Here is a 57,671-nt window from a genome sequence, read left to right on the forward strand (position 1 = left end):
ATCTCCCTGATCTTCTCCATTGGGACGGATCTTATCGTCCTCCCAACGACGCCCTCCTCATTGAGGGCTGGTATTACTATTGACACGAGCATGATAACACCATCACTACAACGTAGATTCCAGATTTAAATAATTTCACCTTTTAATCTTGATCCAAGTACAACATCCGCATTTTCCCTTTTAAGTGCTTGTATGAGTCTGATTGAATCCTCTGGAGGATAAGTTCCATCAGCATCCATCATAACCGCATATTCTGTTTTAAGACGCTTAAAGCCTGTGAAAATTGCATTAGCTTTTCCCTGCTTTTTTTCTTTTATTACTATCGCTCCTTTTTCCTCTGCAATCTCAGAAGTCCTATCAGATGAATTGTTATCAATGACTATGATCTTAGCCTTTGGATATAATTCATTTATCCTTGTAAGTAAAGTTCCTATCGATTTTTCCTCATTATAAGCTGGTATTATAAAAGTGACATCTTCTATCACTTTTGACGAGTACATATTATCCCCCTCGATGCAATCATGGACAGATGCATATTAACTTTTACAAGTTTATCATTTTTTTATATGTTGAACATTTTTTGAGAGTAGGGGGCTGGTTCCATTACCATCCCCATGATTATATCCCAGTTTTTAAATCTTTTGATGCATACACATTGCAACTTCTTTTTCACCCTTGCCCCGGCACTTCAGCCTCCCGTGCCGTATTATCAGTTGAATTATTATCCACAACAAGTATTTCAACTTCAAAGCCTAATCGAGTTTATCCACTGGTTTTGACTCTATGGTCTTGCCAACCACCCCTTCCTCATTCAACGCAGGAATAACAACAGATACCATCATGACCATCACCTTCAGACTTTAACCCTATCAACGGGAAACCCCCCAAGGGGGATGAGAACGGAAAAATACCCTATTGATCGTGACTGGGACGACCCCCGAAACTCCCTAGAGGATGAAACCTATTACCCTCTCCTTAGTGAAGCGAGAAACCCCCACCACCTTATCGGGTGAAGTTACTTTACAACACCTAACGAACCAACCCCAATACTTTAAGATCATATCCCCTCATATCATCCTATTTATTATTTGGGGGGTGGATCTTCTTATTTTTTTTTTTTTTTTTTGGTTTATATTCATTTCTTGATTTATATTTTTTCCGGTCAATGACTCCAATTTCTAGTCTTGGAATATAACCTACAAATGGGTAACTATACCGCATAAAACAAATTAGATGCACCAAAATCCTAACATGGTGTAATTTATAAGTTCCAAGTTTATTCAACTAAGAAATAATCAAAGGGGCCCCCTTAAAGTGTGGATAAGCCATTACAGGGCGACAAAAAGGGTGGCTCGCCAATAAAATACAACAGAATTAAGAAACGTAGTAGTGTCAAGTGGGAAGATCAATGACCAGAACTCCAAAAAGGGTGGATCAATCCCGGATTCTACTCCCAGACCATGAACCATGGGGGTGACCATGCAAAATATGTAATAGCCCCCCAAGCAAGGGTCAAAAAAAATAGAAGTTTCCCATATCAATATGGGGACAGCCACCACGCAGATAACATCAAAAAGGCTGTTTGGGACTCATAGAGGGTCCTATCCGCTACTGGGTTATTATATGCACCGTTAACAAGGAGCATCAAACATGACCAGCCACCAATAATTTTGCATGCTCTTTCCCTTTGAGCTTCCCCCAACCAGCTATGGGGGGAGCTTTTGGTTGTTCACCCCCAATCACCTTTTTTTACACATCTATTGTGTTTTGTGTTCATAAAGGCTACTTTAGAGTTTCTTTTTGCCTGTTTGGGGTGATCGGAAGACTACTTTTAAGTGGTGTGTGGATAGTTGTGTCTATCATCCGCACTCTGTGTGTCGGGGGCTTGTAATCCATTTTACCCTCTTTTTCTACTGGGATTCCAGTAAGTATCTATTTTTTGGGTGTGGACTATGATAATGGGGGGGTCTCCCTTTAGTAGTTAATTTAGGTGTTCATCTTCTCCCGATTAACTTTTCAATCTCTATGAGTGTTATCCCTGTTAATGAGAATGGTATTACAACAGCCCACCATTGCAAAGGGAATGGACTAGTATTAAATACAAATTCAAGGTGGGGGACATAGATTATAAGGATCATTATAAAGATGGTTACACTGACCCCATAAATGATCCATTTATTTGAGAGGGGATCCATTTTAAAAACAGACCTTTCAGTTGATCTTGCTGTTAGAAGGTAGAATAAATGGACCATTATAACCGTTGCAAAGGTTACTGTACGGGCCTGGGGGACTGTCAGGGCCCGACTTGCAATGTAAAAAACCGAAAGACTTGAAAATGCCATTGCCATTGAGACGATACCACCTTTTTTATGAAGATTTTGTTAATTATCTTTTCTTTAGGGTCTCTTGGAGGCTTTTTAAGCATGTCACTATCAAGTGGTTCATTTATAAGGGGCATTGCAAAGAAGATACCATCAAAGAGGTTTATCCAGAGTATCTGTAGTGGGAGGAGTGGAAGGACGCGGAAGACACCTAGGAAGGACATGAAGAATGATGACAGTATAATGAGGGCTTGACCACCACTGGTTGGAAGTACATATCTTCTGTATCTTCTCATAGATCTCCCTTCCCCCACTAACTGCAGTCACTATAGTTGCAAAATTATCATCTGTGAGGATGATATCAGCAGCCTCCTTTGCAACATCAGTCCCACCACCCATGGCAACACCCACATCCGCCATCTTCAATGCCGGCGCATCATACACCATCCCCGGTTACTGCAACAATATTGCCAAGGCTTTGAAGGACCCTTGTTATCCTATATTTGCCCTCTGGGGGGACCCTAGCGTATACATTGTATCTACTAGCAGCCCTTTTCAATTCATCATCATCCATGGATGAGATCTCAGCACCGGTTAAACTTTTATCAACTGGGATGCCAAGGTTCGCTGCTATGGCCTCGGCGGTTTTCGCATGATCCCCTGTGATCATGATGATCCTTATACCCGCACTCTTACACTTTTTAATAGCCTCTCTGGCCTCTGGCCTTGGAGGGTCGATCATGCCCTGGAATCCCAAGAAAACCATCTCCTTAAGGTCGTTATCATCGACGGTTTCCCTGGAATGTTCCTTAAATGCGAATGCGAGGACGCGAAGCCCCTTTGAGGCGAGGTGGTTCAATTTTTTTCTAAGCTGCTGAGGGTCTATTTCCATGAGGTCATCTCTGAGTTCATAACTACACATTTCAATTATCTTTTCAGGGGCTCCTTTAACATAGATTATCTTTTGTGAGAACCGCCATGTATTTTTTTCTGTGAGTCAAATGGTATCTCGTCAATCTTCTCAACCTTCTCCAGCACACCCCCCTTTATATGCTGATATGATAAGCGCCTTCTCAGTGGGGTCGCCCTGGAGTTCACCATCAGTTAATGATGCGTTGTTACAGTTAATCCCACATTCAAGTGTTAATCTGAGTGGTTCTGGGAGGTCCTCAAGTTCTGATCCATTGTATCTGATTTTACCATCTGTTTCATAGCCGCCACTTCATAGAATCCTCCCCCAGCACAGATACACTTTACTGTCATCTCATTCTTTGTGAGAGTACCGGTTTTATCCGAACATATGACTGTAACACTTCCAAGGGTCTCCACTGATGGAAGGTTCCTTACTATGGCATTTCTCCTTGCCATGTCTGCAACACCCAGGGCGGGGGTGATGGTTATTATGGCTGGCAGTCCCTCTGGTATTGCTGCAACGGCCAGGGAAGTGGATGCTAGGAAGGAGAATATGATCTCGTATCCAAATAATAGGGCGATGATGAAATTAAATGCTGCTACGGCTATTATTGCAAGGGCTATGGAACGTGAGAAGTCATCGATTTTCTTTATGAGTGGGGTTTTCACACCCTCTCTTTGAACTACCCTTGATATTTTCCCTATTTCTGTTTCTGATCCTGTTGAAACAACGACTCCGGTTCCGGCGCCCTCTGTTAATAGGGTGCCGCTGAAGAGGGTGTTTTTGAATTCACCCTTATTGATATCGGATTCTGAAAGTTTCACAGGGACCTTCTCTACGGGTACGGATTCTCCGGTTAATGCCGATTCATCCACGAAGAGGTTCTTTGCCCGTATAACCCTTATATCTGCGGGTACCTTGTCACCCATTTCCAGTTTAACAATATCCCCTGGGACGAGGAGTGATGATGGTATTGATAAACTCTTATCATCTCTTATTACTTTAGTTTCTGTTTTCACGAGTTTCTGGAGTGATTCCATGGCCTTTGTAGCTTTTCCCTCCTGTATGAATCCTATAAGAGAGTTTATAAATACAACTCCTATTATCACTACAGCGTCCACCCATTCACCGATGAGGATGGTGAAGACTGAAACCACGAGGAGTATGTAGATGAGGAGGCTTTTAAATTGTTTGAGGAACCTGAAAACCGGGTTTTCCCTTTTAAATTTTACTTCGTTGTAGCCATACCTTTCAAGTCTTGCTTTAACATCAGCTCCGGTTAAACCATTTTCTGATGTTTTAAGGGCTTTCAGGACCTCTTCAATTTCCATTTTTGAAAATTTAAACCAAGTTGGCAATGCAACACCCCAGTCTTGATTGTCTTGTATACACATTAACAAGGACAAGAGCGACTATGGACAATATATCATATATATTGTCTTGTATATACACCGTATTTGCAATTTTAGGTTTTTCAACTGTTAGAGATATTATCTAAATTGTTTGTTGTTCATCAAATTGCTAATCCTTGACAGCCACCCCCCAATAGTAAGTGGTTTCTATATCCATTAGCTATAAATGTTCTTATCGGCTATTGTGGGAGTTGAAATATTTTTTGTGGAATATGATTAGGTTAATCTATCACCTTTAGAGGCTTTATAACCCCTCAAATGTGTATTGGACGTTCTTTGTTTCCCTCTTTTCACGATAAGTGTTTAATTTCTTCGCTTTGGTTGGTGAAAGGGTGGTTAGATTAATGTTAGAATATTCATAAAAGCCTTTTTGGGGGAATAGCCATTCAGATGGCCTCTATCTTTTAAAATTAGAATGGAGAAGGCTTATCCTGAAAACGTTATATGGTGGGCTTCTCAGCGGCCTTTAAATTTTGAAAAGAGTTTTATCGTTGTCTTTTTCCCCGGAAAAAACTAAAAGATTTATATATTATGCTAGGTGATCATGTAGTCGTACATCAAAGGACTATCCTAATACAAGTTAGGATATGGAGGCGGTAGAATTAAGCGAAAATGGATACTACCAATGCTATTACTATTTGGCCTAGCATTGGTGTTAAATGTAAGCGACGTTTCCGCTGCAACAGATGACAATTCCACCAGTTTAGATTCGCAGGTAACGTCGCAAGTATATACGCCAAATGAAGTAAATGATGCGGCAACTAGAGTGAAAAACTTCTGTGACGCCAACCGTAGACTACCAAACTATGTGACCATCAAAAATAGCCAAGTTACAATGCCCCAATTTCTATACCTTATAACTACAGATGTTGTACAGACCAGCCAGGGGTCAGCGACGGCTATCCCAGTTAAAGACGTGGAAGCACCTTCAAGTTCCAGTGGGACGACAAATGGCGGGTCACTGACAAAAACAGAATACTTGCAAGTGGCCCAGAACATCAAAAACATCATAGATTCAACAGGCAAAGCACCAGGCAACGCCAGCACATCAATAGGACAAATAAAATACGAAACACTAATCTACATCTTCTCCAAGATCATAGACTTCCAAAAAACCAACGGAAGACCACCAAACTACGTAACAGTACCAGGCACCATCAGTGGCAACGGAGGAAATGGAACCACCACCCTTGGAAAAGGACAATTAAACGGGCTACAAGGAATCGAAGGCCTGCAAATTCTAGCAAATTACATCAATAAAAACTTGAACCACCAATACGGAGCAGCCACCACAGCAGAGGGTGTGGAAAGAACCGGACTCGGAGACTGCTGGGGTTTATCCGCTTGGACGGCTAAAGTATTACACGACAACGGATATACAGTCAGGATAGTGCAAGGAGCATCAGTAGAAGCAAGCAACCATCGGTGGGTACAAGTACTAATAGATGGCAAATGGATAAACTTCGACCCATCTCTAGTTACCAAAAAATACGGGAGCAAACCCTACTACACCACATGCGCAAGTGTAAGTCAAATCATCGCAACATACTACGCCTAATGTTACCATGGGGGGACATAAAGTCCCCCCACCACCAAATTTTTCTTTTTAGAAGCACCCCCCCTTTTCTAAGATTTGGACACCCCGATCCTATGACCTGGGGGGTAATTTAACTTTTTCTGCGGGAAGTCCCCCTTGCAAAGTTAGGGGCAGTTTAAATTAATGAAAATACGATTACAAGCCATATGATCGTTTAATGGTTAAAATTGGCCTATTCTACAGGATAAATGGGGCTATCCATCGCAAAGAGAACGTTAAACTAGTTCATGGAAAATCTTATATACTAAGAGGGGGAAAAGACATGTTTAGTTAAAAATTGGGAAAAATGGTAATAGTAGGGGGCGTGTTAATATAAAACTTGAACTCGGGAAATTTAAGAAGATTCTCATCTTAGTAATTTTAATGATTGCTGTTGTAATCTTTTATCCAAGTTTTCATGTCCATCCATATTAAAATCTAATAAAACCTCTAATACTCCGGTGATTCCTTACAAGACCTATGCCGGCAATGGAATCACCTTTAAATATCCTGCAGATTGGAAGCCTATAAGCGATCTTCACAGTCCCAGTAGGTGGGGTTCCAATCCGGATCCTATCCTAGCATTCTATGATCCAAGTGGCAATCATACTGAGGCTAACATTAGCACTTACTTTTACATTAAACAGTTGAACGTAAATTCCCTTGATGAGCAACTCAGCAGGTACAGGCATGATATCAGAGAGATTGGACAAACTGAAGTTTCAGAGCGAAACATTACTGTTAATGGGATGAAAGCTGTTGAACTCATTAAAACATGGCATGCTGATGGGATACAATACCAGGCTTTGACAGTGCACATCGAAGCCATCCCAGGATCTAGATATTATAGAATAGGATGCGTCACACCACTCAGCAAGTACAATGAGACACTACCTAAATTCAAGTTAGTGATAAACAGCTTCAAATTGGTGAACCGCCCCTAGCCTTGCAATGGGGGATCTCCCGCAGAAAAGTTAAAAGCCCATAGGAGACCCCTTACTCTGGATAATAAATGGGATCTGATAGCTTGCCCCTTTGAATATGATTTTGGGGGGTTATAGTATGCCGTCGAGTATTCCCATGACTATAGCGATGGCTTTTTCTTCATTTTTATCAACTCCCCCTGAGGAGTCTGCGATTTTTATCGCCATCTTTAATAGTATTTTTTTGAAATTTTGAGCCTCAGAATGTTCTATCCTCCCCAAAAGATCAGCAACTATCTTAAGGCCTTCGAGGGGGTTCTTCTTTAATAAATTTCTGAATTCAAGGTTATTATTCATTATAGTGATGACATGATCCCTGAAAACTTCATAGGTAAACCCGCTGGAATATTCTATCACATTCTTTGACTGGTTTAACACCTCATCTAATTCCCTTTCATCAATTCTACCATCAGCTATGGCCACGATTTCGAAAACCCAAATAGGAGCTGCTTGTAAAATCAACCATTCCCTTTCATCAAACCGATCCTTAAATATCAACTATACACCCCTACACATATGATATTACAAAATATTATCCATTTCATACCCTATGTAATATTTACCCCACCGGACTAAAGTGACCCTCACATAGGATGCATGAATACCTCCCCATACTCCAAGAAAAAAATTTGAGTCCACCACATTATTCTGATAAAAACTTTATATGAGACTATTAGAAAAGTATAAGACTATGAGAAAAAGCATCATCATAGCAACTGCTGCCCTTCTAATCATTGGCCTGTTATATCTCAATCCTCTGCCGAAGGAGAAAGTTTCTGAGCCGGAAAAACCCATTAACATCACCTTCACAGGGGATGTGATGTTAGGGAGGAACGTTAACCCAGTCCTATACGAAGACCCCCAACCATTCAAGGGAGTGATCAACCTCACCAACAACACAGATCTAACCGTGATAAACCTAGAATCACCCATCACCAATTCAACAAACCCAAGAGATAAACTGATAACATTCAAAGCAGATCCAAAATTTACAAAATCACTCAAAGAAGCCGGAGTTGACGTTGCATGCCTTGCAAACAACCACATCATGGACTATGGAGAAGAAGGCCTCAACGACACCATACAAAACTTGAAAGCAGCCGGTATAATGTATGTAGGCGCCGGCCCTAATATAACAGAAGCCTATAAACCCCTCATAATAGACATAAAAGGAAAAAGGATAGCCATAATACAAGCATCAGAATTCGCAGATGAATACTATATGCCACCAGCAACCAAAAACAGGCCCGGTTTCGCCCCAATATCATGGGAACATATAAAATCCGCCATAGATGATGCCAAAAAAGCTGGGGCCGATTATATTATCTGCGAATTCCATTACGGGAACGAGTACCGCTACACTCCAAACGAACTACAAAAAGACATATCACACAAATGTATCGACGAAGGCGCATTCATGGTAGTCGGACATCACCCCCACGTCCCAGGCAGCATAGAAAAATATAAAGGCCGCTTAATCTTTTATAGTCTCGGAAATTGCGTTTTTGACATGCAAAACCCCGAGACGAAAAGATCCATGATAATAGTCGTAACAATCAAAGATAATAGTTCAACCGTCCACATCTATCCCATAAACGTCATAGGCTACTACCCCCAACTAATGGATGTAGATGACGCCAACGCATTCCTAAAGGAGCTCGAATATTATTCAAATGTGGAAATCCAAAGCAAAAATGGTGTAGGGATAATCAAAACCTAAACAATTCCAATCTTCTCCATTACGAAACTTCCTCCACCTAGTGAACACTTGAAAAGAACATTAACTACAAACTCGCTGGAAGAATATCCCCTGGAATTCCTCCACATGATATCCTAAAAGGGGTGCTTCACAAAACATTCCAAGGTTCTTCTTAACAGCCTACTAGCCCCCCTCAAAAACCCGAGAATAAAAGAAGCCACACAACAGACTATAAACTCATAAAGATAAAAGAACTTCAAAAAAGAGAAGTCATAGGCAAAAAAATAATAATCCCCTCAATTTACCGTTAATTTTATAGGTGGGAACGTGTCAAGCTTCTATAGTGAAAAATTTTACTCCGGGATCGCAAATGACAAAGGCTACTTATATTATCATAGGATTAATAGCCATATTCGGGGTCTACCTTTACATTGTAACCGTTACAGGACCATTCGAACCAGTTGGACGCCTTGGGATAGTTAAACTCGCAAACCCTGACATGGCAGCTGGACACCCCCAATCAATAGTCGCTGCCAACTACGCCAAAAAAAGAGGATCAAAATGCGTAGTCGTAGTACACTATGCCGGAGACGCTTCCTACTCCCACTACCAAGAAGGCGACATTACAATAATAAATTTCGCATTCATCGACCCAAAAGGTCCTAGAACAGACATCGACTGGAACGAGGTCATACAAACATTCATATTCGGGATACCAGACGATAAATACCACTACAGGGTGGACGGGATAGAATTTGACACACTAGACGAAGCAATAGCCTATGTCCAGAACCTGGCAAAGGAAAATGGCCAAGAAAGTCCAATACCACTATACTTCCATGGTACAGTCCGCCAAGGCAACGTATTCATCAACCCCGGATGCGGCTTCCCACTATACGTCCAACTTGTATGGAAACAATACGGCAGACTCGGCGCATACTACTACATAGCAAGAGGCCTTATAGAACCCTACATCAACAATCCCTATGCAGTCTATGAGATGATGCACGCCTCAGACCTCCAAAAACTCTACAACCAAGGCTACCTAAACTATTAACCCCCACACCATCGGGGGTATATTTTCAGCTTCCCCTGAAAATAGGCTAAAACCCCACACACTCATCGATGTGGAATTGTCCTTTTTTTACAATCGACAAGAAAGCTCAATGCACAAGATAAAAAAATTGTAGAACTTCCTATCGTGAATGAGAGAGGCTCTCGACATCCTAGGAAGTACTGGATTAAATGCCTAACGAACCCTGGGCTACATGTCCAGGGGAGGGGCCGCCTTGACACGTGCCCAGAACTGGGTAGGATGAGAATCTCACGGTTTTAACCGTGGAAAGTGTCAATCTCCATGAAGAAGCCGCATTCAAGCAAATCTGAAAAAACTTATGGAGGATACGGTCCCCAGTCCTTTCATGTCTCAACCTGGGGATAACTCCCATAAGAATCAAATTTGTAGGTACACTATTTTATGATCTTTAAATAAATGACCTCAATCAGTCTTCCATATACCCATGGGACCATTATAAAGAGTGCAATAGCGATCATACCCCCTTATGATATCCCATGTTAATCCCGCACCCGACTGGTATCCCCCCAATGATGTTATAACGTTTACCAGTGATTATTGCGAATATGAGACCCGCAACCCCCTACTTTCCAAAAACTCATATCACATCCCCCAATGTGTACTCTCCCAAAAGGGGAGGGTCTAAACCCTCCTTTTTGTAAACCCTAGTTTGGCATCAATAACATGTCTATGATTTAACTTTCTTGGCGGTAATATAGAAATAGGATGAAGGATCAAATATACTTTGAAATGTGTATTGGCCCTGGTTCAAGGATACGATGCAATGAGAAAGAAGCCGTAGTAGGTGCGATTATACCCGCTGGTGGAAATTTTAAGGTTATAACCGTCCAACATCTTCTAAAAGTTGGTGGTTGTCATATAGGCGACCCTGTCTATATTGGGAAATTTAAGGGTATAATAACCAGGATATTATATGATCTGGATCTTGCCATTGCAGATTTTAAACTACCTTCTTCCATTGTTAAACTGGTTGAGATAGGATCTCCCAGGCTTGGACCAGCCTATTCCCTGAACAAGGGGGAGAAAAACTATTGTACAATCTTATCTGTGGGGAGAACATATCATTATCTTGCATTCGCCCATAGGAGGTTGCCTTTGCCTGGTGATAGCGGGTCCCCGATCATACAGGATGGTAAGGTTGTTGGTATCTTATCTTCTGTCTTTTTTAACAGTGCAACTGCTATCGCCTCTTCACTTGAAAGATTCCTATGATCCCTGGAGTATCCTTCTAACCTCCTCCTCTGAGACATCAGACCAGTTTTTGTAGGCGTCTGCAACCGCATAAGGGTATGCCTGTCTTATATTAGGGGAATATACAAAGTCTGCCCTGTCTTCTATCCTTTTGATGGCGTCTAGGTTGGCTGTGGGTACCGCGACGATTATCTTCGCAGCCCCCGCCCTTCTAAGAGCATCCAGGGCGGTGAGCATAGTATACCCTGATGCTAGGCCGTCATCAACAACTATTATAGTCCTGTTTCTAAGTTCCAGGGGTGGTTTGTCTCCTCTGAAAATACGAACCCTCCTTTTAACCTTCTGGAGAGTTTCCCTGACGCCCTCTTCTATTTCCTCTCCAGTTAACCCGAGTGAATCTATCAATTCCTGGTTTAATTTTATGGTCCCATCGAATGCCACAGCACCATATCCCGCTTCCCTGTTCCAGGGCAATGTTACTTTACTAACAACTAGAACATCCAATGTTAGATTGAGTTTCTCTGCTATAATAGATGCTACCGGGACTCCTCCTGCTGGGATGCCCAGTACAATAGCATCAGAATCTTTATAATCCTCAAGCATCTTGGCGAGGATTTCACCGGCTTCTTCCCGGTCCCTGAAAACAAAAAACTTATCCCTAAGGTTTCTATCTTCTATTATTTTTGTCAAACTAGTCCACCACGACTATTATGTGAAAAGTTGGTGGATCATCCATTCTGGTTTAAATTCTACAAGGTCCTCGTAGCCCTGGCCCGTCCCAAGGAATATTATGGGCTTGTTTATAACATAGCCTATTGATAGGGCTGCGCCACCCTTTGCATCCGCATCCGCCTTTGTCAATATTATGGCGTCGACTCCAACACTCTCATCGAATTTTATGGCCTGTTCAACGGCATCATTACCCGTGAGCGAGTCCCCCACGAAGATGATGAAGTCGGGTTTCACGACCCTTTTTATTTTCGCCATTTCATCCATGAGGTTGACGTTTGTTTGCATCCGACCTGCAGTGTCGATTAAAACAACATCCTTTCCCTTTGCCCTGGCATGTTCAACTGCATCGAATGCTACCGCGGCCGGGTCGGCGCCCTTTTCATGTTTTATTATCTTCACCCCAAGTTTTTCCGCGTGGTGGGTTAATTGTTCTATCGCCCCCGCCCTGAATGTGTCTGAGGCCGCGATTACTGGGGTTAACCCCCTATCTAGGAAATATTTCGCCATTTTTGCTATGGTTGTTGTTTTGCCTGTTCCGTTTATGCCCACAAACATTATTATGAATGGTTCTTTTTTATTTTTCTTTTCTTGGAGGATCTTGTTAATGTCTTTACCATTAACGGTTAGTATCTCCTTTATACTATTCTTTAGGGCTTCTTGGGTGTATTCTATGATGTCGGTGCTTCTTTTGACTTTTTTGCCTACTAGTTGTTTTTTGAGTTCCTTTGTTATTTTTTCGGCCACGTCTATTGCCACGTCACTTTCAAGTAGTGACATTTCAAGGTCCCAGAGAACGTCTTCGATGTCTTTTTCAGAGATTGTCTTCTCTCGGATAAAAGAGAAGATCTTGAATCTTTCACCCTCTTCTTCTATTGTCTCGGGTTCTCTTATAGACTCCTCTATGGTCTTTTCTTCGGTTTCTTCTTCTATTGTTTTGGGTTCTTTTATAGGCTCTTCTATGGTTTTTTCTTTATCTGAGATTTTTTTCGTGATCTTGGTGATTGTTTTGTTGATTTTTTTCTTGAGGGCCTCGAACAATTATCCTTCACTTCCTCTGATTTTTTGGTATAGTTCTTCTGCTTGTGGGGATAATTTGAGTATTATCTCTGTTATCTTTTTAAGGTTTTCGGACAATTTGCCTATGGCATCTTCCAGTTCCTTTTTTTGTTCGTCTATAGTCTCCCGGGCATCCTTTAGGGTTTTTTTCATGGCTATGCCGGCTCCGATGCTCATTATAACCTCGTCTGTGTCCTTTAGCTGGGCTTTTATGAATGAACCCGCGCCTACAGGTACCAGTGTCTCGGCACCATCCTTACCCTTCACAGCCTCCAGGGTATCCTCCAGGATCTCCAATTCTGCTAGTGAACTCCTCATAGCCTCTATCTGGTTTTGGATAAGCTCCGCCTGTCCCTGATAAAAATTTAGTTGGTTTATGATCTCCTCTAGGCGTTGCTGGTCATCCGATGGCTGTTGTTCCTCCATTAAAATCATGCCTCCAATATACTTTTTAATATAGGATCCTCCACCTCCTCAGGGGGGATCTCCTCTATACTCTCTATGTGGATCTTGTTGCGGTCTATACCATGTTTGCTGCCAAATTCAGAATATATTTTCTCATGAACTTCTTCCCTTTTAGTCGCCTTTAATTCTTTGGTGAATGGTTGTAATTTTTCACCCATCATAAACTTTCCTTTAACTCGGAATATCCTCGTCCTCATAATTATAACCCCCATACTATAGAAAGCCTAACGCCTCTTCTATCCTGGCTATTTCAGGGCTTGTGGTATCTTCACTTACTATGGCACCGTTTGAATTGGCTATGGAACATGCGCCTATCATGGTCATGCCATGGTTGATTGTGCCAACATCAGCCGGCACTTTCAAAGTTTCCTCTACAAACTCCAATTCTCTCCTTGTAGCCTTTGGATGTAATAGTACGCCCTTGTTTGTGGCTACTGCAACAGACCCGACAATGTTGAAACCTGCGATGGTCCCCTGTTCAACTTCCACTTCCAATGCATCTTCTATCAATTTTATTGACTCATCAGAGAGCAGTGGACTTGCAAGGGCGCCATAATCATTTGCAAGTATCAGGTTGCCTACTGCGGTGAATTTCTCGGGTAATATGAAGACTTCAAATCCTGCCTTCTCCAAGGATTCTATCTCCCTCTCAAGGACATATGGGGAGACTATGATACCATTAGAGTTTCCAATGGACAGTATCCCATTTAGGCTGCTGCCTGCTATGGTGGCCTTGAAAACTTCCACTTCCAGTGCTTCTTCTATTATCTCTTCCATCCTCGTGGATGTATGGAATGGTATGAGTGCCTGGGTTTCTGTGACTGAAATATAAACTCCTATGTTAGAGTTTCCGTCGAGGTTTGTTCTCCTTATCATATTGGACCTTTATTCTGCTAGTTCTGCTTTAACTGTACCGTCTTCTTCTTTGATGGCTTTTATTTTAATCCTTGGGGGGATTTTTTGTATTCCCCTCTCCCATACTCTTTCATTGATTGATGAGTCTAATATTATATCCTCTGATTTCATGTGCTTTTTTAGGAATTCGCGGATGAATCTTATCGCCCTGGGTGCTCTTTTCGTCCTTGGAACATTCTTAACTCTTCTCAGTGGTATTATGTATGTTCTCTCCATTTTTATCCACCAGTTTAGACTTTTAGTTTGGTTCTTCTCCAATGCCTCATCTTGGGGTGGGTGCGTACTTTACGGTTCGTTTTCAAGAGGACCCATACCGGGACTCTTCTATTCTGCTTTTTAGCCTTTGCTAGTCTTATCTTCATGGCGACGTGTTTGTTTCTGCTCATCTGCTTATTCCCTCCTATTTCCAGCCTATTACTCTCGTCTGGTAGTGTTCTGGGAAGAATCTTAAGGATTCCCCCATCCCTCTTATCTTATCTATAAGGTATCTTATCTCTATCTCATAATCCGAATTATTATGAATATCTGATTTTTCCCTTTTTAGTATAAATAATTGGGATGCAAGCCTATTTATTGTCTTATAACCGAAACCTGTGAGATTAATATACTCAACAGAATTTCTATCCTCAAAGCTTCTTATCTCATCCCTTGTAAGCTTCGGAGTCCTATCATCCCTTCTTGTACCATCAGCTACTATATCATATTCCCCCGCGGTAGCTTCTAATGCCTGTCGATGGACAAAATTTATACCATTATTCGGGAAACCATCATCTATTATCATCTCAACAGCCTCATCCAGTATACTCCTATCCAACCTCAGGATACTATGTGGGAATCCAAGCGCCTTAGCCGATTCAAGGGCGGGGACCCATGACCTGTAAACCCCAAAATTTACAGTTACAAGTTCAACTTCCAGGTTTAATCTTTTTAATATTGTGGCCATTAATGAACTATCCTTCCCGCCACTGTAAAGTACACAAGCCTTCATAAACACGAAAAGAGGATCATCTGCGAACGATCCTTATCTCCCTCTTTTTACCGCTAACTCTCCTTAGGAGCTCCTTTAATTGTTTATCCGTGATCTTCGAACGTATCTGGCCTGCCTGGGCTAATTGTATTAATTGTAATTCGATTTGTTCAACGAACTCTGGTCTTGTAAGCCTGAGGTTGGCGAGTCTGCTCCTGGCCTCGGGGGTTAATATCTTCATGAGTAACTGTCTCTTCTGTATTTCGAACTGTCGCCGTAACTGTTCCTCCTTCTCGGCCTCTGCAGCTTGCTGCTGCGCCCTCTGTTGCATTTCCAACACTTTTCTTCGACGTATCTCTTCTAGGTCTGTCAACTCTAATAACCCCCCACACAGTTAGTATTTTTCAGTTCTTTAACCTTATCTTTGATCTTATGTGCGATTTTGTCAAGGAATGCTCTCCCCTTGGGAGTTATTATCCTCCCACCTTCAACCTTTTCTATGAAACCTGCCTCTTCTAATTGTTGGAGAGCTCTTCTTATAATAGCGCCGCTACCCCTTCTAAACTTCTCAGGCCTTGAGCCCCTATCCTTTTTACCACCATATCTTGTCCTTAACCTGTTCACACCTACCGGACCATCAATGTACACTCTCCTGAGGAGTGCGGCGGCCCGCACATACCACCAGTCCGGATTTTCTGGGCGTCTTTCCTTATGGGCGCCCGTTTTAACGAATGGGGCCCATTCTGGTGGTTTTACCTTTTTTTCTTTGCGTAACTCCTTTGCAACTTGATCTATGAGCAAATCCGCTGGTACATCATAGACTGTGGTCATCTTAAATTTCCTCCATCATCCTTTTTTCTTGAATATTATAGCAACGTTTCCTCTTAAATCTATGAGCTTGGCATTGGTTTTTATGATGATCTCGTTAATATAAGTTTCCTTCTTGGAGGCTATGCTCCTCGCGAACCTTATCCTTACCAATTCTTTATCCTTTAACTGTCTTTTAATCTCCTTTATAACCTTTTCATTGACTCCAGCCTTCCCTACCTGTAGTGTTGTTGTTGATAGGGATCTTCTCATCAGCTCCTTTTTTGAGGGTGTGACGTTCAATTTTATTTCTCCTCTTAAACTTTTTTTCCCGGATATATGGGAATCTCATAATCCTACCACATTCTAGACAATGGTAGTGTATTCTACCCCTTGACAATCTTATCCTACAATTGTAACCTGGCTTCAGGAACCTGTAACAGCTTTTACAGAACCTCCTTTTCCATTTCCTTGGGATTCTCAGATTATACTTTTTCGAGATCCTCCTTGCAAGTTCAACATAACGATGGGATCTTTCAGGATGCTTCGAGAATTCCTTATCCGCTAATTGGAAAAGGATGTCTATTCTCTCCCTCGCTATCCTTATTATCCATTGTGGCCTTCTCCCCGGCAAACTAGATCCTCTCAAATATTAGAATAGACAATCCCCTAATTTTTTCTCCTTGCAAAGGGGAATACTACAAGAAGGGTTTATTATAATATGATCTTATATTTAATCATTTAAAAACTTTCCCCCCCAAGGAACCATTCCATGAAATCCACACCACCAAAGGTGCAAGGTTTCTCACCCTCGAGGACGCTGATAATCTCATCCAACACCTCATCAGGGGATAAGCCAGTGCAATCTATTTCATGGACCCTATCATCATGTAACTGGTAAGCCTCATAGGCACATACTCCAAGAGCCTCAGCCTCAACATTCTCCTTCACCTTCCTATGATCATATCCCCTCTCTTCCAACCTTCTCAATAAAACACTCGGATGTAACCTTAAAACTATCACAAGATCGCAGATCCTACAATAATGTGACAGATGACCCTCCACAATATTAAAAGAATCCTCATCCACAACCTTCATGATCTCCCTGCAAAGGGAGGGTATATCCACAATCTTATAACCCCTAACCGGATCCTCCCCAATGAAAAGGTCCTTCTCCTCGGCTAACCTGTTAACCTCAACCAGATTCCCACCTAACTCCTCGGCAAGCTTATGGGAGATGCTCGTCTTACCCACCCCAGGAGTCCCCGTAATACATATAATAGAGTCCATCTTCATCCCAGTTTTTCCATGATGAGCTCAGCCACCCTCCTACCTGAAAGTAACATCCCCCCAAAGATCGGTCCCATCCTATGCGAACCATGAACAGCATTACTCGCCATACCAGCCACGAAAAGGTTAGGATAAACCTCACGGGTATTCTCAAGGAGGCTAGCCTCGCCCTTATCAGCCCACATCGGCTTCTCACCCATGATCCTACCAGTTTCCGTCATTAACCTCGGGCCCATCTTATCCTCCACAACCTTTACTATCTCACAATCATGGCCTGTCGCATCTATAACAGCCCTTGACCTTATAGTTAAAGGGTCAATGTGTAAACCTGCCATTTCCACTGCAGCCCAGTTTATCACCAGGCCTGTTATCCTCTCATCTCTTATCATAACATCCTCAATACTTATCAGGTTAAAGATTTTAACACCGGCCTTGCAAGCCTTTGAACATATAGTGGAGGTGGCTTCTATGGAATCAGCCACATAGTAGCCATTTTCATGTTCCCTGCAGTCCACGCCAAATTCTCCCTCGAGGATCTCTCTCCCAGCCTCCTGGACCACTATCTTATTGAACATCATACCACCACCCCACATTCCACCACCAATCGAAAGCTTCCTTTCAAATAGGCTCACTTTAAACCCGGCCTTGGACAGGTAGTAGCCGGCTGCGAGTCCTGATGGTCCTCCACCACCAATAGCCACGTCAACATCAAGGTGGTCTACTAATTCATCCATGTATTCTTCTATTATAGCCTTTGAGATCTTTATATCATCTAGTTTCAATTTCCACACCCTATCTTCTTGTTATTATTGTTATAAGATCCCCATCCTCTAGGGTATGGTCCATTCCAACCTTCTGTCCTTGGAATTTCACAGAGTTCCCCCATACCCTTGCATAGCGGAACTTCTTTATGAAGTCCCTGTGGAGTTTTCCACATACATCCCTTACCCCTGATCCCCTCCTGATTATGAGGGGCTCATCATAATCTGGTTCACCATGCTGGGGTTTCAAGTAAACCCTTATAAGGTTGAGTTTCTCAAATATCTTCTCCTTAACTTCCCTGATATTAATATTCTCCTTGGCTGATATAAAAATGGATCCTGGAACATCATCTTGGAGTCCCCTAGTGTACTCATCGTCTACAAGATCAATTTTATTAAAGACAGTCAGGGTGGGTATGTATACCCTGTTACCCTCTATAACATCTATAAACTGGTCTATCGTCGCATCATCCCTTAAGATCACACCAGCATTGTGTATCCCATATTCGTTGAGTATTGACCTTATTATCCTCTCGTTAAGGTGAGTTGCCTGTATTGTGGCCGAAACTTGGATACCCCCCCTTTTTTTCCTTCTCACTTTAATGTCTGGGGGTTTTTCATCAGGTCTTATACCAACATTCCTCAACTCCTCTAGTATAATCCTCCTTTGCTGGGGGTCTAGGACGTCTATTATCATTACTATGAGGTCCGCGTTCCTTGCAACTGATAATACATCCCTCCCCCTACCCCTACCCTTCGAAGCCCCTGGTATTATCCCTGGGATATCCAACACTTGGATCCTAGCACCTTTATATTCCATGATAGCCGGTATAACATCTAATGTGGTGAATTGGTATTCTCCAACCCTGGCCTGGGCGTTCGTTATAAGGTTAAGGAGGGTGGATTTTCCCACTGAGGGGAAACCCACAAGGACTATGGTAACATCACCCGACTTTTTAACATGGAAACCCTTACCCTTCCTCGCAGTCCTTGAAACAGCCTCCTCCCTCAACCTGGACAATTTAGCCTTCAGTTTACCTATATGATGTGCTGTGGCCTTATTGTAGGGTGTTCTCCTGATCTCCTCCTCGATTTCTCTTATTTTTTCTTCTATGTCCATGGCTATCACTAAAATTTTTATATAAAGTCCACTTATAGTATTGATATTAGGTGTTTTTTATGAAAGTGAAGGATGTTATGGTTAAAGATGTGGAAACACTTGATATTAACAGTAACCTTGAGGATGTTTTAAGGAATTTTGTTGAAAAGGGACATGGGAGCGCTGTCGTGACAAAGGATAACGTGAAGGTTGGGATAGTGACAACATGGGATGTTCTAGAGGCCATAGCCGAAGGCGACGACCTAAGTGAAGTGAAAGTATGGGAGGTTATGGAGAGGGATCTTGTCACAATATCCCCAGAGGCTAGTATCAGAGAAGCAGCGGCTAAAATGGTTACCAATGTAGTCTGGAGGCTCCTAGTAGAAGAGGAGGATGAGATTATCGGGATGGTGAGCGCCACTGACATCCTACGGGCTAAAATGGCGAAAAGATATTAAGCTCTCGTCCACACTAGAACACCAGGCTCCTGGTGGAGTAACTTGAAGGACGTCTGGTTAAAACCGCCCAAGAGGAAAAGTTTTGTGAACATAGAATCCTCAAGTTTCTTATCCATTATAACAGTCATATATGAATCTTCACTCCCAACCACAAGCAAACCAAAGGGACTATTCTCATCCACTATCTCATTCTTAACTAGTTGATTGCCCTCAATCAATATTAACCTGTGGGGTTTTATCTTCTCGGAAGTGCCATTAGCACCCATTAATACTATGGTCGCGTTAGTCTCATTAGCCATCTTCTCTATTAAAACACCCACCATCCCCGAAGGATCATTCACAGTCACAATCCTCGTCACATTACCAGCAACCTCCGGTTTCGAAGCCACCAGGGAAGTATAATAAGCATAATGTTCACCCTCCTTCTTGTCAAAATCCCAACTTCCAAAGTAACTCCACCATGCAGCCTTAGCCAGCATATCAGAACTTAATATGAGGACAAAGGGCTTCTTCTTATCAGGATGCGAATACTTTAACACATTATCAGCCTGAGCCCCCGTCAACTTATACTTGTTTATCATAACCTCCCTAGCATCATCCCTAGGAAGTCCCAAGGTCTCTGTAAGTATCTTAACAGACAATGAACTATTATGGGTGTAATTATCAAGTGTATTATATGCCATATCCCCACTCGTTGACAACATCGTAAGTATACCAAGGGACAACGACTCGTTATCAGTTAAAAGAGCCTTACCAATCCAATAAGCCCTCGGAGTATTCTGCGAACCCCCATCAAACGTCACCGGCCTGTCAGCGGCAACGGCAAAAAGGTGTCCGAAGTCCCACCAGGACATTACCACAGTATCCCTACTAGTATTATTCTTTATCCATGTTAGGGAATTCCACATCCCATCATCAGTCCCGGGGACCACCGATGAAGTCAGGGCATGAGCCCCGCTTACAGGCGCAGAGACTATAGCCAATGTGACAAGTATCATCATAGAAGTGGCCCTAAATTTTTCATTATTTATCGATAATACTATGAGTATTGCTATTATCCCCACTAATATCTTGGCTATCACAGAAACCTGGAACGGGTAAATCAGAAGTATTCCTGCTATGAATGCCACGATGGCAATGGATGTTCTGCTCTTAAGATTATCCCTAAGGTACTCTACAAAGTATCCTGTGAATATCCCAGCTGATATCCCTAATGGTATGGCGAATAATGACAAGAACCTGAAACCCTTCGTAACCGCGTATCCGGTTAATAGGAGCCATACGCATATTAATGATAGGTAGGATAGATATTCTCCCCTTTTCTCCTCAATATTAGGAATCCTCCGATACTTGATGAACTTGCTCTTTTTACCGGCCCGTTTACCCCTCTTTTTCACCTCCACTCTAGGCGCTTCTAATGATCTTATCCTCCATATGAGCGCCCCCACACCGAGTAATCCGCAGAGGAATGGTAATAGTCCGCCAACCCCCCCAAGTACTGACACCTGGTTGGGTAAGAACGGATTGCCCTCCAGGAAACTTGGCACTTGTAATTCAGAAACTGAAACATAAACATTAGGATAGGCTGTGGTCTGGGCGGTGGCTTGCAACTGAACACCCGAGAAGAGTCCGGAAATTGAACCTATGAGTGCTGGGAATCCCCTCAGGAGCCCGAGGAGGAGTCCTCCTATGATTATAAGGAGTAGGAACATTGAAAGTTCCCTTTGATTAACCAACCATTCAATCCTGCTCTTATAAGTTTCCCTCTCCACGCCCATAAGATGTCTTAGGATGAAATAGACTATTATGAAAGCTCCTATAAGTGCAACATAGAATATGTAGCCCACCCATGCCATTGAAAAGAGGAGGATCGATATGATAGCCCCTACTAGGAATGTTAATCTTCTTTTAAGAGTATCAGCGTTTATACTCTCCACAAACAACCATACGAATAATAACGGTAATATCATGTTAAACATGTCAGTGTCAAAGAAGCCAGCATAGGTGTGTGATACATATACCGGTGTAAGTCCTATTATGATCGCCGCAGCTATCCCACCATAATCATTGCTTATCCTCCTCGTGAAAAGATAAGCTGGTATTACACATAATGAGCCTATGACCGCCCCTATCCAATAGGCGACGACAGTGAGGGGATAATCACCAAAAATGTTAACAATACGATAGGCAAAACTTGTAACATATACTATAAGTGGGGGATAATCCACGGGCCTCCCAGGGGGATAATATGAGTGGAGATCCCAGTCTTCTCCATTAACCTTTGTATCGCCTAGCATGCCCTTATTTAGGTAGTTCATTGTCAGCCTATAATTATAGTAGGAGTCCATTTCACTGAAATATGGGAGACCGCTCTGATCCTTATAGAATTGTTTAGAATCCTTAGGGACCCCGCCTATATTATAGGCCTCCGCCCTGATCGCGAATGCTAATATGAACAAGACTATGATGATTATTAAAGGTTTGATCTTCTCTAGTTTCATGGTGGATCTTCACAATATTTTTTCGCTGGATATGATTATCTTACCATCTATAAATATTTTATCCTTTTCCCTTAACCTCCTCCAGTGAGGCTGTGAAACGACACTTTGGGAACCCTTTACAGCCTATAAATTCACCATATCTCCCTGAACGTTTCACGAGGTCGTTTCCACACTCCGGGCACTTCCCAACAACCTCCATTTTCCCCTTTTCACCCTTGCCACACTTTGGGTCCAGGCACGCCCTCTGCCGGGGCCTGCCATAGGATATCAGGGGGAGGCCGCATTTTTCGCATTTGCTTTTCAGTATACGAGCGCCCTTAGGTAGGGGGTATACTATCCTACATTCTGGGAAGCTTGAACAGCCCACAAAACTGCTCTTGGTCTTACCAGAATATCTTATCAGCAGGTTTCCTCCACATTCTGGACATTCACCTACTATGCGCCCCTTCTGGTAGGCCTTGTAGAGGTGTTTTCCTATTTCCTCTTTATTATTTTCTATCTCCTCTATTATTGATATGATCTCCTCTTCGGCCTTTTTGATAACCTTATCCTTTGATGTTTTCCCTTTCATTATCTTTTTGAGCTCTTCTTCGAATTGTCTTGTGAGTTCCTCACTGGTTATCTTTTCACAGTACCTTTTGAGGGTGTCTATTATATTTTCTCCAAGTGGCGTTACCCGGATCTTTTTCCCCTCAATATATTTACGATCATATAATATTGAGATTATATCCGCCCTTGTTGACTTGGTCCCAAGACCCCTCTTCTCCATCTCTTTTATGAGGGAAGCTTCATTATATCTTGCTGGCGGTTTTGTCTCATTTTCTTCTGCTATTATCTCCTTGACTGGGACTTTTTCCCCCTCTTCGAATTCTGGGAATTTTTCATCTTCTATTTTCTGGTAGGGGTATTGTTCCATCCAACCCTTCTTCGCAACCCTCTTTCTTGAAAATTTAAAAATTTCCCCGCCTATATTCAGTTTTGTATTCATTGATTCTATGAGGGCTTTTCCACCGAATGCGCTTATGAACCGGTATACTATCAGTTCATAGACTTTCCTTTCATATTTTCCCAATTTTTCAGGTAGTAGTCCTGTGGGGTGGATTGCCGGGTGCGCCTCATCCTCTTTTTCGCCCTCATATGGTTTTAGAGGCCTTTCTAACTTCGCTATTTTCTCATGGAACCGCGGATCCTCTGAGAGTCCCTTGAGGATCTTCTCATAGCCTATGGTTTTTGGAAGCTTCTGGGATGATGTCCTCGGATAGGAAATATAACCTTCAAGGTAGAGGTTTTGGGCGATGCTCTGGGTCCTCTTCGGGCTTAAACCGAACACCTTGTATGCCTCCGCTTGAAGACCCCCAAGATTGAAGGGTGCTGGGGGCATCCGAGTTATCATGTTTATTTTAACCTCTTCTACAATGGCATCCTTCCCCTTACATGTTCCCAGCACACCTTCAACTTCATTTTCCTGGAATATCCTACCCCTCTGGTTTAATGCTATTATACCATCCTCTAGGATGGCTTTTATGACCCAGTAGGGTTCTGGTTTGAATTTTCGGATGGCCTTCTCCCTATCCACTAATATAGAAAGAGCAGGGGTTTGAACTCTCCCAGCTGAAAGTTTTATGAACCTGTTAGTCGATTCTTTAACCGATCTCATTAACGAACGGGAAATATTAACTCCAAAGATGAAATCCAACACGTGCCTGGCTATCCCACTGTCCACCTGGCCATAATCGAGTTCTATAGGGTTCTCATAGGCTTTTATGATATCATTCTTTGTTAGTGTGGAGAATTTCATCCTCAAAGTCTTCTGGAGGGCCTCTTCCCCGCAGATGTGTTTGAGGACATTATAGCCTATGAGAGTCCCCTCTATGTCATAATCACAAGCATGAAAGTATTTATCAGCATTTTTAGCCAAGCTATCAATAGCATCTATATAATTCTTGATATAACGTTTCTTTTTATCAACTTCAGGTATCGGAGCCCACTCAAGGTCGAAAAATAGTTCATCACTGGGATTTTTCGGCTTTAGGGTGTAAAGGTGGCCTACCGCTGGTATGATTATGGTTCTTTTATCTTCTCCCTGATATTCCCAATAGTATGTTTTCTTATATTTCTTCTTTTTTGCCTTTGGGAATAATGCCTTAGCTATTTTTTCTGATGAGCGTGGTTTTTCACATATAATGACTTCGTCCATGATGATCACGTTCTACATCTAGGAATCCTTGACACGCACTCTCCATGGGGGTACCCCTGAAGATTCCCAGTTCGAGATCCTCCTAGCGAGTTTGGACTATACCCTCTGGGATTATACCCCCCAAAGGCTCGTTTTCCTCATCCCCAGGGGACCATTGGTAATCGGCGTTCAATTCTACTCCATGAACCTTTATCCAATAATTTTGAAAGGCTTGCTATCTTAACATTGGTCAAGTATCTGTTAATTACCGTCCCCCACTTTTAGGTTATATGAATCTTCTAGGTTTGGTTACTAAATAAACCTTGGCTTCCTCTCCAATTTTATTAGTCTCCTGGAAATTCGAGCTTTGATCCTTGCTTTCTTAACCCTGATTGTCTTTCACCATGATGCTATTTTTTCCCTTTGAGAATCTTTCGACCAAAATAGGAAAAGATAATCTTCTCTTTTTTTGTAGTTCAGGAACTACTTATTTTATGATCATGAACTTGGAATGCTTGGATACGCTAGAGATGAGCATGCTCAAAAGCTATGGTGTGTGGGTCTAAATTTACCTCCATGTCAAAGTTTCCCCTGCAACTACAAAATATATTTTAATGTTTAAATATTTTTCGACAAAATGTTAAGGTTTTGCAATCTTCCATGTTACTCTTGTAATCTTCTTTTTTTGTCGAATTTTACTCTGGCAGATGAAAGTCCCCCTACTTTCCCCCATTTCATTATACTATCTTGTATCTTTGTAGGAGTAATAGCTCGTCTTTTGTGAGCTTTTTACCATCCTTGAATAATTTGTATATTTTTTCTGCCTTTTTCTTTTCCAGCATCCTCCTTTTGTGGGTTTTGGCCGTGTCCACCCTATCCATCCTTGATCTGATCCTCTTTATTTCAATGTTCGCTTGTTTTATCTTTTTTATGATCTTTTTTGACTCTTCATGTTTCTTTGATGCTAGTTTCATGAATTTCACGAACTCTTTATGGGCTTCATCTGCCCTGGCCCTTATCCTGTCTGTTTTCTGGAATTGTTCTATCATCTTTTCATGGTATTCCTGGGCTTCTTTGGAGAGTCCGACAACATTTTCATGGTATTTTTCTGATAATTTTTTAAGTTCAAGGGCTTTCTTTTGTGTTTTTTCATCTTCTTGTATTTTTGCCAGTTCTCTTCTGAGGTCGTTTGCCCTGTTGACTAGTTCGTTTTCTTTTTTCATGTCTAGGACTTGTGTCTCTATTATCTTATCGATTTTTTTGATCTCATTCTCCAATTTTAAACGTTTTCTCCCAGTGGGTGACCATTTTAACTTGCGGATCTTCTTATTGGTTTCTTCTCTGAGTCTTTTGTTCTCTTCAACCATCTTATTTATTTCATTTCTCTTATCCCTGAATTCGAGGGCTAAATCCAGGTTTTCCTTAGCTTTCTTGTTGAGTTCGTCTCGGAGCTCTTTTTTTTCTTTAGCCTTCCTGTTGAATTCGTCCCTTTCCTCTAGTGTGGCTGAAAGTTTATCCTTGTATTCCCTTTTTTTGTCGAGGACTTCCTCGAGGCTTGCCTCATCGGCTTCTTCAAGTTCTTCTATGAAGGGTATTATCTCCTTGAGGTCCTTTTTCTCTACTATGGCATCTGCTTTTTCTTTGACTATTGGCTTGGCATTGAATGCTATGCCTAACTTGGCAGATTCTATCATGGATATGTCATTAGCACCATCACCTACAGCGACGCACTCATCAAAACTGAAACCTTCCTCTTCTAATAGTTCCTGTAGGATCTCATATTTCGTCTTTTCTACAAGGGGTCCGGTAACTTTCCCTGTTAAAAGACCATTTTTGTGGTGTAGTTTGTTACAGATTATATAATCTAGGTTCAATCTTTTACCTATTATATTCGCTACAATATCAAAGCTGCCTGTTATTGTGGCGATCTTGTAGCCTTTCTCCTTGAGCTCTTGGATGGTTTCCTCGGCGCCTTTCATCAGTGGGAGTTTATGGGCCAATTTTTTTATATCATCCACTTTGGCTCCTTTGAGTAGTTTCACCCTTTCTTCTATTGATTCTTTGAAGTCCATTTCCCCTTCCATGGCCCTTTTTGTGAGTTCCATTATCTTTTTCTCAACTCCCACTAGTTTTCCGATTTCATCTATGGCTTCCGCGTCTATTATAACATTATCAAGGTCGAAGACTACAAGTTTAATCAATAATATCACCATTAAATAAGATCCAACTCAGCGAGGCGGGCTTTTGTCCTTTCAACGCCAAGCTTAGCATCCTCAGCACTCTTAGCCCCTGTGCAGACAACTTTACCGGATCCGAAGAGTAAAAGGACAACCTTAGGATCATCCAGACGGTATACGAGTCCCGGGAACTGTTCAGGTTCGTATTCGGTGTTTTCAAGGCCAAGGGTCACGGCTTCTAGGTTGAGTGGTTTTCCCAGGTTGGCTGAGGCTACTATGTTCTGTATTTTGATCTCGAAATCCTCTGGGATTTCAGGATCCATTGTCCTCATTTTATCTACTGTTATCTTTATGGCCCTTTTGGAATCTTCGATTGATTTTGCACCGGTACATACTAGTTTACCTGAGCCGAATATTAGGGCTGCTGTCTTCGGATTCTTCAACTTATATACGAGTCCCGGGAACTGTTCTCGGTTAAAATCAACGTTTTTAAGCGCTTTTGACACTCTTGTGAGGTCTATGGATTTTCCAAGGGTTGCAGAGGCTACTATATTCTCTATTTTAATATCTATATCATTCAATTATTATACCTCCCTGTGAAGTTGAAAGTATACATTGGACTCTTATAAACGCTAAATTATATAATATTATAAGTACTAAAAATTGATTACTACCAAATCCCAATTTTTTATTATATCCTCTGATTTAAAATTTTTCAAACAAATCCATGAAAGATTATAATAATATATAAAATATCCCATAAACTAATAAAAAAATCACATGAAGGACTGGTGAACATCCTTGATAGAAGTGGAAGTAAAAGCCAAAACAGACCCCACCATAAAAGAGAAACTCGAATCCATCGGAGCCCGGAAGATCAGAACAGAAAAACAAGAAGACATATACTTCAACGCACCCCACAAAGACTTCAAAATCACAGACGAAGCCCTAAGGATAAGAAAAACGCCAACGAAAGCCCTCCTAACATACAAAGGACCTAAAATAGATGAAAAAAGCAAAACCCGACAAGAAATAGAAACAGAAATCCCAAACCCCAAGAAGATGACAAGAATACTAGAATCTCTAGGATTCAAAAAAGCACACAAAGTAGTGAAAGAAAGAGAAATATACCAACTAGACGATTTCAAAGCCACAATAGATAAAGTCAAAGGCCTTGGAACCTACATCGAAATAGAAAAAGATATAAAAGAAAATGAAGACTATGCTGAAATACTCAACAAAATCTACAAAATCTACAAAAAACTAGGAATCCAAAAAGGATTCCAAAGAAAATCATACCTCGAACTACTCCTAGAATGATACCCCACACACATAAGGATCTAGGTGATCATTTGAAATACTTCGTAAGCCCCTTCAACAAAAAAATAAAATTAAAATTCCCAGAAAAAATCACAATCTATGACACCACCCTAAGAGACGGAGAACAGACACCAGGAGTCTGCCTAGGAACAAAAGAAAAACTAGCAATAGCAAGAAAACTCGACGAACTAGGAATACACCAAATAGAAGCGGGCTTCCCAGTAGTCTCCGAAGAAGAAAGAAGATCGGTTAAAAAGATCGCGAATGAAGGCCTAAACGCCGAGATACTCGCATTATCGCGTACAAAAAAAGAAGACATAGAAACGGCCATAGACTGCGACGTAGACGGGATAATCACCTTCATAGCCACATCAGACCTACACCTCAAACACAAACTAAAACTAACAAAAGAACAAGCACTAAACATCTGCATGAAATCACTAGAATACGCCAAAGACCATGGAATATTCGTAGCATTCTCAGCCGAGGACGCCACAAGAACCGACCTAGACTTCCTGAAAAAAATCTATAAAAAAGCCGAAGACTACGGAGCCGACCGAATCCACATAGCAGACACAGTAGGCGCCATCACACCCCAGGGCATGCAATTCCTCGTAAAAGAACTCAAAAAATTCCTCAACACCGAAATAGCACTACACTGCCACAACGACTTCGGACTCGCAGTCGCGAACTCGATCACCGGCCTACTAGCCGGAGCAGATGCAATATCCACCACAGTCAACGGGATAGGTGAAAGAGCAGGGAACACACCCCTAGAAGAACTAATAATGGCCCTCCTAATCCTATATGGAATAGGCCTAGGATTCAACATAAAAGTACTCTGCGAACTATCCAAACTCGTGGAAAAATACACACACATGAAAGTCCCAGAAAACAAACCAATAGTAGGAAAAAACGTCTTCAGACACGAATCAGGAATACACGTAGACGCAGTCCTAGAAGAACCACTAACATATGAACCATTCCTACCCGAACTTATAGGACACAAAAGAAAGATAGTCCTAGGCAAACACTCAGGATGCAGAGCAGTTAAAGCAAAACTCAAAGAATACGGGATAGAAGTAACACGAGACGAACTCTGCAAAATAGTGGAAGAAGTTAAAAAAGCCCGAGAAAAAGGAAGATTCATAAATGATAAACTATTTAAAGAAATCATAAGTTCCGTAAAAGGACCAGTAGACATGTAGTGATCCCCCATGAACATAACCGAAAAAATAATAGCCAAAGCCGCGGGTAAAAAAGAAGTACAAGCCGGCGAAATCATCCAAGTCAACGTCGACCTTGCAATGACACACGACGGTACAAGCCCGCCCACAATCCAAACCTTCAAAAAAATAGCCGAAAAAACAGGACAAAAAAGAGTGTGGAACCCGAAAAAGATAGTAATAGTCTACGACCACAACATACCACCAAACAACATCGGAGCGGCTGAATTCCAAAAGATAACACGAGAATTCGCAAAAGAACAGAAAATAGAAAACATCTTCAAACACGGAGAAGGCATATGCCACCAAGTACTCCCAGAAAAAGGATTCATAAAACCTGGAACCGTCATAATAGGAGCCGACTCACACACATGCACCTACGGGGCATTCGGAGCATTCGCCACTGGAATGGGCGCCACTGACATGGCCATGATATTCGCCACCGGCAAAACATGGCTAAGAGTCCCAGAGTCGATGAAAATAGAAGTCGAGGGCAGATTCCAAGAAAATGTAACAGCCAAAGACCTCATATTACACATCATAGGAAAACTCGGAGTCGACGGGGCAACCTACAAATCCATCGAATTCACAGGAGAAACCATTAAAGGACTCAGCGTCCCGGAGAGAATGACCATCTGCAACATGACAGTAGAAATGGGGGCCAAAAACGGGATAATAGAACCCAACAAGGCCACCATAGAATACCTTAAAAAAAGACTCCCCAACGGGAAATTCAAAATCTACACACCAGATCCCAATCATGATTACCACGAAGAATTCTACTTTAACATAGACGATCTTGAACCACAAATAGCATGTCCAAACTCAGTTGACAACGTCAAAGATGCCAAAAGTGTCCTCGGGACGCATATAGATGAAGCATTCCTAGGTTCTTGCACAAATGGGAGATTCAAAGACCTTAAAATGGCGGCGGAGATACTGAAAGATGAAAAAATACACGAGGACGTGAGGATGATAATAGTCCCAGCATCCTCAGAAATCTACCTTAAAGCCCTGAAAAAAGGCCTAATAAAAATCTTCATAGACGCGGGGGCAATAGTATGCAACCCAGGCTGCGGCCCATGCCTCGGAGCCCACATGGGAGTCCTAGGCCCCGGAGAAGTTTGCATATCCACCAGTAACAGGAACTTCCAAGGGCGCATGGGAGACCCCAAATCAAAAGTCTACCTCGCAAACCCCATAATAGTAGCCCAGTCAGCCATCAAAGGCGAAATATCCATACCAGAATAATAGAAGGGGATATGGAATGGATATAGATGTTGTGGAGGAAATCAAAAGACTTGAAAGAGTAATAGGCCCTCTTTCAAACACCCAAAAGATACTACTAGCAACAGATGGTTCAGTTACAAGAATACTCGACGTCATATTCGGGAAAGTGAATATAAAAACCCTAGTACAAGAGTTTAGAGAAGCCAGCGAAGAAATCGCTGAAAAACTTGACATAGCCGCTGGAGAAAAAATAAACTACAGAATAGTCTTAATTGGTAACAAAGAACCCCTCATACACGCGATATCATACATCCCCCTCGCAAGATTAAACAACGATTTTAAAGAAGATCTGATAAGGGCAGACATACCAATCGGGAAAATACTCCGCAAACATAACATCGAATCAAGAAGAGAAGTGGAAAAAATAGACATCCAAGAACCTACAAGAGAACTCAAAAAAATATTCAACACCGACTCATTAATGTTAACACGCACATACAACATCATACACAAAGACAAAATCCTAATAAGGATAAAAGAAACATTCCCCATCACATACTTCAAAAAATAGGATTTTTGAAACCCTTGAGGTTATAAATATGGGTGTTAAACTCAAGGATATAATATACGCCTCTAAGATAAAAATCGAGGACTTGAATGGGCGCATTATAGCAATCGACGCCCCAAACACCATATACCAGTTCCTCTCCAGTATAAGGCAGAAGGATGGAACACCCCTAATGGACAGAAAAGGCAGAATAACATCACATCTCAGCGGCATACTCTACAGAACCTCAGCAATCATAGAAAAGGGCATAAAAGTAGTCTACGTATTCGATGGTAAAAGCCCACATTTAAAAATGGAAACAATCACAAAAAGGAAATCTGTAAGAGTTGAAGCCGAAAAAAAATGGAAGGAAGCCCTCAGAGAAGGAGAAATCGAAGAAGCCAGAAAATATGCTGTAAGATCCGCCAGGATATCCCCTGAGATAATATCCACTTCAAAAAAACTTCTAGACCTGATGGGAGTCCCATTCGTTGAAGCACCAGCAGAAGGCGAAGCCCAAGCATCCCACATCGTCCAGAAAGGTGACGCATGGGCGGTCGCCTCACAAGACTACGACTGCCTATTATTCGGGGCTCCACGAATCATCAGAAACCTCGCCGTCACCGGCAGAGCACACGAACTAGAACTCCTAGAATTAGAAACAATCCTGAAAAAATTAAAGATCACCAGAGAACAATTAGTCGACATGGCACTACTCATAGGCACAGACTTCAACAAGGGAATAAAAGGGATAGGACCAAAAAGCGCCCTCAAACTGATAAAAGAAAAAGGTAACATCTACAATGTACTAGAAGATCTAGGCGAAGAATTAGACGAAGAACCCGAAACTTTAAGGGAAATTTTCCTCAACCCAGAGGTTACAGACGACTACAAGCTCTCATGGAAGAGCCCCGACAAGGAGGGTATTATAGAATTCCTCTGCCACGAGCACGGATTCTCAGAAGAAAGAGTGCGAAATGCCATAAAGAAAATGCAAGTTGAAAAATCTATCCAGAAAAGTTTGACAGACTGGTTCTAACCGATTCCACCCCAAGCCTATAATAGAAGCCCCTACCAATAGAATACCTGATAAGCCTCCTATAGGATGGGTGCGCCTGGAGAGTATCCGAATCGCCTATAATCACAAGTTTTCTCCTCGCCCTTGTAAGTGAAACATTAAGACGTCTTAAATCACTGAGAAAGCCTATTCTACCCTCCTTGTTACTCCTCACCATGGATATTATTATAATCTCCTTTTCACGACCCTGATAACCATCAACAGTGTTAACCTCCACCTTAGCATGAGACGATATAAGATCCACCTGATCATCATAGGGTGTTATAATACCAATATCAGAAGGTTTAACACCCCTTCTAATAAAAAAATTAGATACTATAACCGCAAGATCAGCCTCTAACTGATTCTGGAGCGAAGGCGACCCCTTAACCCTCCTCTCAAACTTGCCCTCCATATCAGCGGTGTCAATGAAAAGCAGAGGCTTCCCAGGGTCTAGAAGTTCCCTTCCAAGCTCCCACCCACAACTAGTATCATCTACAAGATCCTCTATAGTGAAATCCTCTAGGCCAGGCGCTGCCTTTATTCTATTATCATAAAACTCCATGTTAGGGAATTCCATCAACTGAGGGTTCATACGATACTGAACATCCAACATGTACGCCTTGTACGGGTACAATCTTATCAATTCTTCAAATAGCGTCTTCTCCAATTCAACAGCATCCTGATTCAAAATAGTTGGAGGCAACTGTTTATGATCACCCGCCAAGACGAATCTTCCACCACGCGAAAGGGGGATGAGAATACTCGGTATAGTGGCCTGGGAAGCCTCATCCACCACTATAAGATCGAAACTGACACCATCAAGGTATTCAAGGGCTGCTGATGAATTAGTTGAAAGTATAACAGGGGTCTCCTCTAGTATATCTGCCACTATATTATTTTCTATATCCTCCATCATCTGGTATAATCTATCTATCCTCCTGTTGGCTTTTATCCATTTTGCCATTGAAATCATGACATTTGGTGATATTCCCCTGCTACCCCTCCTTTTCATAGCATTTGCCAGTATCTGACGGTCGCTTAAACCCCTCCTAAGGGCTGGTGTGGGCTTATGATATTTCTCCCTTTCCCCTATCACCTCTTGGACTTTTTCCTCCAGTTCAGAGATCTTCTCATAATCTGGATGATTCTCCACCTTATAGGCTAGGCTTTTTTCTATGTTTTCCCTTGAAACCCTCTGTGGATGTCCAAGTCTCACACATTCAACTTTCCCATCCAATCCCTCTAGGATATTGTCCACGGCCATGTTACTCTCCGCTGTTACGAGCAATTTCCCACCTCTTTTAACCTCCTGGAGTATGAGTTCGATGAGTGTTCTTGTCTTACCCGTGCCAAAGGGGCCGTGGATCAGGAAAAAATCCTTAGAGGCTAATGCCCTTGATATCGCCTCCCTCTGGGAGTTGTTAAGATTCTCATCTTCTAATTCGAATTCCACCCTCCTAACCTTTGTGGGCTTCCTCTTCCCTAGGAGGAACTCTAATACATTATAAGTGTTCCTGTTAAGTTTTTTCAGATTATCCTCCATCCGTTGGAATGTGATGTCATTAGCATATAAGTCGATTCTAACATTTTTCAAAGCCCACCTTGGCACCCTTTCCAGGGCCACGATTATGAATCTGCCACCCTTCTGGGCCACGGTACCTGTAAGGTCGCTTCTAAGCGGGTTACCCCTACTTATAAGTACAAGATCCCCGACGCTTATCTCGGTTTCGATGGGTTTTTTCCTACCATACTTGACCAGGGTGAATCCAAGTTCCCTGCCAAGGACCTTCCCATCAAGGTTGTTAATAGCCCTACCTATCTTTTCACGCTTTGAAGCCGATAAACGCCTTATCTCCGAGATCATGGCCTCGATCTCGGCTTTTCTCTCCATTTCCACAAGTTCTAATAATCTTTTCACATATTCTTTGACTTTGATCTGCAAACCCCCCACACGCACTTAGAATGGTGGATAATCTCCGAAAAATTCTATAGCATATCTTCTTGCAGTTTCAACCTGTTCAGGGTATCTTTTTGCAAGTTTTTCCTCCAACTCTGGACGGTCTTTTATCGAAGCTATGACCTTTAAAATATTGGTATAGGTTTCAAGGGCTTCAGTGTCTATTTTATCGTGGATGCATGGCATTTCAAGGGTGATGCAAACATCAGCCCGTTTAAAAAAGCTAGTCCTTATATGAGGGGATACCGAGCCTATTAGAACACCATTTTCCAATTCAATAAGGGGCGGTACCCCCATCTTCCTTTTACGATCCGGGTCTATAAGTCCCCTATAATCCTTGTAACAGTGTGCTTCAACATAAATGGATGGCCTATAATATTCTATTAATGAGATTATCTCCCTTCCCTGTCTTGTATTATAATATGACCTTTCCAATGTGCTGAGGTAAAATGTCGGATCGCAATTATAGATTATAAGTTTACCATCCTTCACATCCTCAAAACTCAATAGCCTGAGGGCTTTTATTGTTGTAAGACCCTCCCTTCCATGCAAGCCCCCTACAAATAATCTTCTCGGCTCATCCCCCTTTTCTATCAGCCTGAAGAAACTCATGTCCCTTCCTGCCAATTACTCAAATATTCCACTTGTCTAGGTGTTAATTCATCTATCTCTATATTCATAGATTCTAGTTTCAACCTTGCAACCTTCAAATCGATCTCATCAGGGGATTTATAAACCCCAGGTTCATAATCCACGCTTAGAAGATGTTGCGCAGAAAGTGCCTGGAGTGAAAAACTCATATCCATTATCTCCGCAGGGTGTCCCTGTCCCCTAGTAGATGCCAGGTTAACTAATCTACCCTCAGCAAGGAGATACAACCTTCTACCATCCTCCAATATGAACTCTTCAATATCCTCTCTAATAATCCTATTATTAACCGAGAGGCTCAGAAGATCATCACGGTTTATCTCCACATTAAAATGGCCGGCATTAGCCATTATACAACCATCCTTCATCTTCTTAAAATCCTCCAGGGAGACAACATCAATATTCCCAGTGGCTGTTATAAGTATATCAGCATGTCTAACAGCCTCATTAACCTTCATAACCCTGAAACCATCCATCCTAGCCTCAAGGGCCCTTATAGGATCCACCTCAGTTATGATAACGTTAGCCCCGAGACCATCAGCTCTCATAGCGATGCCACGACCACACCACCCATAACCACAAATGACAACAGTCTTACCAGCTATTAACATGTTGGTTGCGCCCATTATAGAATCAAGTGTCGACTGGCCAGTACCATACCTATTATCGAAAAGATACTTTGTATAAGCGTCATTAACAGCCATAACAGGGAATCGTAGCGCACCATCCTCTGCCATGGCCCTGAGACGGTGTATGCCAGTAGTGGTCTCTTCACACGCCCCCCTTATCTTATCCAATATTTCAGGCCTTTCTCTATGGGCGAGGAATATCATATCAGCTCCATCATCTATTAGGATGTCTGGTTCATGGTCGAGTACGCGATGAATATTCTCATAATATTCCTGTGTTGTTTCACCACGCCAACCATAAATGTTGAGGCCGAGGGATGCTCCTGCCGCCGCAGCATCGTCTTGGGTTGAAAGTGGATTGCAGCCTGTCATCGCGACTTCAGCCCCTCCAGCCATTAAAGTTAATCCAAGGTTGATGGTTTTTGGCTCCAAGTGCAAACATGAGGCTATTGTAATCCCCTTGAATGGTTTTTTTTCTTCGAATTCTCTTTTTATATGTTCAAGGACTGGCATGTGCCTTTGAACCCATTCTATTTTCTCCTCCCCCTGGGGGGCTAATGAAATGTCCCTTACATTATATGGCATAGGAATCCCTTCTCTTACAAAAAAAGGTAATTTTTTTAGAGGTATTGGACTTGCTCCTCCATCATGGTTGACTTCGGTTTTATTTTTTTCATGGCCTCTTTAAAGTTTTTCATTGGAACTTCCTTTGCGTTCATGTCTTGTCTGAGTGTTAGCATGGCCGCTTCTCTGCAGATTGCTTCGATGTCAGCGCCAACATAACCTTCTGTCATCTCAGCCAGCTTCTCTAGGTCGACATCGTCTGCCAGTGGCATTTTCCTTGTGTGGACTTTGAATATTGCGAGTCTGGCTTCCTTGTCCGGATCTTCAACCTTCACGTGCCTGTCGAATCTTCCAGGTCTTAGCAGGGCAGGGTCTAGGATGTCTGGCCTGTTTGTCGCCGCTATTACAACCACGTCTTGTAGTTCTTCTAGGCCGTCTATTTCTGTTAATAGTTGGTTGACAACTCTCTGGGTTACTCCTGAGTCGGCTTCTGAGCCTGTTCTCCTGGATGCTATTGAGTCTATTTCATCGAAGAATATTATTGTCGGTGCTGTCTGCCTGGCCTTCCTGAATACTTCTCTCACGCCCTTTTCTGATTCGCCAACCCATTTTGAGAGCAGTTCAGGTCCTTTGACTGCTATGAAGTTGGCTTCGCTTTCGTTTGCCACCGCCTTTGCTAGGAGTGTTTTACCTGTTCCTGGTGATCCGTATAATAGTATGCCCTTTGGTGGTTTTATGCCGAATTCTTTGAATTTTTCAGGATATTTAAGGGGCCATTCTACTGCTTCTCTGAGTTCCTGTTTTGCTTTTTCAAGTCCTCCAATGTCATCGTATGTTATGTTAGGTACTTGTACTAGTACTTCTCTGAGTGCTGATGGTTGTATGTCCTTTAGGGCGTTTTTGAAGTCCTCCTTGGTTACTATCATCTTTTTGAGGACTTCCTTTGGTATTTCCTCGTCGGCTTTTATTTCGGGTAGTATTCTTCTGAGCACTCTCATTGCAGCTTCTTTACAGAGTGATTCTAGGTCTGCGCCCACGAAACCGTGTGTTATCTCCGCCAATTCGTCTAGGTCGACGTCGTCTGCCAGTGGCATGCCCCTTGTGTGTATTTCTAGTATTTCTTTTCTTTCGTCTTTGTCTGGCACGCCTAATTCTATTTCTCTGTCAAATCTTCCAGGTCTTCTGAGGGCGGGGTCTAGTGCGTCTGGCCTGTTTGTGGCTCCGATGACCATGACCTGGCCCCTTGTTTTAAGACCATCTAGTAGTGTTAGGAGTTGTGCGACTATCCTCCTTTCAACTTCTCCTGTTACTTCCTCCCTTTTTGGTGCTATTGCGTCTATTTCGTCGATGAATATGATTGATGGGGCGTTTTCTTCTGCTTCTTCGAATATTTCTCTGAGTCTTTCTTCTGATCCTCCGACGTATTTGCTCATGATCTCGGGGCCGTTTATTGCTATGAAGTGTGCGTCGCTTTCGTTTGCAACCGCCTTTGCAAGGAGTGTTTTACCTGTTCCTGGCGGCCCGTACATTAGTATGCCCTTTGGTGGTGTTATTCCCAGTCTTTCGAAGAGTTCTGGCCTTTTTAGTGGGATTTCTATCATTTCCCTTACTTTTTTGACTTCTTCTTTCAGGCCTCCGATGTCTTCGTAGGTTACGTCTACGAGGTTTGTGACTCCTTCGAGTTTGCTTACGTCTACTGGTTGTGGTTGTATTTCGACGTCTGTCATGTCTGTGACTTTAACGACTCCGGAGGGTTTTGTTGATACTACTGCTAGTTTTATTTCTCCTAGTGGTGATATGTCCATGAAGTCTCGGAGTAGTTCGTCGAATAGGCTGCCTGTGGATATTTGTTGTCTTATCCCTGATACTATTATGTCTCCTTTTACGAGTACTCTGTTGAGGAATGCTGATTTTATATCTCCTCTTATTATGATTTGTTGTTCTACTGGTGCTAGCACGACTTTTTCGGCTTCTTTTACTTCTGCTCTTCTTACTGTTACTTCTTCTCCTATGGATGCTCGTGCGTTTTTACGTAGGTATCCGTCTATTCTTATGATTCCTAGGCCTATGTCTGATTGTGATGATGCAGCTGTGGCTGCTGTGAGCTTTTTTCCTTCTATTTCGATGATGTCACCGTCTTTGATGCCTAGTTCTTCCATTGCTTGGGGGTCGAGTCGGGCTATTCCCCTGCCGACATCTGCTTGTGATAATGCTTCGGCTACTTTGAGTTTTATTTCTTTTTTCTCCATTTTAGTCCACCTTATTTTATCTTATTATTTTTTTGTTATTTATTAAAATAGGGTTATCCTAATATTTTAGTAAACTTTTGTAACTATAATACAAATGTAGTTTATATTATATAAAGTTTTCGGTAACTTTATATATGAGGAGGTGGGGTGGTTATTATCTTATAATCGCGCCAAAACCCTCAAGCAAACCCCTAACCTTCTCATAAACCCCAGGATCAATAACCTCAAACCTAAAAGTTACACTCACCATCCCCGAGGGTATCTGATCACCCCTATAAATATCAATTACATGAGCCTTCACAACACCATCCAAACCCTCAATAACCTCCCGTATAATCTCAGGATCACAACCTTCAGGGAACATAGCTGAAATATCATAAGTACGCCTAGGAAGATTCTCCACCTTCCAGTCCCAGAGCTTCTCCCTCCCCAAAACCCGAATATTCGACACCTTCAACTTTACACGCCTTTTACCAACCCTCAAAACGGCAAAATCGGGATCAACAGACTCCAAAACCCCAACATGAACATTACCAGAATAGATATGTTTAAGACCAACTTCTTTACCAATAGAATCCTTCAAAACATCCAATTCCCTATTCAAAGCAAAAATAGCCTTATCAGACCTTCCAAGGGAAGCTTCAACATCATCAAGGCTCTTAGCGGCGAAACTCATCCACCTAACAAAACTATCCCTATCCTCACGCCTTAAAAGATCCTCTAAACGTTCAACAGCCCCCATAAACTCCCCCCGCACCCTCTCACCATACCTATTATAAACTTGTATAGAATAAGCCAAATAAGGATTCTGCGAAACTATCCGGGCAATAGTATCAAGCATAAGATTATAAATAGGACTCGCAAACCGCCTAGACTCCCCCACATCAACACCCAAACCCCTAATAGTCAACGCAATACTAATATAAGCAAAATGCGTAAGCACCTGCACAACACTCATCATCCTATCATGCTTCTCAGGGGAAGTGACCAAAACCCTGGCACCACGCTCCCTTAAAAAACTAACAGCCCTATCAACCCACTCAGACCTCCTCAAGGGGGTTAAAACCACAACCTGACCAGCAAGTGAACGTATCCTAGGACCAAACATAGGATGAGTAGGGAGAACATCAACACCCTCAGGGACAAGCTCTTCCATCAAACGGGCAGGCTCCTCCTTCACAGAAGTCACATCAACAAGCAAAGAACCCCGACGCATAACAGGAGCAACCTCCCTGATAACATCAAAAGTATTCTCAATAGGCACAGATATTATAACAATATCAGAATCCCTCGCAACCCTAACATTATCATGACAATACTCCACACCAAGCTCCCTACTAGCATTCTCCCCAGTAACCCTATCCCTACCAGTTATAACCACCCTAAAACCCTCACCCTTAAGAAAGCTAGCTATCCACTTCCCAAGGCCCCGTGTACCGCCAATAACCGCAATCTTCATACTATCCTACCTGTTCAGTTTTACCCCCACAGGATACCTTAACAGCCAAAAAACCACCCAAACCGCCAAGACAAACTGCCAAGAAACACGTTAAGAGGAAACCAGCAACAAAACTGAACATGTCAACCCCAAGCATACTACTTATCCAATATGGCATCTCAGGCCCCATTATCATATTATAGATGAACAATATAATCGCGAGGATTAAAGTTGCTATCGCACCCACACTAGAACTCCTATCCTCCTCCCTCGTCAGATAAGTGGCGAGGAAACCTACAAAGACGAATATAAAAACTCCACCAAAGAATAGGAACATGACAATCCCAAATATTATACCGATAAAAGTTGCCGTTCCAGCCTCATAATCTCCCATTTAGCTATCCTCCCTAACTCTTATATCATCCAAGCATAACCTAGTATTAGTGTAAGTCCACTATATTATTAGATTTTTCTATTGGGTGTGAAAATGAAGATAATCCAAGAAGACAAAAAAAAGGGGATCATAGAATTAATCCCCGAAACCCTCGATGATCTCTGGCACTTATCTCATATAATAGAAGAAGGCGACCTCGTATCCTCAAAGACCACGCGCAGAATACAGGATACCAGTGGCAAGAGGATAAGAAGTGACAGGGGCGTGAAAAAAACATTCTATCTAGGAATCCGTGTAGAATCTGTGAAATTTCACAGATACACCGGCAAACTAAGGGCAACAGGAACCATAGAAAAAGGCCCAGAGGATCTAGTACCATTAGGCTCACACCACACAATAGAGATCAAATTAAACACACCACTACGTATAAAAAAAGAAACCTGGTCCAAGTGGGCTCTGAGAAGATTAAAAGACGCTATAAGGTCGTCGAAAAGATTATATGCTATAATATTGGCCCTAGAGGATGACACGGCAGATATAGGGCTCATAAGACAATACGGGATAGAATACTACGGTCCCATCATAGGGGACATCCCAGGCAAAAGAATACAACAAAAAAACCGGAGAAAAAAAATCATCCAATTCTATGAAAAAATAATAGAAGCCATAAAAAACCTGAAGGGATTAGAACTAATCGTCATCGCAGGACCAGGATTCACAAAAACAGACTTCCACTCCTACCTAAAAGAAAAACATCCAAAATTGGCTAAAATCTCTATAATAGAAAGCACCGGAACCGGAGGCCGTGTAGGGATACAAGAAGTCCTAAAAAAGGGTACAATCGAACGCGCGGCCACAGAAAACAGAATAGCAAAAGAAATCAGAAACGTCAACGAAATACTGGAAGAAATAGCAAAATCATCAGATCTGATAGCCTACGGTGAAAAAGAAGTTAAAGAAGCAGCCAACATGGGCGCAATAAAAAAATTATTAATATTAGACAAACTCGTAAGCGAAAAAGAAACATTACTAGACCTAGTCGAAAACATGGGCGGCGAAATAATACTAATAAGCAGCGAACACGAAGGCGGCAAACAACTAGAAGCACTCGGTGGAATAGCAGCCCTTCTAAGATTCAAAATACACTAAAAAAGCCCAGGGATGGGTAAAAACATGGGGATAACAATCAAAAACTGCAGAGGATGCAACACCTGCAACCTAGTACTATGCCCCGCGAGAAACGTGAAAAAGGCAGCCGAGAAAGGCGAATGCTTCGAATGCGGAGCATGCACACTAGCATGCCCATACGAGGCCATAAAATTGGACAAGACCAAAAAAGAGGAGGTAAGGGTCACAGTAGATGATAAACCCGTGAAGGCAGCGGGGCTCGTGAAAGACGCCCTCAAAGCCGCTGGAATAGACACAGGAAAATCACCAGAAAACACCATATTCATGCCATGCGAATGTGGAGGCTGCTGGACCTGCGCAGTCAAAATAAACAACAAAATAGCACTATCATGCATAACACCCCTATCAGAGGGCATGGAAATAGAAACAAAGATCAAAGCTCCCCTAAGAGTCGTGAGCGGATTCGGCGCCCACATGGTAGGTGGAGTTGGAACACCATACTATCTAAAAAACAGCATAACCCCCATAGAAGTTGTCGGATTCACACACGGATGCAACCTAAGATGTCCACAATGCCAAAACCATCGCATCGCATTCACAGCAAAAGCCCCCATACTAGAACCCAAAGAAACAGCCGAAATATTACTAGGCCTCGAATCAATATACATGACAGGCACAGTAACACTCTCAGGTGGAGAATGCACACTAAACAAAGAATGGCTACTTGAAACAATACAAAGAATAAAAAGAGAAAGAAAAGTTAACATACACATTGACACAAACGGGACAATCCTAAACCCAGCCTACATAGACCAGCTAGTAAAAAAAGGAATGACACAAATAGGCATAGACCTCAAAGCCCTCAAAACCAGAACATTCCAACACATAACAGGCATAAAAGACGAAAAAATCGCAAAAGAATACCTGGAAAATTCATGGAACGCCACAGAATACACCATCAACAACTACGAAGAAAAAGTATACCTAGGAATAGGCATACCATACAATAAAAAACTAATAACCATCAAGGAAATCAAAAAAATGGGACAAAAAATCCGCAAAATCAACCCAGAAATCCAAGTCTGCATACTAGACTACAGGCCAGAATTCAGAAGACAAAATATCAAAAGACCAACATTCAATGAAATGATCCAAATAAAAAAACTACTAAACAATGAAGGCCTCAAGATAGTCATCGTTCAAACCATACACGGCCATATCGGACCATAAAATTTGATGATGTGGGGGCCATGATAAAGATTATCATCGCAACAATCACAACACTACTCCTAACCCCAACAATAAAATATCTAATAGAAAAATATGCCAAATCCACCAACCTCTACACCAAAATCAGAGGGGGCACGCCACGCGGAACCGGCCTAGCACCATTCATCATCCTCATACTATTCCTACCAGCCCCCTACAACCTCCTAGTGGGGATAATGGGGATCCTAGCGTTCATAGACGATATCCTAGGGAGAAAGAGGATAAAAAACTCAAAGATTGAATGGGGACAATTAGCAAGAGGTCTCGGGATAATAACCATCTCCATCCTAGGATATCCCATCATGGGCCCCTCCAGCATCATTGTAGCCTTCATGATACAACCCCTGAACATTGCAGACATGCAACCAGGAGCCGCATGCACCACCATAATAACAACCTCACTTCTAGTCACCATCTTATCCCTGCTCAAAAACCAACCCACATACCTCCCCATTCTAATATTAGCTACTTGCCTAGCATATTCACCCCTAGACTACAAAGGGAAAATGATGATGGGAGAAATAGGCAACCACAGTTACGCCATAGCCCTTGGCATAAGCTTCCACCTCCTCGGAGGATTCACAACCGTTCTAGCATTCTTCTTACTCACAACACTCATAATAGCCCTGATAAGAAGAAAAAACTTGAAAAACTACATCCAAGAAAACCTTAAAATCGAAAACCCAACCCTGGGCGACTGCTTTATGGATGTTATAAGTGGTGGAGGACTCGGAGACCTGCTAAGACGGCTAATACTAAAAGATAAAAAATTCAAGATCAAAAATAGGATGCTGAAAATCCTAGGATTCAGAAGACTATTACACAATCCACACATACAATAGTCTCCTAAACTACCCCCAGTTGCAGGTGTTCCAATGACAAAGCCTTACCAGTACACCACGTAGATGTGGGGGTTTCCCATGACCCGGAACGTGTCCCCAACCCCGTGCCAAATATCCTGTTAGCTATATAATCCTTGTATAGATCATAGGATAATCCCCTCTGTTTGTGTCTGTTGGGTTCACCTTCTTCACCATCCTATTAGCTTTTATAGGATAATATGTGGAAGAACCGGGTCCTGGAGGCGTTGTGGATTTTTCCTGGCGAGACAAGGATCCCCCCAACCATGTTCTAAAATTTAAACTTTTCGAGCTTTCATCAGGGGGCTTCCCCGCCGATAATAATTAAAAAATTGCTTTTTTCCGAAGAATACACCAAACCTCCAGCACTAGATCATCCCCCCAATTCAGTCTCATCTAGTTTTCCCTGGATAAAATCTCATAAACACCAAACAAGAAAATAATTATAACAAGGGATGAATAATCATCCCCACCAACAATTACACTGAAATATCCAAACTTTTTACAAAAGAATTGGGACAAATTATACCCCCCAGGACCCTATAGCATACCCCTATAGGAAGCGTCCAAAAGGTTTTACAGAAAATTTGGAGCCCCCCAGGGTGGGACTTTGAGGTGAAAAGATGAAAGCATTGTTCATGATCACAGGCCGTGGTATGGGTGGTGACGCTGTAATGGGACTTAATATAGCGCAGACCCTTTCCAATAGAGGCTTTAAATGCGAATTTGCACTAGATCACACAGCCCTCGGTATACTCTTCAAAAAGAGAAATATAAAATGGTACAAGACGCTGATACCCCAAGCCGGAGGCCATGCCGCCACAAAATCCAGCCTATTTAAAGCTGCCTTAAAAGCCCTAAAGGCTACATGGGAAGGCTACAAGTTGATAAAGGAGGTTAAACCGGATATAGTGGTTGGTGTTATAGGTGGCGGGGCTGTGATCGGCTGTTTATCGGCTAAACTAGCCAGAGTACCCGCCGTGGGCATATCAAACACTCCAACCGATGCAAAAATATGCAGAATCCTCAACCCAACCATAATGTTACCAGAATCTAGCCTTTTTGGGATAAAAGGTAAAAATCTTCACAGTTCATACTCACCAATAGACCCCAAAATTACAATGGGCAACCCTCAAAACGCCCTTAAAAAAATGCCATCATCCTACAAAGAAGATCTTCCAACAATACTATTTTCCTCCGGCTCATCACTCTTTGAACTAATGGCAAAAGCCGCGAAAAAGATAAGTGAAACAGATATAAAAGCGAATATTCTTGTAATAGGCCACCCACTAAAGGGAGAATATGAAAAATACCTAAAAAGTCCCAAGATCATAAACCTAGGATATATAGATTGGATTCCAGACCTCTACACCCTCACCGACATTGCAGTGCTATCTGATGATGGTCTCATGATACACGAAGCCATAGCATGCAAACTTCCAATAATCGCATTAAAGGGTGTTAAATATGGGAGATATCATAATATGGCGTCCGTGTTCCCCGGGGCCGTTATTGAAAGCGACTTGAACAATCTCGAAGACGCCCTGAAAAGGGCGCTTAAAATGAAGGATGAAATGAGAAAAAAAGCATCATCCTATGGTGAGAAGGTTATAAAAGCTGGTGACAGGATCGCCGATATAATCATGAAAACCGCGATGAAGAAAATTTAATATTTTGCGAAAAAACGCATTAACTTATAGATAACATCAGTTGAGGGGTGAGTTTCTACAAATTTTTCGAAATCATAGGTTTTAACGCCCAACTTTAAAAGGAGTGAAAGGTAAGCCACAACATTACGACTTGAAGGGGCTATTGAATAAACCTTCTCTATAGTCCCTGTTTCAAGGTCTACCCGGACTTTACCAAGGCCCGTATTATCATCTAGGACCTTCCAGAACGAACCAGGACCTGCAGCCCCTGGCATTTTCCCCTCAACAGACTTTTCTCCCCTAGCTTTTCCCATTTCAATATAACTTACATCATAGCCTAGTGATATCGCATGTGGAATATAAGTATAGTCCACCCTTTTTTCTATCCCCGCAGCGTTTAATCCTGCTATGGAACCTTCCATACGCGCGACTGGTGTGGTCCCAATCCCCCCAATAACATCACCTGCAGCATAAATGTTCCGGCAGGTTGTCTGCATCCTATCATCGACTATGATATTTCCTCTTCTGCCCTTTTTGACAATATCTATTATCTCCGAATTGGGGATCATGCCCGTAGCCAGGAACGGGAGCCCCTCTAGGTGACCTTTGTCTGTTTCAACAGCCCCTCCTTTTATACTTTTTATCCTAGTGTTTGTATGGATTTCAACATCCCTTAATAGTATTCTAGTTATGTAATCCCTTATTTCCCCATCTATATCCTTCAGGAATTCTCCCCTGCATATGATATGGACCCTAGATCCTAGTATTGAGAATATGTTGGCCACTTCAGCCGCTATCATCCCGCTGCCGATTATAATCAAACTCTCTGGGGTCTCTTCTAGGTTCAGGATGTCCTGGTAGTTTATAGCGTTTTCACTCCCCTTGATTGGTGGTGTGTATGGTCTTGCGCCTGTTGCTATTATCAGATTATCATAGTCGAGTTTTTCACCCTCTACTTCCACATGTTTATTGTCAGGGACCTTCGCCTCCCCATATATCACCTCTATACCCGCATCTTTGGTTTCCTTTTCTGTTATCCTTCTTATCCTTGCGATTGTCCTTTTGACACCCTCTGCTATCTTCTCGTATTCTATCTTGTAATCCAATTCTAGGATGTGGTGTTCATTGAGGGTTTTAGCATCAGATAAAAAGTTTGTTATGTCTCTTAGTCCGCATATGACCATGCAGCCTTGGTTTAGGCATGTTCCGCCTAGATGATTCCTTTCTATGATTGTAACATCCTCTTCCAATGATGCTAATTCTAGGGCGGCTGCTCTCCCAGCCGGACCTCCACCTATAATGATATTCATGGGGTGTGCCCTCCACTGGTATTGTTTAATAACTTTTATAAGTAAGCTGTTTCAAGTATCATTATAGTGTTATCTGTATATATATGGAGAGGGATTAGGAATGTGTATAGCAGCGCCTGCTCAGATAATAGAGATTGACGAGGAAGAGAATAGTGCAGTGGTTGATTTTGGTGGTGTGAGGCAGAAGGTTAAGCTTGATCTTGTGGAGGATGTTAGAGAGGGTAGATATGTCCTTGTACATTCAGGTTATGCCATCGAGGTTCTGTCTGATCAGGCTGCGAGGGAGTCTCTGGAAGCATGGGATGAACTGTTGAAGGTTCTTGAAGAGGAGGACCTGGATTAGTATATTGAGACTCTCTTCACTCCTTCTATTTCTAGGAATTTTTTAAGGAGATCGCCTGGGATAGGTTTTTCTGTTATAATTGTCAGTTTTGGGTTTTCTTCAAGTTCTGGGTCGCTTGCATGTGCTTGTCTTATACTTATGCCCTTGGAGGCTATTAGGGTTGCTGCTTTTGCTAATATTCCCGGGCTGTTGGCGTTTGCTTCTATTTCAACAACTCCAAATTCGAGGTTTTTTGCCGTTTCTTTGAGCAGGGCTCCTGCCGGTATTATGTTTTTGAAGATTTCCTTTAGGTCGTTATCTTGGAGTATGACTTGTGTGGTTGCTCTTATTGTTCTTCTGTCAACGTTAACGGCTCTTGCAAGGGCCATGTCACTTATTTCCACGTCTCCACAGTATATTTTCCCGTTGGTGTTTACTCGGAATCCGAGTTCTACGATTTTTTTGGCCACGTTTATTCTTGCAGGGTATTTTTGGAATTTGTGTTTTATTTTCTCCCACATCAAAACCACCAATGTACATTATTATACAAGTAAGATTTAAATAGTACTTTAAAGTATAAGTATTTTGTGCATAGACAACAAGGAGCAATAACCATGCAAGGAAGTGAATACTTTTGGAAAAACCCCTAAGGCATTCAAACTCGACCTAAAAGACCCATTCAAATTATTCAAACAATTATACCACAACAATGATTCTGTTTTTCTCCTGGAATCAATGGAAAGCGACACAGGACTCTCAAGGTATTCTTTCATAGGCTTCGACCCCATATTAACCATCAGGGCAAAATCAAACATCCTCGAAATAGAAACAAAAGACACAAAAGAAAAAATACACACCAAAAACCCATTTAACATCATAAAAAATTTCCTGAAAAAAGAAAACAAATCCAAAGGCTTCGCAGGCGGACTAGTAGGATACATCTCATACGAATCTGCAAGATTCTTCGACAAAATCCCAATAAAACCCCCAGACTTCCCAGACTTCGAATTCGGCCTATTTCTCGATGGAATAAAATTCAACCACCTCACAGGCAAATGCACCTACATAACACTCACAGAAAACCGACTAGATCACATAAAAGAAGCCTCAAAGGACAACCCCCAAGACCATGAAAAACTCTCCTTCAAATACAAAGGAAGAATCTTTTCCAAAGACCAATACGAGGGAATGGTCCTAGAAACAAAAGAGAGGATAAACAAAGGAGAAATATTCCAAGCAGTAATATCAAACGCCCACAAATACAAGATAAAAGGCAACAAACTCCACTTCTACGAAGCCCTGCGAAAAGTTAACCCCTCACCATACATGTACCACCTCAAACTAGGTGAAAGGGAAATCATAGGCTCCAGCCCAGAAATGCTCGTAAGAGTCGAAAAAAGGAACGTTGAAACATTTCCCATCGCAGGAACGCGCCCAAGAGGATCCAATGAAAAAGAAGACAAGAAAATCGCAGCCGAACTCTTATCAGACGAAAAAGAACTAGCAGAACACCTAATGCTAGTAGACCTTGCAAGAAACGACATAGGAAGAATCAGCAAATATGGTTCAGTCAAAGTCAAAGAATACATGAGCATAAAAAAATTCTCACACGTACAACACATCCTCTCCCATGTAAAAGGAGAGCTCAGAGAGGATAAAACAGCAATCGACGCACTATCATCATTATTCCCCGCGGGGACGGTTACAGGAGCCCCCAAAATACGTGCAATGGAGATAATAGATGAAATAGAAGGCATACCAAGAGGCGCATACGCAGGAGCCCTAGGATACCTCTCATTAAACGGAAATGCCGACTTTGCAATAACAATAAGATCCCTCATAACCCAAGGAACCCAAGGCAAAATACAAGCCGGCGCAGGCATAGTATACGACTCAATACCAGAAAAAGAATTCCTAGAATGCGAAAACAAGGCAAAAGCACTCCTATATTCACTCAAAATAGCGGGTGAAAAAAGATGATACTCCTAATCGACAACTATGACTCCTTCACATACAACCTCCACCAACTCATCGGAGAAATCATGAAAGAAAAAAACATGAACCAAACCCTCAAAGTACTGAGAAACGACGATAAAAAGCTCCTAAACCTCGATAGGTCAAAAATCGAAAGTATAATAATATCACCAGGACCAGGCACCCCCCTAAACAAGAAAGATTTCGGATACTGCCATGAAATAATCAAAAAATTCAAAAACAAACCAATACTAGGTGTCTGCCTTGGCCACCAAGGAATATACACAGCATTCGGCGGCAAACTATGCTACATAGAGCCCACACACGGAAAAGTAACAACAATATTCCACAATAGCAACCACATCTTCAAAAATATCCCAAACCCCATCAAAGCCACACGCTACCATTCAATCGCATGCGACTCATTCCAAATACCAGAAGAAATCGAAATAATAGCATGGTCCGCAGACGGGATCATCATGGCAATAAAACATAGAAAATATCCAATCTACGGCTTACAATTCCACCCAGAATCCATAGGAACAGCCTATGGAAAGGCAATACTCAAAAACTTCCTCCTAAACAGGTGAATCCCAAAATGATACTAGAGAAAATAATCACAGAAAAAAAGAAAGAAATCTCCAAAATCAAAAACAAGGAACCAATCAATGACTTAAAGGATAAAATAAGTACAAAGAACCCCCCAGAGGATCTTAAAAAGGCGCTCAATAGAGGATTTTCCATCATATGCGAATATAAGAGGGCTTCACCCTCAACAGGACCCATATCATCAAAAAAATTAGAAGAAAGTGTAAAATCGTTCGAAAGTGGGGGTGCAAGTGCCATATCAATTTTAACGGAAAAAAGATTCTTCAATGGAGACATTAAACACCTTGAAAGGGCAGAATCAATAACAGACATTCCAATCCTGATGAAAGACTTCATAATAGACGAATACCAGATATTCCAAGCAAGAGCCTATGGAGCAAGCTCAATACTCCTAATAGCCAGCATATGCCCCAACCTAGAAGCATTTATACAACTATCCAAGAGCCTACACATGGAACCCCTCATAGAATGTGGAAATTCCCTAGAAATCTGCAAAGCCCTTGAAAACGGGGCAGAAATAATAGGGATAAACAACCGGAACCTAAACAACTTTACCATCAACCTGAACAGGACCAAGGCATTCGCACCCCTCATCCCCAAAGAAAAGATCCTAGTATCAGAAAGTGGAGTGAAAGAACCAGAAGATGTTAAAATACTCCGCGAATATGGTGCAGACGCAATTCTAATAGGAACAGGAGTCATGAAATCAAAAAACCCAGCAGATTTTATAAAAGACCTTTTAATTGCAGGAACCATCACCCCCAAGGGAGGACCCCGAATTGAATAAGATCAAAATCTGCGGTATAACAAACAGAGAAGACCTCAAACTAATCACCGACAAAGTGGATTACATAGGATTCATAAACGTTAAAAGATCACCCCGCTATCTCCCACTAACCAAGATCATGAAATTGGCAACCGACAAGAAAAAAGCCGTCCTCGTATTAGAACCAAAAAACCCAGAAGAAGTCACAGAAAAGGTTGAAAAAACAAACATATCCAATATTCAACTCCACTCCCTCAACCCATCACAAATAAAAAAACTAAAAATTCAACTCCCAAAAAACGTGCTACTCATAAAAGCTGTTGGAATCCCAGACACACTAACCCCAAAGAAAAAAAAGGAAATAAAATCCTTCACCAGAGTCTCAGACGCCATACTATTCGATTATGAACTCCAAGGGAAAACAGGAGGAACAGGAAAACAAATACCAATAGATATAGCATGCCAAGCAGCAAATATCGCCACACATACAAAAAAGAGTATAAAACTTTTTCTCGCCGGTGGGATGAACCTCCAAAGCCTAAAGGAAAATTACAAGCTTATAGATTCCCATTTCGATGTTGTGGATTTTAATTCATCCCTCGAAAAATCACCAGGGATAAAAGATCCAAGTAAAATCAAGGAATTGCTAGATTACGTGGACAAGGTGATCAGATGATAAAAGACGGCAAATTCGGCAAATATGGTGGAATATTCGTACCAGAACTCCTAATACCAGCATTAGAAGAACTAGAATCAGCATTCTTCAAATACAAAGATCATAATAGATTCAACAAAGAACTCGACTATTACCTGCGAGAATTTGCAGGAAGACCAACCCCATTATACTTCGCATCAAACCTCTCCAAAAAACTAGGATGCAAAATATACCTCAAAAGGGAAGACCTACTCCACACAGGAGCCCACAAAATAAACAACACACTAGGACAAGGACTTTTAGCAAAATATATGGGTAAAAAAAGGTTAATAGCTGAAACAGGGGCTGGACAACATGGCATAGCAACAGCAGCAGTTGGTGCGATGCTAAAAATGCCAGTAGACGTTTACATGGGAGCAGAGGACATAGAACGCCAAAAACTCAACGTATTCCGAATGGAAATTTCAGGAGCCAGGGTCATACCAGTAGATACAGGATCAAAAACATTAAAAGACGCCATCAACCAGGCAATGCGAGACTGGATAAGCAACATAGAAGACACACACTACCTAATAGGCTCCACAGTAGGCCCCCACCCCTATCCCACAATGGTAAAACACTTCCAGAGCATAATCGGAGACGAAACCAGACAACAGATACTGGAAAAAGAAGGAGAACTGCCAGATGTTATCATGGCCTGCGTAGGTGGTGGTAGCAATTCCATAGGGATATTCTCCGCATTCATAGAAGACAATGTAGAACTCATAGGAGTCGAAGGAGGCGGAACCGGCCTAGAAACGGGCGAACATGGAGCCACACTCTGCAAAGGCACCAAAGGAATACTACACGGTTCACTATCCAAAGTACTACAAGATGAAGATGGCCAAATAAAGGAAGCACATTCAGTATCAGCCGGACTAGACTATCCAGGGGTTGGACCGGAACACTCACACCTCAAAGAGATTGGAAGGGCACAATACGTGGCTATAACAGACCACGAAGCTCTAAGAGGTTTCCAATTACTCTCAAAATATGAGGGTATCATGCCAGCCCTTGAAAGCGCCCACGCAATAGCCTACATGGAAAAATATGCTAAAAAACCTGAAAACAAGGGTAAAACAATCATAGTGAATCTCTCAGGTCGTGGGGACAAGGACATGTTTCTAGCAGCTAAACTACTAGGAGTGAGACCATGAAAACATACCATGAAATGTTCACAGACCTTAAAATGAGAAAAGAAGCTGCACTCATGCCATTCATTGTAATAGGAGATCCAGATTTCAAAACCTCGCTAGAAATAGCAAAAACCCTAATCAACAATGGCGCAGATGCGCTCGAAATAGGATTCCCATTCTCAGACCCAATAGCAGACGGTGCAACAATACAGGAAGCAGACACAAGAGCCCTGAAAAATGGAATAACAGTAGACAAATGCTTCAAATTTCTAAGAAAATTGAGAAAATTCACACCAATACCCATAGGATTACTCGTTTATTACAATCTCATCTACCAACGTGGCGTGGAAAAATTCTACAAAGATACAATGAAAGCCGGTGTCAACAGTATACTAATCGCAGACCTACCCCCAGAAGAAGCAGAAGAAGCCCTCAAAGCCTCAAAAAAATATAACATTGATCAAATATTCATCATAGCCCCCACCACCTCCAATAAAAGACTGAAGATGATCTCAAAACACGCATCAGGATTCCACTACCTCGTATCAGTCATGGGAGTCACAGGCGCGAGAAAAGAAGTTAAAAAAAGCACCCTCACCTTCATAAAAAGGGTTAAAGAAAATGGGAAACTCCCAGTAATGGTGGGCTTCGGAATCTCCAAACCATCACATATAAAAGAAATAACCAAGGCGGGGGCCGATGGGGCCATCGTAGGAAGCGCGATAATAGATATAATAGCGAAAAACTTGGACAAACGGGAAAAAATCCTCGAAGAAATCGCAAGATTCACCAAGAAGATGAAAAAAGCCACAAGGAGGCCATAGATGATAGAGGTTGAATTTAATAATATTATCCAGAAGATAACAACAAGCACAAATCTAAGAGAAAAGGAAGCATACAATTGTATGATGGACATGATCCATGGAAAACTCAACGACATCCAAACAGCCGCAATACTAAGCTCTCTAGCCACAAAAGGAGAAGCAGTCCCAGAGATAACAGGATTCGCAAAGGCCATGAGAGATTCTTGCAAGACAATCAAAACACCCCCAGGGGTGGATGTCGTTGACAGCTGCGGTACCGGGGGCGACAGACTCAAAACATTCAATATAAGCACAGCAGCCGCGATAATAGCAGCATCAGCAGGAGTTCCAATAGCAAAACATGGAAACAGGGCGGTTACAGGTTCATGCGGAGGTGCTGACATCCTAGAAGCGGCTGGGGTGAAAATAGACATCCCCATCCAAAAAGTAGAACTTTCACTAGAAAAAATAGGAATCACATTCATGTTCGCGCCAAAATTCCACACAGCCACCCGTAACGTAATGCACATAAGACAAACACTCGGCATAAGAACAATATTCAACATCCTAGGCCCGCTAACATCCCCGGCAAAAGCCAAAATACAATTATTAGGCGTTTTCGACCCATCCTATGTGAAACCACTAGCAGAGGTCCTCTCCAGACTAGGCGTTAAAAAGGCCATGGTAGTGCACGGTTTCGATGAAAAAGGCGAACCCGCCATTGATGAAATATCCATCATGGGCAAAACACACACCGCCATCCTAGATAATGGTAAAATCCATACAAAAAGATTATACCCAGAAGACTTCGGATTAGAAAACGGAGAATCCGAATCAATAAAAGCAGCGCCCACAGTCCATGAAAACCTCAAAATATTCCTATCCGTTTTAAAGGGTGAAAAAGATTCAAAAGCGACTGAAACACGACTTAACATCACACTCGCGAATGCCGCAGCCCTCCTTTATTTAGGAGGGAAAGCCAAGAACCTTGAAGATGCCGTGGAGATAAGCAGAGAACGTGTTGAATCAGGGGACGCCCTGAAAAAATTGAAAGAATTCATCAAATTTACGAGGGATGGGCCCGCTGGGATTTGAACCCAGGACCTCACGGTTATCAGCCGTGCGCTCTAACCACCTGAGCCACGGGCCCCCCAACCTTCACTTATAAATGCTCAAATCAGATCCTCCAATAGGAACTGTAAGCCCATAATATTATATACTCCAATAAACCTTACCCTTCCGGGAATCCCATCCTAGATGATGACTGGATCCATAGACATTATAGAGGTACTGGTTTCCCCCATATAAATATTTTTTACTATGAATCTGAAATGCGTTGATGGAATACTAATAGTCTTTTCATCTCATTTAGGGCTTCTTTAAAGTTTACATTTTGGATTATGGATAGTGTGCATCCTACCATGACAGAGGATATCATCATTGACATCCTTAACATTTCCATGTGCTCAGTTAAGGTTTGGATTGTATCCCTTATCCTCTGTTTTGGGTCATGCTTTCTTCTGAGTAGTATAAGTTCTGGGGGTGATTCTATCAATATTATCAGGGAAGGTTTTATTATTTTGATGGGTAGTGATAATATGTAGCCTATAGGTGATTGGTCAAGGCCATGCAAGTCTACTAGGGCTTTTCTTTGCTCTTTTATTTGGAGTGCTGCCTCTTCCCATACTTGGTATTGTGTTCGTATGGGGAGTGAAAATAGTTCATCTTCTGTCTCTGCGAGGCTTTTTTCCCTTGCGATCTCTAACATGAGGTCTCCATAGTTTATATGGGGATAATCCACTTTCTTTGATAATTTTTTACACAGGCTGGTTTTACCCACGCCCGGTACTCCGACCACGCTTATAAGATCCTTTTTCCTTGGCATTTATAACTTGTTTACCATTTCTGTGATAGCATCTGCCATTAGATGTCCTGCTATGATGATTTCAGCCCTGTCGATTCCTTCAACCTGTTCCACCATGTTCTTCGCATCCATGGCCATCCTAGCCGCGCTCATGCAACCGGGATTGGTTGGTCTTATTGTTATCTTAGCTATTGTCTGGTCTCTCTGTTCTATTTCGATGTTTTCGACCAGTCCCATGTCCATTATACTTATACCCATATGTGGATCTGAGACCTTTGCCAAAGCTTCCTCTATTTTCTTCACAAGATCATCTGCCATTATATTACCTCTGATTATGATTTGATGATGGGGGGGTTTGATTTTTCTAATCTTTATCATAGTTTAGCATTTAAATAGTTTATTATTTGGTTCTGTGACGCACTTTAACTGCCACACCATATTCTGCTTTTATCATCTCTTCTCCGTTTAGGATTGCTTTACCAACCCCGACAAGTTCTTCTTTTCGTGTTATTATAACCTCGTCTCCTGGGATTATATTAGGATCCGCGTCCACCACCCCTGGTGCGAATAGGGTGTTTGAATCTAATTTGAAGTCTATTTCAACCCATTTAATCTTTAAATCTGCTAGTAGACGCCCCCCATGGAGTGTGGGCACATATAATCCCCTGTCCATCATTAAAGTGTGAAGGTGATTATTATCCTTGTCTAGGATTATCTTATTATATCTCCCCTTTATCTTGAAATCTTCAGGTATTATATTAGCCCCTTTTTCCCCAAATTGGTACTTTGCTATAGATTTTAACCCGTTAAAAAGTTTTATACGTGCAGGTATCCTCTTATAACCTCTTATATTCTCCTTAAGGTTTTCCATGGATTCTTTGGATGTTGGTTTACCGTTTATGCAAGTGAATTTACATTCATCAAGATACTCCTCGCAGACCTCCCTGTAGCCGCCGGTTACATGTGCTATAACATCCCTATCCTTAACATATTCACTTAAAACCTCACCTGTAACCTTTTTTTCTTCCCATGACCATCTGCCAGTTGTTGAAACATCATAGGATGATATTGGATATGTATTTTCCATCTCCCTTGGGCAGATGGCGAAGGGTGACGTTAGTATCACTTCTTGGATCCTCCGAGTAACCTTCCTGAATATCTGATGAGACCTAGAAGTTGAATAGGGTTTTTTCATACTACAAGGTAATATTACCACCGCCTCTCCAATAGGTTCTAAAAGTTTCATCCTCTTACGCCAACGGACAGCCTCCGGACGATAAAGGGATTCCTCAATGGAACATTGCACCCTCATCATCTAGGAATCCCTCCCGGGTATTGAACCATCCAACCATTTTATACCTGCAAGTTCTGCAAGTTCTCTTTTAAAGGAGAATATATCAGAATCATCTAACAATCTAATATCATCCTTGCCAGTTACCCGTGCGAAATCAGCAATCTCACCAGTAGCAACCTTTATAAAGTTTTCCAACCTTTTGGTTGCATTTTCAAGGTTGAAATGTTTCAGTAGGTGGGGATCATGTGTTGTGATGCCAGTAGGGCACATCCCAGTATGACATAGACGGTGTTGTTCACAGTTAAGAGCTATGAGGGCTGCGGTGCCAATATAGATGGCGTCAGCGCCAAGAGCTAAACATTTCGCCATATCGGCTGAAGTTCTGAGACCGCCACCAGCTATAAGGGAGACCTCATCCCTTTTCCCGGCCTTTTTAATTATGCGATCCGCCCTTGGAAGCGCGCTGATGAGTGGAAGACCCACATTATCCCTTATATGCGTGAAAGCCGTGCTCGTACCCCCACCAAACCCGTCAATACTTATGAAATCAACACCAGAATCAAGGAGTAATCTGATATCATCTTCTATGTGCCCACATCCGATCTTGGCCCCTATGGGGGCCCCGGAGCTAACTTTGCGGAGCCATTCAATTTTTTCCTCCAACTCCTCAGCATTTTTTATATCAGAATGATGGGCTGGTGAATAGGCTCCTTCACCCCTTCTTATGCCCCTTATCCGCGCCACGTCTGAACTTATCTTTTCAGGGGGTAGATAACTTCCCTTACCAGGATAGGCTCCCTGGCCAAATCTTATTTCTATGGCAGCGGCCTTCTCTATAATATGCTTGTTTAATCCGAATCTTCCAGTTGAATATTGTAGGATGAGCTGGGATGATGCAACCTCCAACTCATATTCGAGCACTCCCCCTTCACCCGAATTATAGGCCACACCTAATCTTTTAGCCGCAGTTGCAATGGCCTTTTTAGCCTTTTCTGATATGGCACCATAGCTCATTCCGCTTATTATGATGGGTGAATTGACTTTAAGCGGTTTTTCAGCCTCTGGGCCGATTGTAACCTTCGTGTTAACCTTTTCATCCTCATTTAATGGTATCCTATGTACCTGTGCTGGTATGAAATTTATATCATCGAATGTGTATGGTGGCTTTTTTTGGGAGCCCATTGAACCTATAACCTTTTTTCCCTTTGCCATTATCTTTATCTGGATAATCTTCTCATAGTCTCTATGGTCTTCGCCCCTTCTCCTCCGGCGCATGAAAATGCGCTCATCACCTATAAGGTCTTTGTTACAGAAATAAAGACCTTCTAGTTTTTTTTCATAGTATACTGGGCATGATGCGCAAAGGCACCCCCTCTCATGCACCTCGGATTGGCTGTTACCCCTAAGACAATATAATGATTCTCCATGGAAAGGATAACTTGGACATTTCGGGCAAAGACACTCACCCTCTGGCAATTACACCACCCCCCCATAAACCTGGAAAGTCAAAGTTTGAGTTCTCTGTGCAATCTTTTAAGTCTTTCAATTGCTGGATGATCCTCTTCTAGCCTCTTTTTCCATTTTTCCACTACAAATGATATGTCTACTTCCCTTTCCCCGTTGATGAGGTTATCTGCATGTGCAACTATCTTCTCTTCTAGGGTGACTGGCATATAATCTTTTGGGGGTAGGCCCAATAGGATAGCCTCATCCCTTGGTATGCCAGCCCCTATATGCCTTTCAACTATCCTTATTATCCGCTTAGGGTATCCTCTCTCCTTGAGGATTTTGGCCCCTATTATTCCATGTTGAATGCTGTTAGTCTTGCATCTTCCTATGTCATGTAAAAGGGCGGCTTCCCTGATCAGTTTTTTATCAACTTTAAAATTCTTGGATATTTCAAGCGCCTTTTCGGCCACCTTTTTAGAATGGTCTATGACCCAGGGGGGACAGCCAACTTCTTTAAGCAGGCGGATGCTCAAAAAGTCACCTGAAATCCCTTTTAAGAATAAGATTTGAAGTTCAAGGGTATTTCTGAGCCATTATTTTCATATAGGCTCAGTTCCCTTCTGAGTTGTTGTATTATCTCTGAATTGTCCATATATTCAAGTTTCTCATGGCATTCTGGGCATCTGA

Annotated in this window: 62 protein-coding genes, 1 tRNA gene and 1 pseudogene (2 of these 64 cut by a window edge); 23 read left to right on the plus strand and 41 right to left on the minus strand. The window is 42.1% G+C overall.

All coding sequences use genetic code 11. From position 1 onward, the window contains the following. The 6 genes and pseudogenes from MTTB_RS06915 to MTTB_RS06940 all read right to left on the minus strand — a co-directional run. Nucleotides 1–92, minus strand: partial view of a glycosyltransferase family 2 protein gene (locus MTTB_RS06915; protein ID WP_248564274.1) — the 5' end (the start) only. 607 nt of this gene lie to the left of the window's left edge; 92 of the gene's 699 nt are visible here — the first part of the coding sequence; it begins with the start codon at nucleotides 90–92; the stop codon falls past the left edge of the window. Nucleotides 93–125: 33 nt separating this feature from the next. Further along, entirely contained in the window at nucleotides 126–500 is a 375-nt protein-coding gene (locus MTTB_RS06920) for a glycosyltransferase family 2 protein (RefSeq protein WP_248564275.1), read from the minus strand. Nucleotides 501–1,994: 1,494 nt separating this feature from the next. After that, nucleotides 1,995–2,545 (minus strand): annotated as a pseudogene (locus tag MTTB_RS08465) (cation transporting ATPase C-terminal domain-containing protein). Beyond that, the gene (locus MTTB_RS06930) at nucleotides 2,475–2,747 is read right to left on the minus strand and encodes a hypothetical protein (protein WP_248564277.1); all 273 of its coding nucleotides are present in this window, start codon (nucleotides 2,745–2,747) and stop codon (nucleotides 2,475–2,477) included. Before MTTB_RS06930 ends, MTTB_RS08465 begins: the two are co-directional and overlap by 71 nt. Nucleotides 2,748–2,757: 10 nt before the next feature. Then, nucleotides 2,758–3,282, minus strand: coding sequence for an HAD family hydrolase (locus MTTB_RS06935; protein WP_486867672.1), 525 nt, complete (start codon nucleotides 3,280–3,282; stop codon nucleotides 2,758–2,760). A 182-nt stretch (nucleotides 3,283–3,464) separates the two neighbouring features. Continuing rightward, nucleotides 3,465–4,592 carry a cation-translocating P-type ATPase gene (locus MTTB_RS06940; protein ID WP_248564279.1) on the minus strand — a complete coding sequence of 376 codons (1,128 nt, stop codon included), beginning with the start codon at nucleotides 4,590–4,592 and terminating at the stop codon, nucleotides 3,465–3,467. A gap of 679 nt (nucleotides 4,593–5,271) precedes the next feature. On the opposite strand from MTTB_RS06940, the gene MTTB_RS06945 reads away from it, so the two are divergent. Further along, nucleotides 5,272–6,204, plus strand: coding sequence for a pseudomurein-binding repeat-containing protein (locus tag MTTB_RS06945; RefSeq protein ID WP_248564280.1), 933 nt, complete (start codon nucleotides 5,272–5,274; stop codon nucleotides 6,202–6,204). Between the two features lie 479 nt (nucleotides 6,205–6,683). Next, the gene (locus tag MTTB_RS06950; RefSeq protein WP_248564281.1) at nucleotides 6,684–7,166 is read left to right on the plus strand and encodes a PsbP-related protein; all 483 of its coding nucleotides are present in this window, start codon (nucleotides 6,684–6,686) and stop codon (nucleotides 7,164–7,166) included. A 111-nt stretch (nucleotides 7,167–7,277) separates the two neighbouring features. On the opposite strand, the gene MTTB_RS06955 is transcribed toward MTTB_RS06950, so the two are convergent. Next, on the minus strand, nucleotides 7,278–7,703 hold the full coding sequence (locus MTTB_RS06955; protein WP_248564282.1) for a hypothetical protein: 426 nt from the start codon (nucleotides 7,701–7,703) through the stop codon (nucleotides 7,278–7,280). 166 nt (nucleotides 7,704–7,869) lie between these two features. Between MTTB_RS06955 and MTTB_RS06960 the strand changes: the two genes are divergently transcribed. The 3 genes from MTTB_RS06960 (at nucleotide 7,870) to MTTB_RS06970 (ending at nucleotide 11,212) form a co-directional block, all read left to right on the plus strand. Then, nucleotides 7,870–8,925 carry a CapA family protein gene (locus MTTB_RS06960; protein ID WP_248564283.1) on the plus strand — a complete coding sequence of 352 codons (1,056 nt, stop codon included), beginning with the start codon at nucleotides 7,870–7,872 and terminating at the stop codon, nucleotides 8,923–8,925. A 349-nt stretch (nucleotides 8,926–9,274) separates the two neighbouring features. Continuing rightward, nucleotides 9,275–9,961 (plus strand): hypothetical protein, encoded by a 687-nt coding sequence (locus tag MTTB_RS06965; protein ID WP_248564284.1) that lies wholly within the window; start codon nucleotides 9,275–9,277, stop codon nucleotides 9,959–9,961. Between the two features lie 744 nt (nucleotides 9,962–10,705). Beyond that, on the plus strand, nucleotides 10,706–11,212 hold the full coding sequence (locus MTTB_RS06970; RefSeq protein ID WP_248564285.1) for a chymotrypsin family serine protease: 507 nt from the start codon (nucleotides 10,706–10,708) through the stop codon (nucleotides 11,210–11,212). Here the strand turns inward: MTTB_RS06970 and MTTB_RS06975 are convergent. From MTTB_RS06975 to MTTB_RS07045, 15 genes are all read right to left on the minus strand, one after another. Further along, entirely contained in the window at nucleotides 11,207–11,881 is a 675-nt protein-coding gene (locus MTTB_RS06975) for a phosphoribosyltransferase (protein WP_248564286.1), read from the minus strand. The genes MTTB_RS06970 and MTTB_RS06975 overlap by 6 nt on opposite strands. 18 nt (nucleotides 11,882–11,899) lie before the next feature. Then, nucleotides 11,900–12,961 (minus strand): signal recognition particle-docking protein FtsY, encoded by a 1,062-nt coding sequence (ftsY, locus tag MTTB_RS06980; protein WP_248564287.1) that lies wholly within the window; start codon nucleotides 12,959–12,961, stop codon nucleotides 11,900–11,902. Continuing rightward, nucleotides 12,962–13,405: a prefoldin subunit alpha gene (gene pfdA, locus MTTB_RS06985; RefSeq protein WP_248564288.1), complete on the minus strand. Its 444-nt coding sequence runs from the start codon at nucleotides 13,403–13,405 to the stop codon at nucleotides 12,962–12,964. Between the two features lie 5 nt (nucleotides 13,406–13,410). After that, complete coding sequence (gene rpl18a, locus MTTB_RS06990) at nucleotides 13,411–13,641, minus strand: 50S ribosomal protein L18Ae (RefSeq protein ID WP_248564289.1); 231 nt, start codon at nucleotides 13,639–13,641, stop codon at nucleotides 13,411–13,413. A gap of 16 nt (nucleotides 13,642–13,657) precedes the next feature. Beyond that, nucleotides 13,658–14,320: a translation initiation factor IF-6 gene (locus tag MTTB_RS06995; RefSeq protein WP_248564290.1), complete on the minus strand. Its 663-nt coding sequence runs from the start codon at nucleotides 14,318–14,320 to the stop codon at nucleotides 13,658–13,660. Nucleotides 14,321–14,329: 9 nt separating this feature from the next. Next, entirely contained in the window at nucleotides 14,330–14,575 is a 246-nt protein-coding gene (locus tag MTTB_RS07000) for a 50S ribosomal protein L31e (protein ID WP_248564291.1), read from the minus strand. A 14-nt stretch (nucleotides 14,576–14,589) separates the two neighbouring features. Beyond that, nucleotides 14,590–14,745: a 50S ribosomal protein L39e gene (locus tag MTTB_RS07005; protein ID WP_248564292.1), complete on the minus strand. Its 156-nt coding sequence runs from the start codon at nucleotides 14,743–14,745 to the stop codon at nucleotides 14,590–14,592. 14 nt (nucleotides 14,746–14,759) lie between these two features. Beyond that, complete coding sequence (locus tag MTTB_RS07010; RefSeq protein ID WP_248564293.1) at nucleotides 14,760–15,347, minus strand: DUF7411 family protein; 588 nt, start codon at nucleotides 15,345–15,347, stop codon at nucleotides 14,760–14,762. A gap of 16 nt (nucleotides 15,348–15,363) precedes the next feature. After that, nucleotides 15,364–15,699 (minus strand): DNA-binding protein, encoded by a 336-nt coding sequence (locus MTTB_RS07015; RefSeq protein WP_248564294.1) that lies wholly within the window; start codon nucleotides 15,697–15,699, stop codon nucleotides 15,364–15,366. A gap of 2 nt (nucleotides 15,700–15,701) precedes the next feature. Next, nucleotides 15,702–16,157 carry a 30S ribosomal protein S19e gene (locus MTTB_RS07020; RefSeq protein ID WP_248564295.1) on the minus strand — a complete coding sequence of 152 codons (456 nt, stop codon included), beginning with the start codon at nucleotides 16,155–16,157 and terminating at the stop codon, nucleotides 15,702–15,704. 15 nt (nucleotides 16,158–16,172) lie between these two features. Beyond that, nucleotides 16,173–16,406 carry a YhbY family RNA-binding protein gene (locus MTTB_RS07025; RefSeq protein WP_248564296.1) on the minus strand — a complete coding sequence of 78 codons (234 nt, stop codon included), beginning with the start codon at nucleotides 16,404–16,406 and terminating at the stop codon, nucleotides 16,173–16,175. Continuing rightward, complete coding sequence (locus MTTB_RS07030; protein ID WP_248564297.1) at nucleotides 16,351–16,767, minus strand: ribonuclease P protein component 4; 417 nt, start codon at nucleotides 16,765–16,767, stop codon at nucleotides 16,351–16,353. The genes MTTB_RS07025 and MTTB_RS07030 overlap by 56 nt, the downstream gene beginning before the upstream one ends. A gap of 107 nt (nucleotides 16,768–16,874) precedes the next feature. After that, nucleotides 16,875–17,423 carry an adenylate kinase family protein gene (locus MTTB_RS07035; RefSeq protein WP_248564298.1) on the minus strand — a complete coding sequence of 183 codons (549 nt, stop codon included), beginning with the start codon at nucleotides 17,421–17,423 and terminating at the stop codon, nucleotides 16,875–16,877. 2 nt (nucleotides 17,424–17,425) lie between these two features. Continuing rightward, complete coding sequence (locus MTTB_RS07040) at nucleotides 17,426–18,205, minus strand: sulfide-dependent adenosine diphosphate thiazole synthase (protein WP_248564299.1); 780 nt, start codon at nucleotides 18,203–18,205, stop codon at nucleotides 17,426–17,428. A gap of 10 nt (nucleotides 18,206–18,215) precedes the next feature. Further along, nucleotides 18,216–19,304 carry an OBG GTPase family GTP-binding protein gene (locus MTTB_RS07045; RefSeq protein WP_248564300.1) on the minus strand — a complete coding sequence of 363 codons (1,089 nt, stop codon included), beginning with the start codon at nucleotides 19,302–19,304 and terminating at the stop codon, nucleotides 18,216–18,218. Nucleotides 19,305–19,363: 59 nt separating this feature from the next. Between MTTB_RS07045 and MTTB_RS07050 the strand changes: the two genes are divergently transcribed. Beyond that, nucleotides 19,364–19,741, plus strand: coding sequence for a CBS domain-containing protein (locus MTTB_RS07050; RefSeq protein WP_248564301.1), 378 nt, complete (start codon nucleotides 19,364–19,366; stop codon nucleotides 19,739–19,741). Here the strand turns inward: MTTB_RS07050 and MTTB_RS07055 are convergent. The 4 genes from MTTB_RS07055 to MTTB_RS07070 form a co-directional block, all read right to left on the minus strand. Then, on the minus strand, nucleotides 19,738–22,242 hold the full coding sequence (locus MTTB_RS07055) for a dolichyl-diphosphooligosaccharide--protein glycosyltransferase subunit STT3 (RefSeq protein WP_248564302.1): 2,505 nt from the start codon (nucleotides 22,240–22,242) through the stop codon (nucleotides 19,738–19,740). The genes MTTB_RS07050 and MTTB_RS07055 overlap by 4 nt on opposite strands. A gap of 58 nt (nucleotides 22,243–22,300) precedes the next feature. Continuing rightward, nucleotides 22,301–24,439: a DNA topoisomerase I gene (gene topA, locus MTTB_RS07060; RefSeq protein ID WP_248564303.1), complete on the minus strand. Its 2,139-nt coding sequence runs from the start codon at nucleotides 24,437–24,439 to the stop codon at nucleotides 22,301–22,303. 716 nt (nucleotides 24,440–25,155) lie between these two features. Next, the gene (gene serB, locus MTTB_RS07065; protein WP_248564304.1) at nucleotides 25,156–26,619 is read right to left on the minus strand and encodes a phosphoserine phosphatase SerB; all 1,464 of its coding nucleotides are present in this window, start codon (nucleotides 26,617–26,619) and stop codon (nucleotides 25,156–25,158) included. 11 nt (nucleotides 26,620–26,630) lie between these two features. Further along, a complete protein-coding gene (locus MTTB_RS07070) occupies nucleotides 26,631–27,176 on the minus strand; it encodes a TATA-box-binding protein (RefSeq protein ID WP_248564305.1) in 546 nt (181 codons plus the stop codon). A 220-nt stretch (nucleotides 27,177–27,396) separates the two neighbouring features. Between MTTB_RS07070 and cyaB the strand changes: the two genes are divergently transcribed. The 5 genes from cyaB to fen are packed head-to-tail and all read left to right on the plus strand — an operon-like array spanning nucleotide 27,397 to nucleotide 31,957. Beyond that, complete coding sequence (gene cyaB, locus MTTB_RS07075) at nucleotides 27,397–27,915, plus strand: class IV adenylate cyclase (protein ID WP_248564306.1); 519 nt, start codon at nucleotides 27,397–27,399, stop codon at nucleotides 27,913–27,915. Between the two features lie 32 nt (nucleotides 27,916–27,947). Further along, a complete protein-coding gene (locus MTTB_RS07080; protein WP_248564307.1) occupies nucleotides 27,948–29,123 on the plus strand; it encodes a homocitrate synthase family protein in 1,176 nt (391 codons plus the stop codon). A 9-nt stretch (nucleotides 29,124–29,132) separates the two neighbouring features. Beyond that, nucleotides 29,133–30,392: a homoaconitase large subunit gene (hacA, locus tag MTTB_RS07085; RefSeq protein ID WP_248564308.1), complete on the plus strand. Its 1,260-nt coding sequence runs from the start codon at nucleotides 29,133–29,135 to the stop codon at nucleotides 30,390–30,392. A gap of 16 nt (nucleotides 30,393–30,408) precedes the next feature. After that, nucleotides 30,409–30,942, plus strand: a complete 534-nt coding sequence (locus MTTB_RS07090; RefSeq protein WP_248564309.1) for a chorismate--pyruvate lyase family protein — start codon at nucleotides 30,409–30,411, stop codon at nucleotides 30,940–30,942. A gap of 28 nt (nucleotides 30,943–30,970) precedes the next feature. After that, on the plus strand, nucleotides 30,971–31,957 hold the full coding sequence (gene fen, locus MTTB_RS07095; protein WP_248564310.1) for a flap endonuclease-1: 987 nt from the start codon (nucleotides 30,971–30,973) through the stop codon (nucleotides 31,955–31,957). On the opposite strand, the gene MTTB_RS07100 is transcribed toward fen, so the two are convergent. The 6 genes from MTTB_RS07100 to MTTB_RS07125 form a co-directional block, all read right to left on the minus strand. Continuing rightward, nucleotides 31,926–33,920 carry an IGHMBP2 family helicase gene (locus MTTB_RS07100; protein WP_428343365.1) on the minus strand — a complete coding sequence of 665 codons (1,995 nt, stop codon included), beginning with the start codon at nucleotides 33,918–33,920 and terminating at the stop codon, nucleotides 31,926–31,928. The genes fen and MTTB_RS07100 overlap by 32 nt on opposite strands. Before the next feature lie 15 nt (nucleotides 33,921–33,935). Continuing rightward, entirely contained in the window at nucleotides 33,936–34,562 is a 627-nt protein-coding gene (locus MTTB_RS07105; RefSeq protein ID WP_345894002.1) for a DUF2119 family protein, read from the minus strand. After that, the gene (ahcY, locus tag MTTB_RS07110) at nucleotides 34,544–35,797 is read right to left on the minus strand and encodes an adenosylhomocysteinase (RefSeq protein WP_248564312.1); all 1,254 of its coding nucleotides are present in this window, start codon (nucleotides 35,795–35,797) and stop codon (nucleotides 34,544–34,546) included. Before ahcY ends, MTTB_RS07105 begins: the two co-directional genes overlap by 19 nt. Before the next feature lie 35 nt (nucleotides 35,798–35,832). Beyond that, complete coding sequence (locus MTTB_RS07115; protein ID WP_248564313.1) at nucleotides 35,833–38,025, minus strand: CDC48 family AAA ATPase; 2,193 nt, start codon at nucleotides 38,023–38,025, stop codon at nucleotides 35,833–35,835. A 154-nt stretch (nucleotides 38,026–38,179) separates the two neighbouring features. After that, nucleotides 38,180–39,484 carry a prephenate dehydrogenase gene (locus MTTB_RS07120; RefSeq protein WP_248564314.1) on the minus strand — a complete coding sequence of 435 codons (1,305 nt, stop codon included), beginning with the start codon at nucleotides 39,482–39,484 and terminating at the stop codon, nucleotides 38,180–38,182. Between the two features lies 1 nt (nucleotide 39,485). Beyond that, a complete protein-coding gene (locus tag MTTB_RS07125) occupies nucleotides 39,486–39,857 on the minus strand; it encodes a hypothetical protein (RefSeq protein ID WP_248564315.1) in 372 nt (123 codons plus the stop codon). 93 nt (nucleotides 39,858–39,950) lie between these two features. On the opposite strand from MTTB_RS07125, the gene MTTB_RS07130 reads away from it, so the two are divergent. From MTTB_RS07130 to MTTB_RS07145, 4 genes are all read left to right on the plus strand, one after another. Further along, entirely contained in the window at nucleotides 39,951–41,006 is a 1,056-nt protein-coding gene (locus tag MTTB_RS07130) for an mRNA surveillance protein pelota (RefSeq protein WP_248564316.1), read from the plus strand. Nucleotides 41,007–41,030: 24 nt separating this feature from the next. Further along, entirely contained in the window at nucleotides 41,031–42,215 is a 1,185-nt protein-coding gene (locus MTTB_RS07135) for a radical SAM protein (RefSeq protein WP_248564317.1), read from the plus strand. Nucleotides 42,216–42,235: 20 nt separating this feature from the next. Further along, the gene (locus tag MTTB_RS07140; protein ID WP_248564318.1) at nucleotides 42,236–43,096 is read left to right on the plus strand and encodes a cell wall biosynthesis protein; all 861 of its coding nucleotides are present in this window, start codon (nucleotides 42,236–42,238) and stop codon (nucleotides 43,094–43,096) included. A 641-nt stretch (nucleotides 43,097–43,737) separates the two neighbouring features. Further along, nucleotides 43,738–44,784: a glycosyltransferase gene (locus MTTB_RS07145; protein WP_248564319.1), complete on the plus strand. Its 1,047-nt coding sequence runs from the start codon at nucleotides 43,738–43,740 to the stop codon at nucleotides 44,782–44,784. On the opposite strand, the gene MTTB_RS07150 is transcribed toward MTTB_RS07145, so the two are convergent. Beyond that, complete coding sequence (locus MTTB_RS07150) at nucleotides 44,781–46,073, minus strand: FAD-dependent oxidoreductase (RefSeq protein WP_248564320.1); 1,293 nt, start codon at nucleotides 46,071–46,073, stop codon at nucleotides 44,781–44,783. The two genes, MTTB_RS07145 and MTTB_RS07150, sit on opposite strands and share 4 nt — an antisense overlap. Before the next feature lie 100 nt (nucleotides 46,074–46,173). Here MTTB_RS07150 and MTTB_RS07155 point away from each other — a divergent pair, with 100 nt between their 5' ends. Next, nucleotides 46,174–46,416, plus strand: a complete 243-nt coding sequence (locus MTTB_RS07155; protein WP_248564321.1) for a HypC/HybG/HupF family hydrogenase formation chaperone — start codon at nucleotides 46,174–46,176, stop codon at nucleotides 46,414–46,416. Here MTTB_RS07155 and trpY read toward each other — a convergent pair. After that, on the minus strand, nucleotides 46,413–46,916 hold the full coding sequence (trpY, locus tag MTTB_RS07160) for a TrpY family transcription regulator (protein ID WP_248564322.1): 504 nt from the start codon (nucleotides 46,914–46,916) through the stop codon (nucleotides 46,413–46,415). The genes MTTB_RS07155 and trpY overlap by 4 nt on opposite strands. Before the next feature lie 103 nt (nucleotides 46,917–47,019). Between trpY and trpE the strand changes: the two genes are divergently transcribed. The 7 genes from trpE to trpD are packed head-to-tail and all read left to right on the plus strand — an operon-like array spanning nucleotide 47,020 to nucleotide 53,472. Continuing rightward, nucleotides 47,020–48,375: an anthranilate synthase component I gene (gene trpE / locus MTTB_RS07165; RefSeq protein ID WP_248564323.1), complete on the plus strand. Its 1,356-nt coding sequence runs from the start codon at nucleotides 47,020–47,022 to the stop codon at nucleotides 48,373–48,375. Beyond that, entirely contained in the window at nucleotides 48,372–48,959 is a 588-nt protein-coding gene (locus MTTB_RS07170) for an anthranilate synthase component II (protein WP_248564324.1), read from the plus strand. The genes trpE and MTTB_RS07170 overlap by 4 nt, the downstream gene beginning before the upstream one ends. An 8-nt stretch (nucleotides 48,960–48,967) precedes the next feature. Further along, nucleotides 48,968–49,765, plus strand: coding sequence for an indole-3-glycerol phosphate synthase TrpC (gene trpC / locus MTTB_RS07175; protein ID WP_248564325.1), 798 nt, complete (start codon nucleotides 48,968–48,970; stop codon nucleotides 49,763–49,765). Continuing rightward, entirely contained in the window at nucleotides 49,758–50,420 is a 663-nt protein-coding gene (locus MTTB_RS07180) for a phosphoribosylanthranilate isomerase (protein WP_248564326.1), read from the plus strand. Before trpC ends, MTTB_RS07180 begins: the two co-directional genes overlap by 8 nt. Then, nucleotides 50,417–51,595, plus strand: coding sequence for a tryptophan synthase subunit beta (gene trpB / locus MTTB_RS07185; protein ID WP_248564327.1), 1,179 nt, complete (start codon nucleotides 50,417–50,419; stop codon nucleotides 51,593–51,595). Before MTTB_RS07180 ends, trpB begins: the two co-directional genes overlap by 4 nt. After that, nucleotides 51,592–52,398, plus strand: a complete 807-nt coding sequence (trpA, locus tag MTTB_RS07190) for a tryptophan synthase subunit alpha (RefSeq protein ID WP_248564328.1) — start codon at nucleotides 51,592–51,594, stop codon at nucleotides 52,396–52,398. The genes trpB and trpA overlap by 4 nt, the downstream gene beginning before the upstream one ends. Continuing rightward, entirely contained in the window at nucleotides 52,399–53,472 is a 1,074-nt protein-coding gene (trpD, locus tag MTTB_RS07195) for an anthranilate phosphoribosyltransferase (protein WP_248564329.1), read from the plus strand. Here trpD and MTTB_RS07200 read toward each other — a convergent pair. The 7 genes from MTTB_RS07200 to tfe form a co-directional block, all read right to left on the minus strand. Then, nucleotides 53,454–53,527 (minus strand) — tRNA-Ile (locus MTTB_RS07200). The genes trpD and MTTB_RS07200 overlap by 19 nt on opposite strands. 168 nt (nucleotides 53,528–53,695) lie before the next feature. Continuing rightward, complete coding sequence (locus MTTB_RS07205; protein ID WP_248564330.1) at nucleotides 53,696–54,262, minus strand: adenylate kinase; 567 nt, start codon at nucleotides 54,260–54,262, stop codon at nucleotides 53,696–53,698. Continuing rightward, nucleotides 54,263–54,559, minus strand: coding sequence for a metal-sulfur cluster assembly factor (locus tag MTTB_RS07210; protein WP_248564331.1), 297 nt, complete (start codon nucleotides 54,557–54,559; stop codon nucleotides 54,263–54,265). Nucleotides 54,560–54,641: 82 nt separating this feature from the next. Next, complete coding sequence (locus MTTB_RS07215; RefSeq protein ID WP_248565313.1) at nucleotides 54,642–55,553, minus strand: DUF5591 domain-containing protein; 912 nt, start codon at nucleotides 55,551–55,553, stop codon at nucleotides 54,642–54,644. Between the two features lie 3 nt (nucleotides 55,554–55,556). Further along, complete coding sequence (locus tag MTTB_RS07220; RefSeq protein ID WP_248564332.1) at nucleotides 55,557–57,011, minus strand: glutamate synthase-related protein; 1,455 nt, start codon at nucleotides 57,009–57,011, stop codon at nucleotides 55,557–55,559. Between the two features lie 29 nt (nucleotides 57,012–57,040). Continuing rightward, nucleotides 57,041–57,517 (minus strand): TIGR00295 family protein, encoded by a 477-nt coding sequence (locus MTTB_RS07225; protein ID WP_248564333.1) that lies wholly within the window; start codon nucleotides 57,515–57,517, stop codon nucleotides 57,041–57,043. Between the two features lie 20 nt (nucleotides 57,518–57,537). After that, nucleotides 57,538–57,671: the 3' end of a transcription factor E gene (gene tfe, locus MTTB_RS07230; RefSeq protein ID WP_248564334.1), read on the minus strand. It continues 394 nt past the right edge of the window; 134 of the gene's 528 nt are visible here — the last part of the coding sequence; its start codon lies off the right edge, out of view; it ends in the stop codon at nucleotides 57,538–57,540.

It is taken from the genome of Methanothermobacter tenebrarum (assembly GCF_023167465.1).
GTDB lineage: Archaea > Methanobacteriota > Methanobacteria > Methanobacteriales > DSM-23052 > Methanothermobacter_A > Methanothermobacter_A tenebrarum.

Coding starts and splice junctions, on each gene's coding strand:
- MTTB_RS06920 (WP_248564275.1), bottom strand. CDS start 500: ATGTACTCGTCAAAAGTGATAGAAGATGTCACTTTTATAATACCAGCT.
- MTTB_RS06945 (WP_248564280.1), top strand. CDS start 5,272: ATGCTATTACTATTTGGCCTAGCATTGGTGTTAAATGTAAGCGACGTT.
- MTTB_RS06960 (WP_248564283.1), top strand. CDS start 7,870: ATGAGACTATTAGAAAAGTATAAGACTATGAGAAAAAGCATCATCATA.
- MTTB_RS06965 (WP_248564284.1), top strand. CDS start 9,275: ATGACAAAGGCTACTTATATTATCATAGGATTAATAGCCATATTCGGG.
- MTTB_RS06970 (WP_248564285.1), top strand. CDS start 10,706: ATGAAGGATCAAATATACTTTGAAATGTGTATTGGCCCTGGTTCAAGG.
- pfdA (WP_248564288.1), bottom strand. CDS start 13,405: ATGGAGGAACAACAGCCATCGGATGACCAGCAACGCCTAGAGGAGATC.
- rpl18a (WP_248564289.1), bottom strand. CDS start 13,641: ATGAGGACGAGGATATTCCGAGTTAAAGGAAAGTTTATGATGGGTGAA.
- MTTB_RS06995 (WP_248564290.1), bottom strand. CDS start 14,320: ATGATAAGGAGAACAAACCTCGACGGAAACTCTAACATAGGAGTTTAT.
- MTTB_RS07000 (WP_248564291.1), bottom strand. CDS start 14,575: ATGGAGAGAACATACATAATACCACTGAGAAGAGTTAAGAATGTTCCA.
- MTTB_RS07005 (WP_248564292.1), bottom strand. CDS start 14,745: ATGAGCAGAAACAAACACGTCGCCATGAAGATAAGACTAGCAAAGGCT.
- MTTB_RS07010 (WP_248564293.1), bottom strand. CDS start 15,347: ATGAAGGCTTGTGTACTTTACAGTGGCGGGAAGGATAGTTCATTAATG.
- MTTB_RS07020 (WP_248564295.1), bottom strand. CDS start 16,157: ATGACCACAGTCTATGATGTACCAGCGGATTTGCTCATAGATCAAGTT.
- MTTB_RS07025 (WP_248564296.1), bottom strand. CDS start 16,406: ATGAGAAGATCCCTATCAACAACAACACTACAGGTAGGGAAGGCTGGA.
- MTTB_RS07035 (WP_248564298.1), bottom strand. CDS start 17,423: ATGGACTCTATTATATGTATTACGGGGACTCCTGGGGTGGGTAAGACG.
- MTTB_RS07045 (WP_248564300.1), bottom strand. CDS start 19,304: ATGGACATAGAAGAAAAAATAAGAGAAATCGAGGAGGAGATCAGGAGA.
- MTTB_RS07050 (WP_248564301.1), top strand. CDS start 19,364: ATGAAAGTGAAGGATGTTATGGTTAAAGATGTGGAAACACTTGATATT.
- MTTB_RS07055 (WP_248564302.1), bottom strand. CDS start 22,242: ATGAAACTAGAGAAGATCAAACCTTTAATAATCATCATAGTCTTGTTC.
- topA (WP_248564303.1), bottom strand. CDS start 24,439: ATGGACGAAGTCATTATATGTGAAAAACCACGCTCATCAGAAAAAATA.
- hacA (WP_248564308.1), top strand. CDS start 29,133: ATGAACATAACCGAAAAAATAATAGCCAAAGCCGCGGGTAAAAAAGAA.
- MTTB_RS07090 (WP_248564309.1), top strand. CDS start 30,409: ATGGATATAGATGTTGTGGAGGAAATCAAAAGACTTGAAAGAGTAATA.
- fen (WP_248564310.1), top strand. CDS start 30,971: ATGGGTGTTAAACTCAAGGATATAATATACGCCTCTAAGATAAAAATC.
- ahcY (WP_248564312.1), bottom strand. CDS start 35,797: ATGCCATATAATGTAAGGGACATTTCATTAGCCCCCCAGGGGGAGGAG.
- MTTB_RS07115 (WP_248564313.1), bottom strand. CDS start 38,025: ATGGAGAAAAAAGAAATAAAACTCAAAGTAGCCGAAGCATTATCACAA.
- MTTB_RS07120 (WP_248564314.1), bottom strand. CDS start 39,484: ATGAAGATTGCGGTTATTGGCGGTACACGGGGCCTTGGGAAGTGGATA.
- MTTB_RS07125 (WP_248564315.1), bottom strand. CDS start 39,857: ATGGGAGATTATGAGGCTGGAACGGCAACTTTTATCGGTATAATATTT.
- MTTB_RS07130 (WP_248564316.1), top strand. CDS start 39,951: ATGAAGATAATCCAAGAAGACAAAAAAAAGGGGATCATAGAATTAATC.
- MTTB_RS07135 (WP_248564317.1), top strand. CDS start 41,031: ATGGGGATAACAATCAAAAACTGCAGAGGATGCAACACCTGCAACCTA.
- MTTB_RS07140 (WP_248564318.1), top strand. CDS start 42,236: ATGATAAAGATTATCATCGCAACAATCACAACACTACTCCTAACCCCA.
- MTTB_RS07145 (WP_248564319.1), top strand. CDS start 43,738: ATGAAAGCATTGTTCATGATCACAGGCCGTGGTATGGGTGGTGACGCT.
- MTTB_RS07150 (WP_248564320.1), bottom strand. CDS start 46,073: ATGAATATCATTATAGGTGGAGGTCCGGCTGGGAGAGCAGCCGCCCTA.
- MTTB_RS07155 (WP_248564321.1), top strand. CDS start 46,174: ATGTGTATAGCAGCGCCTGCTCAGATAATAGAGATTGACGAGGAAGAG.
- trpY (WP_248564322.1), bottom strand. CDS start 46,916: ATGTGGGAGAAAATAAAACACAAATTCCAAAAATACCCTGCAAGAATA.
- MTTB_RS07170 (WP_248564324.1), top strand. CDS start 48,372: ATGATACTCCTAATCGACAACTATGACTCCTTCACATACAACCTCCAC.
- trpC (WP_248564325.1), top strand. CDS start 48,968: ATGATACTAGAGAAAATAATCACAGAAAAAAAGAAAGAAATCTCCAAA.
- trpB (WP_248564327.1), top strand. CDS start 50,417: ATGATAAAAGACGGCAAATTCGGCAAATATGGTGGAATATTCGTACCA.
- trpA (WP_248564328.1), top strand. CDS start 51,592: ATGAAAACATACCATGAAATGTTCACAGACCTTAAAATGAGAAAAGAA.
- trpD (WP_248564329.1), top strand. CDS start 52,399: ATGATAGAGGTTGAATTTAATAATATTATCCAGAAGATAACAACAAGC.
- MTTB_RS07205 (WP_248564330.1), bottom strand. CDS start 54,262: ATGCCAAGGAAAAAGGATCTTATAAGCGTGGTCGGAGTACCGGGCGTG.
- MTTB_RS07210 (WP_248564331.1), bottom strand. CDS start 54,559: ATGGCAGATGATCTTGTGAAGAAAATAGAGGAAGCTTTGGCAAAGGTC.
- MTTB_RS07215 (WP_248565313.1), bottom strand. CDS start 55,553: ATGAGGGTGCAATGTTCCATTGAGGAATCCCTTTATCGTCCGGAGGCT.